Below are 54,057 nucleotides of genomic sequence, written 5' to 3'. Positions count from 1 at the left end.
CTGTTTTACCTACATTATTAAGGGCATATACTGGAACTATAAGCATAAAGATAATTGATAAAAAAATGATAGACTTTGCTGCAATACCTTTTAACATGATTCTACCCCCCTATGTTTTAAATTGGTTTTAAATATTAATAGAAACAAATAAGATTCATTAGCTTTTAAAACCTTCATTAGTCAATATTATTCAACATCCTTTTACATTTTTCCTTCTTTTTTATTTAAATATTAACATTTGTAATATTCTCTTAATAAAAGATATATTCCAGTAACCTACATAAAAAAACAAGGATAATTTTTTATATAAAATCACCCTTGTTTTTGATTGAGGAAATTGCATAATATATATGGTATTCCTTTGTAGATTTTAAAGCTGTATTAATAGTAGATAATTTTTGCTGAAGGTAATTATGCAATTTGCTTGATTAATAATAATTATAAATATCTCTATATAACTTTCCTTTAACAAATTGAAATTCTTTGTATTTAAGCTTCTTATTATGAGTCATTAATTGTAAAATAACCGGCTGCTTATTTTTTTCAAAAGCAGGTTGACAATAATCATACTCATTTAATTTAAATCCCAATTTATTATAAAAGCATATTCTTCTAAAAGTGATATTATCTGTTACCGGTTCAACCTCTAAAACCACTGGCTTATCAACTTTCTTTAAAAACCGTTTTAAATATTTACTTCCAAAACCCTTTCCTCTGGCTTTTGAACTAAATGCAAAATGCTCAATAAAAATAAAATCCGACAAATCCCAATATGCAAGAAAACCAATGACTTCATCTCTATTTAAATATGGTATTACAGTATATCTTCTGTTATTCATTATTTTTTTTTGTTGCTTAAGTGTTCTTCTTTCATTTTCTGGGAATGAATTTTGGTAGATTTCCCATAATTCTTCAGAGTGCTTATTTGGTATCATATATAAGTCCTTTCTTAAATTGTAAAGCAATTATATAGATTTCCCATAGTAAAACTTAATTTATACATATCAAAATATCCAGTGTTTCTAAGGAGTTTTGAGATGTATAAATTAACTGTTTTACCGGAATATCTATACTAAGTATTTTTTTATTAAAATTCTTATTTCACAGCTTTATTTCATAATCTTACATATATTATTTGAAAATTCCACTGGATCCTCCACTGGAAGTCCTTCAATAAGCAATGCCTGATTATATAATAAATTTGTATATAAACTTAGCTTGTCCTCATCCTGTTCATAAGCAGTTTTCAATGATTTAAACACCTCATGATTAACATTGATCTCCAATATTTTATCAGCTTGAATATTTTGGTCAGTAGGCATTGATTTGAGTATTTTTTCCATTTCAATAGATATTTCTCCATCGTTAGCCAAACATACAGGATGCTTCTTTAATCTTTTTGATACTCTAACATCCTTTACCTTATTTGATAGTATATTTTTCATTTTCTCAAATAGTACCTTATTTTCATTTTCCTTATCATCAGCCTTATTTTCATTTTCTTCAGGCTCAATACCTAAATCTCCACTTGACACAGATTTAAACTCTTTTTCCTTATAATTCATTAATATCTTTATAGCAAATTCATCAATATCATCGGTGAAGTATAAAATCTCATAACCTTTTTCTGATACAACTTCAATTTGAGGTAGTTTCTCAATTTTTTCGACTGATTCTCCTGATGCATAATAAATATATTTTTGCTTTTCAGGCATCCTTGAAACATATTCCTCTAAACTCACCATTTTTTTCTCTTTTGAAGAATAGAACATTAACAAATCCTTCAAGAAGTCTTTATTGCTGCCAAACTTATCATAAACTCCATATTTTAGCTGTCTTCCAAAGGTTTGATAAAACTTTTCGTAACTTTCTCTTTCATTTTTCATCATATTTTCTAATTCTTTTTTAATTTTATTCTTAATATTTTTTGCTATAAGCTTAAGTTGTCTGTCATGCTGCAGCATTTCTCTAGATATATTAAGGGATAAATCCTCTGAATCCACCATACCTTTAACAAAACTAAAGTAATCTGGAAGGAGATCCTGGCACTTATTCATTATAAGTACACCATTTGAGTATAACTCCAAACCCTTTTCGTATTCCTTAGTATAATAGTCAAAAGGCATATTTTCAGGGATAAATAATATAGCATTATATCTTACAAGTCCATCAGCGCTAATATGTATATGCTTAAGTGGCTTATCAAAACCATAGCGCTTCTCAGCATAAAAATTCTCATAATCTTCAGTTTTAAGTTCCATCTTATTTTTTCTCCAAATAGGAACCATACTATTTACTACTTTTTCTTCAGTAAACTCTTCATATTCGTCTTCAGTTCCTTCTTTAAGTCTACTTTCTGTAATATCCATTTTTATTGGATATCTAATAAAATCAGAATACTTTTTAATAATAGATTTTAATTTATATTGCTCTAAATACTCATCATAATTCTCATCTTCTGTATTCTCTTTAATTTTTAAAATAACATCTGTCCCGACTGAATCCTTTTCACATTCCTCAATAGTATAACCATCTGCCCCTTGTGATTCCCATTTGTATGCTTGGTCACTACCTAAAGCTTTACTTATAACAGTAACTACTTCAGCCACCATAAAGGCAGAATAAAATCCGACACCAAACTGTCCAATTATATCATACCCATCCTTCATTTCGTTTTCTTTCTTAAATGCTAAAGATCCACTTTCAGCAATTGTTCCAAGATTATTCTCAAGCTCTTCCTTTGTCATTCCTATACCAGTATCAGAAACCTTTAAAACCCTATTTTCCTTATCAGCAGTAACTTTTATATAATAATTCTCTTTATTAAAAGTTAAAGAATCATCAGTTAAATCCTTATAATATATCTTGTCAATTGCATCACTAGAATTAGATATTAATTCTCTTAAAAATATCTCCTTATGGGTATAAATGGAATTAATCATCATATCCAATAGTCTCTTAGACTCTGCTTTAAACTCCTTTTTAACCATTTAAATCTCTCCTTTTAATAACTAAATATATATTTATAATTATCATTAGCACTCTAATAATTAGAGTGCTAATGATAATTATTGTATAACATATTTTCAATCTTGTGTCAATATTTCAAAACAAAGTTTTATGTTCGAGTTTTAAATCTTGTTTTGCATTTTGGACATGTTATTACCAAATTTCCTGCATTTTTAGGTATTCGCAATTTGGATGGACACTGGGGACATTTTATAATTTTATAATCTAGCAAACTTTCGATCTTTGCCTTGTCAAGTCCTACTACAATTTCATCACCAATTAAAAAAGCCGGTACTCCCATTATATTTTTTTTCATCATTTCTTGTCTTGCCTTTGGATCTAATCCCAAATCCTTTTCTATGTATTTTATACCTTTGTTAGAAAGAAACTCTTTCGCAGTATTACAATGTGGTCATGTTTGACTTGTAAACATAATTATTTCCTTCATCTTTTATCCCTCCCAATTAATTAAGCAAATTCCATAATTATCATATACATTATGGAATCCTCCCAAATTTGAAATTATATAATTTTATTAATTATACGGAAAACATACTTATATCTATATAATCATTATACCAAAATACTCTATCATTGAAATCATAGATGTTTTAACTTAGATTATTTATTTCATTAATAATATATAAAAGCTAAATAGACATAAAAGCAGATCCTATGCATCCACATATTCCCATTGTTTAATAAAAGATGTCTTGCTAAATTTATTGAAGTATTAAAAAAATAGTGTAATTCATTTAAAATCCTATGTTTTAGCGGCTTCCACTGGATAAAAAAATATTTGTTAATTTTATAACTTTTGAAAAAATATAGAAAATTATAAAAATTCATGGTAATATATAGAATAAGCAATGACATTTATTGTTAATTCTATTGTTTAAAGGAGGGATTTATTGCATTTATTATCAATTTTATAATTTAAGGGCGATAATTTAAAGGAGGCGATTTGTTAATGGAAGGAAATCAAATTAAACAACGTGAAAATTGGGGATCGCGAATCGGTTTTCTTATGGCTGCTGCTGGTTCAGCCGTAGGCCTCGGTAATATTTGGAGGTTCCCCTACACTGCTGGTGAAAATGGCGGTGGTGCATTCGTAATAATCTACACAATTTTTGCTCTAATAATTGGGATTAGTATTATGCTTGCTGAGTTTACCGTAGGTAGAAGAACCAGTCTATCTGCTGTAGGGGCATACAAAAGCTACAGTAAAAAATGGACCTTTGCAGGAGCCCTTGGAGTTCTTAGTGCATTTTTTATAATGGGTTTTTATCCAGTAGTTGGTGGATGGTCATTAGCTTATGTATTTAAATCCTTCAGTGGCTTACTTGCTAATCCTGAAGCAATAGGAACCACCTTTGAAGCATTTATGTCAAATCCTATTCAACCTATAATATGGATGATTATATATTTGGCATTAAATGTAATCATAGTTGCTAAAGGTATTTCCGGCGGAATAGAAAAAGCAGGTAAAGTATTAATGCCTACTTTATTTGTTCTTCTCATATTTATATCAATTAGAAGTATATCCCTTCCTGGTGCAAGTGCAGGACTTGAATTCCTATTTAAACCCGACTGGTCAAAGGTAAATGGAGCAACTATTCTGGCCGCCTTGGGTCAAGCATTTTTCTCATTGAGTCTTGGTATGGGTTGTATGATTACCTATGGAAGTTATCTAAGTAAATCAGAAAATCTTCCAAGCAATGCTACTATTGTAACAATACTTGATACATGCATTGCTATTTTAGCTGGTATTGCTATATTCCCTGGTGTTTTTGCATTTGGATTGGAGCCTACCGCAGGACCTGGCCTTGTTTTTGTAGTTGTACCATCAGTTTTTGCTGAATTAGGAGGTGCCGGTGTTCTTTTCTCCGTTGTTTTCTTTATAGCCTTTACCGTTGCGGCCCTTACTTCTTCAGTATCATTGCTAGAAGTTGTTACTTCTTATCTAATTGACCAGAAAAATGTTCCAAGGAAAACAGGAGTTACATCTGCTTCTATCATCATGATTGCTACTAGTATTTTATCTTCATTATCCCTTGGTGTTATGTCAGGCTTCAAGATATTTGGAGCTGGAATATTTGACTTCTTAGACATACTAACCGATAAAATATTCCTAGCTATTGGTGGAATGTTCATCGCAATATTCACTGGATGGGTTATTAAAAAAGAAGACCTTAAAGAAGAAACTACCAATGGTGGAAAATTGAAATTCTCATTATTTGAAGCATGGTATTTTTTACTTAAATATGTCATTCCTATACTAATTTTCTTCGTTGCCCTTATGGGTATATTTGCAATAGAACAAACTAGTTTAATGATTTTTGGAGTTCTTCTAATAGTAGTTCTTGCAATCTTTTCTAAAAAGCTATAATACTCTATTATTTGAATAATTATATTAACAGTTTAAGGAGCTAACCAATTCGTTAGCTCCTTATTATAATTCTTTAAATAATGGTATTCTTTTAATCATTATTATAAATACCCATGCAACTCCATATTCCGTCACTACATAATCAACATCATTTCTTTGAAGACTAACTATAGAGCCTAATTTTAATGTAGGCATAATTTTAGAAACCCTAACTTTCTTTCCTTCATCATTCTTTACATTAGCTTGTTGAATAAAGGGCAATAATTAACTTTCCCTCTGGAAAAATTTGGGCTCCGATAACGTTATCCGCCTGTCCTCCAGTCCCTGAAATCTGTATATGTCCAATAGATTCCGCTGCGCACTGTCCTGTCAGATCAACTTCAATAGTAGTGTTTATAGATACCATTTTATGATTTTATCCTACTACATAGGGCTCATTAACCCATTTCCCCTGTTCAAATTCAATGGCAGGGTTCGGATTCGATAAGTAATATTTAATCCATGAAAAAATCAAGTAATATGAATATCATACAAAATCACTTACCGAATTAAACTATAAATTTATATTTTTACTGAAATTTAATAAGACCCTAATTAACTACTTAGGATCTTCCTTTAATCCATTAAATGCTTTTTTAAGCTTACATAAAGCTTTTTTCTCAATTCTTGAAACGTATGAACGTGAAATACCTAAAAGCTTTGCTATCTCCCTTTGAGTCTTACAGCCTCCATTTGCTAAACCATATCTTAGTTCAATTACAGTTTGCTCTCTTTTTTTAAGGACCTTGGACATTTTACTATAAAGCTTCTTGATCTGCATTTTAAGTTCTACCTCATCAACTACCGCATCACAATCCGTTCCTAAGATATCCATAAGTGATATTTCATTGCCCTTAACTATTTATCTATATTTTGTGTATTATCTTAAACAAATGTAATATATTATTTCACCTGTATTTTTTTCAGTTTCTACACTTTCATATATTACTAATTTGTCCTCTAATTCTTGTATTTGGCTATGTAATTTTTCATTATCTTTTACAACTTCATTAATCTTGTTTTTCATTTCGCTTATTTCTTTATCTGGAGTTTGGTTTGTACATCCTATTAAAAATGTAGATGCAATCAAAAAAAATAATAATATTCTTTTCACTATTATATTTCCTCCTCTACAGTTTAATTACCACCACATAACACATGCTAATTGAATGTTAGCTAATAAGGGATTTACGAACCAAATTCGTTAACATCTCATCATCTATAAGATATTCTTGTTATATTACAATATATAAAGGGCTATTTATTGCTAAACTATTCTTTAATACTTATACTGTACTCTTGTGCCGCAATATGGACAAAATTCAAAACCCATTTCTCTCGGCAAAACATGATTGCATTTTGGACATCTCCAATACTTCCAAATAATAAACAAACTTGCTACAATGATAATTATATATAAATAGATCCAATTATAACTTCCTGTAATTCCTGCAAAAATTGTGCAAATTAACAACGTTACCAAGGTACAAACAATACATCTAATCTTTATTTTTTTTGCTTTTAAAAATGCCTCTATAATATCATTTTCATTCACCAAAACCACCTCTTACCAGAATTATTCAACTCTATTATATCATTACTTAAGTTATTGTAGTGAAAAAATGATTTATGTATATTTTTTATGCTCTTAGACTTCTATATTAACTAAAATTTTAGCAAAGAAGAAACCTAGCTTTCTTTGCTAGGTTTAAGACTACATGATTTATCTAAAGAAACTTCTAACCCTTTAGCTGGTTTTTTAGCAGAGGAGATCTTACAGTCTCCTTTCAAAGCACTTAATCATGGACCAGTATTAGGCTCTAATGCTGAATTAACAAAACCTGCATCTATTGCTATTTTATCATCACTTCTCAGACATTAAAAAACACCCTATAAGGATGCTTTAAACTTTTATATTATAATATTTTTATCCCCGATAGAAAGGGGGGTGAATCGCATTGCCTACATTTCAAGCACATTGTCCCCAGAAATTAATATATTTCTTTACAATACTAATATACAATATCTGGCTTTTTATTCAACTATCAAACAAATTCTATATCGCATTTAACATAATTTCCATAAACCATTTTCTATTTCCTCATTTTAAATCAAACAATATATTAATTTAAAAGTGTTTTTCTATCCATTCACTCAAATCCAAAATTTTCAAATTTTTTTAGTTAATTCTTGAAATCCTTTAGAAATCCGGCTTCCTCCTCAATTTTCTTTTTAAGTTCTATATGGTATAATCTAGTAGAATTCACTTTAATGAAAGGATATTTAACTATGAGTAAGATTTTATTTTTTGCTTTATTAATTATTGGATTTTTAACTATTGGTGTTCTATTTTTATTAATTTTGATTAAAAGTTTTTCAAAGTAATATGCTTTCCCATCATATTCTTCTAATTCTTCTAATAGTTGTTATATATAATTTGATTTCGACTTAATATTCTTTATTATATTTTTTTGAAAAGGATTTTCATGAAAAATATTGTTACATAAGGGGAAAAGTTCACATGATAAATTTAATCATCAATAAAGCATTTCTAATAAAAACTTATAAAGTAATTAAATTTTTTATACAAAATATATTTTTAAGTTTTATTTTTTATATTACAGTATCTGCTATTATTATGTTTATGAAAGCAGAAAAAAGTTTTCTGAAAAACACATTTCTATTTGTTGTTTTTTTAACACTATTCAAAAAAATTATTTTCCCTAAATCAAAAGATTACAATTTATTTGGTAAATACACTGAATGTGTTAGACTGCTAATAGCTATGCTAACAGTTATAATTCTTATAAATACTCTTGGAAAACCTAAAATAACTTTTCATTAACCTGAGTAAATTTGGCCATTTTAGCCACGTTAATCTTCAACTTAACAATCAAATACATACTATTATTTTGATCCAATACAGTTCATATATTCTATATTATAAATTACTATGTTATGATTATATATATTTTCATTTTCATAAAGTTAAAGGTGGTGTAATACTTGAGTGATGATTATTTTATTTTTAAAATGCTATTCATTATTTTAATGGGGCCACTATTAATAATATCTTTTGCTTACTTTGCTCTTCCAGCTTTATTAAGATTGTCTCCCTCTTTCAATAAAACCTTTAAAAGCAAATATTCTGTTAAAAAAGCTGTAATAATACTAATTTCTTTCACTATTTTACTTCGCTTATTTTTTCTATTAATCATTAGGCTGGCGTAGTTACAATCCTTTGGATTACAATCATCCCATTGAATGGATTTTTGTTACTATAACTATCTTTTCTATGTATTTTATTGAAAATAAAATATGTGATAAAATTTATTCTATTATTATATTGTCAATAATATTGACATCCAACATTTTCTTTTGCACTAAAATATATTTAAGAGAAAAAAAGTTGAAATATCTTCTAACAAGCCTCTTTCAAATAATTATCTATTTTGTTTTTGTAGTACCTTTTATTAAATTTACAATTGAACCCTAACCTTAAAGCTAGTGAATGATATCTGTTATATTGATTCCCATATGTTCCCATGGTATGATATATACATAATTCTTTCCAAGGAGTGACATTATATGAAATCATTAATACCCGTATTACTATTTTTAGCTTTATTTGTCTCAATGTCTCTTGTTTTTTTTGAGTTGTTAGGTATATTGGGTATGCTTATTTTATTGGGAATAACTATAATCATGTGTACAGGATGGATTGTTTCAACTATTATTAACTGCTGTTCTAAAAATGAAAAATAGTTAATTTTTATCTAGCATAGCTTGATACTTCTAAGAGTTATTTTTTATTATCCTAATCCATATAAATTAGTTTGATCCAATCCTTTCTCCTATCTTACATTTAATAAATTTAATCCAACATAAAAACTTAAAATAGCTACTGGGATTAGCTTCTGTTAATGCATCAAAATCAATACCAGTGTAATCTTCGATTATTACGTACCAATCGTAATTGAAAATATAAAACCCTGTCAGCATCTCTTTTGCTTCCTCTACTTTTAAACCATATTTATTAGAAAGAATGTTCTTTTTTCTCCATTGTTTTTAGCAATAATTTAATTACATCTAAATTATTATATTTAATTCCTTTCATTCTGGAATCAATGTAGTTTTTGTATAATTCAAATTTTTTCATTTTCAATTCCCCTCTCTAACCATACATTAAACTTCAATTTAATATTATTTTTATGTTAAAATATAATAACGCTGTGTTAGTAAGATAAGGAGGATTTTATATGGCCTTTTTCGCATTTGGTTTTATTATTGCTTCAATGGCTTTATATGTAAACACTATTACTATTATTAAAAAAGTTAAAAATGATCAAAGTATTTCAGATAATATGATATATGGTATTTTATTAGTAGGCTTTATAGCTTACTCAATGTTGGTAATATTTACTGATTGATTATACAACTAACACAGCATATAAATTAAATATTTTCACACCTTCACTAATTCCTCAGTTAGTCTCTGAAAATTTCATCAATTACGCCTTAGACACTTTGTTACTAGCATCACTCAATTTTTTCTCTTTTTTCTATTTTCTTATCTACCTTTTTTCTTATAAAATATGTTACAATTTATAATTAGAATACTTTAAAAAAGGAGGTATTTTTGTAATGAGCATTTTGCCACTTGGGATTTTAGGAATTATAGGTTTATTATTAATAATAAGTCTAATTTTTATCTTTTTAAATTCAAATTAATGATTCTATTCCTATAGACAACATTTAGTATCCTCATAGGTTTTTTAACTTCAAATAAAATTCTATTTAGTATATTAAATGATAATTATCTTTACTATAATGCTAATCCATTACCTTCAAGTTTCAAGTCTTTAAGGTGTAACAATTACTAACTAGCTTCTTAATCTTTACTTAAATATGTAAATATCTAATGGAAAAAATTATAGTTTATGCTGCTTGCTTAACTTTTTTCGCAGGTAATTCCTAAAGAACTCAGTTAATATTCTATTTATTTGATATTTACATCTATTCTTGATACAATATTATCTAATCTTTTAATAGGAGTTGTTATTATGATAATATTCAAAAATACTATTTCTCTCATGTTTGGTTCAATTTTATCCTTTACAGTATTTCATATAATATTTAATTTATTGTTTAGTGGAGATTTGATTTTCAAGAAGATTAAACTTAAACCATTTAAAATATGTATAATTTTATCATTCATTAGTTTTATAGGTGCTTTAGTTATATCATTTACAAATATTGAAAGATCAATAGTAAGTGCATTTGTTGGTGGTATATCTTGCTTCTTAGTGCCTTTTCAAAAAAGAAACTCCTCTAGCTAGCACCTTAATGCCTTATTCATTCCCTCTAGCATAACCCAAATTGGAATCCAGCCAAGCAGCAAATCTCCTTTTAGATTAGGAAGTAATAAGATTTTATGTGGATTTATATGCATATCAACATATGAAGTTTCAAGTTTGTCCAAATTTTTGATGCCTAAAAATCTGCAACTCATTTTTTATCTTCTGTTTTTTCTTTAATAATTTTTCATAATTCCAAATTCTTTCTTAAAATCCACTTAAAAATTCTTTTTGTTTTTCAATTCTTCCTTTGCTGACTCTTCAATAGCATTTAAGACAATTTTGAGTTTCTCAATTTCATCCACAGCTTCATCCCTTTCTAAAGCCGAATAATCGGGATTCCTCTAACATGAGTCGTTTCCTCAGTAATATTTTCTTTTTCCTCTTCTAGAATGCTCTGCCAGCATTCCCAACCTGCTTGGTGATACTCCTTTAGTATTCTTTCAATTTCTTCTGGGGTTTTTGGTGGTGGTGCAACAATATTTACTGTTGTATTCCCAAATTTGTATGTTGCAGCATACTTTTGAGTTTTTGTTTGTTCCACTTCAATCCCCCCTTGTTTGATTTTATGAATTTCGTAGATTGTCTTATTACAAAACCCTATTCATTTCATAATCTCCTTTTTCTAAATCTTTTCCTTTAAAAATATCAAAGCTCATTATCAAGATTCTTCTGTGGTAGTACTACTTTTGGTTTAGTTTTCTATAAACAAAAACCTCAATATGGTAGAATGAATTAAGGAAGGTCGAACAACTTGTTTGGTAAAATATTAAGAAAACTACGTGAAGAAAGGGCTTAAAACAAAAAGACATCGTAAAAATATTAGGAGTTACAGATAGAGTAGTGGGATATTATGAATAAGAAAAAAAAACCAAGTCAAGACATTTTAGAAAAGCTTGCAGATTATTTTGACGTATCCACAGATTACTTCCTCGGCAAAACCGATGTAAGAAATCCTGAAGAAACTAAAATTGAAACTAAAGCTTTTCATAGTTTTGATATGAATGTACTTCCTAATGAAGTTATTAGGTAGGTTGAGAAATATGTTGAATTGATGAGATTGAAGTATAAGCTATATAAAAAGTAATTGTATAACTCAAATCCAGTTTTGAATTTGGGTGTTTTTTAGAGATTGTGTTACTAAATTTTTCTTGATTTGGTCATTAAGTCTATGTTTTTTTTTAATAACCAAAGTAATAGTATGTCGTCAATTCCTATAGTCATGTCAAAGAATTACTTGTGTGGAGTAAGCTAAATAACTAAGGGAGGAAGATATATGAAGAAAGCTATTGTTTTTTTATTAATATGTCAAGTTTTTATATTATCATCATGTTTTCAAGATGAAAGTTTCATAAATAAGGATCTGAATCCCAAGTTTAAAAAAGTAATTTCCGATACATATGTGAATGAAATTCGATATAGCAATGAAGATTTTCAAAAGATTTATGATTTAGCAAAAAAATATGGAATAGAGAATCCATACCTACCTACAGGAGGAAAGGTATTTTTCAATCATCATTTGTGAATATCTAGATACAATAAAAGCCCCTACTCCGTTCTTACTTCGTAAGGGCATATATTTTAACTGTTTTTTTCTTTAGTTAATTTATAGTATAGAATAATCAATATAAACGATAAAATACTCATTATTGAACATGTTATAAATGCCTTATCCAATGAATAATCAGCAGTTTTTCCTATTATAATATTTCCTATAGAAGCTATTAAACTTCCTATCATAGAATATATGGATAATATTGTGGCTCTATTTGATGTTCTAATAGTTTTATTCTTAATATCCATTTCTATTGGACCTATCATTGCCACACTAAGTGATACTAATCCAATTGTCATAACACTCAAAATAGAACTAGATGTGAAAATCAAAACTATACAACATAATATCACTAAAGAATTTAATACTATTATCGCTTGGCAATCACCTAGTTTTTTGCTCAAATAATTAGATTTTACAGAAAATAATCTAAGACACTGTATTCCTGCTAAAATAACACCAAAGTATTTCGCATCAATACCACTTTTTGAGTATTGCGACTGATTTAAAAAAACTGTTACTGCTTGAAAAACTTCAATAATTAGGGCAATGGAAATAATAAATATAATAATTGTTTTATGTCTAAAAGCTTGTTTCAAGCTTTCTTTAAATTTCTGTTTATCTTTATCATCATTCTTAACTTCTGCTAAAAATAAAGTTAATATTGCTGCAAGTGCATATGGAAAAATAGTAAACAAAGCTGTATAATCAAGTGATATCTCTACTATAAAAGAGGACAAAACCGAAGCTAGTAAGAATCCTAATGTTCCCAAAGCATTATATCTTCCAAAAACTCTTTGAGATTCCTCTTCTTCTATTGATGAATATATGAGGGCTATGTCACAACCCGATAAACCTGCTAATACTATCGACAGCAACACTCTTTCAAGTAAAAATAATACAAATGAACCCGACATATAAAAAACTATTTTAGATAAAAAAAATAGTGTATTAACAAGTACCAATGTTTTTTTATAACCTAATCTATCTGAAAACCATCCCCAAGGAACTTCTAGAATTATAATTAATATCCATGATATTGATTCAATAAGGAATATTTGAGACATAGAAAGACCCCTAGCTTGTCTATATAGTGTAGCTACGGGACCATAAAAAAACAAACCCTTGCAAAAAAATAATTGCATACATTAAGTAAATATTTCTCTTATTATTCAATTTAGAACACCTCCGAATTTACATAACAAAAAAACTTACAGACATTAGAATCTTATTTGAACTGATAAGCTTCATAATCGTAAATAAGTTTTTAAAATAAATTGGTTATGTTCTAAATTGGACGATACATAGCAGGGGTCTCCTTATAAAATTAATATTATTGTTTCATATAGTATATATATTTTTTTAGATTAAGTCAAATATAAACTGTTTATTATAAGGGAATCATATAACTGCGACTACAGTTTTATAAACAAATTTTTGCCTACTTTCAAAGAAATTTCTCATTTTATCTAAAACCCAAGGCCACTCTACTTCATAATTATCTAATACTAAAAAACAAAATTGTCAGCCAGTATCTCTTCAGGATGATAGGCATAATTTGTATTTTTCCCTATTAATTCATAATAGTTTTCTAAATCCTTTTTTCCCTTTAGAGAATTGGTTGAAATTAAAATGAACAGTCACCATTTTATTCCATCAGTTATGAAATTGCTTGTGATACAGTTCACCGTTTCCTATTCTAAATTTACTTAATCCATTCTCTAATTAATACCCTACCCTAAACTAGTCATTATAAACATAGCCAGTATATATAGATAAACAGCATTAAAACTTGAGATGAATTTCAAAGAAAATAATACTCCCCAAATATAGAATATTTTTTAATAAAAAAAGATACTTAAAATTCTTCATTCAATCCATATCCTTTCTAGTAAAATGTGTTTCATTTTTCAAAAAGAAATACAGACCTATTTAAAGCCTGCAGCATTTATAAAAATATACAACTATTACTAACCTTCACTATATAACCAGTGAATAAAATCCTCCTTGTTACCTATCATATTTAACATAGAAAGGTACCGGGTATCGCCCAAATCAAAATTAATTTAAATTTGAAAAGTACCAGGCACCACCTGAATCTGAGTTCTTTAGTTCTTCTTGACTAATCACTGAGTTATTACTTGCTCTTTTAACTTGATCATCCATATTTTTAGGGAAATATAATTATTTGTGGCACAACTCACCGTATTACTCTAACTACGATTTTGTTTTGATAAAAAACGAGTCAAAAAAACCAATCCTCTACCTACTTTAATTCTCTAATGATAATTCAGATTTAAATAATATTACAGCATTTCCTAAAATTTTAACTTCTACGGGCTCTTTATCTTCTATTTTTACCTCAACTTCAATAATACCTGGTCGCTTCATAGCTTCACCTTGCTTAGCCTTAAATTTGAATAAAGAATCATTGTGCTTAACAATATTATGATGAACAAGATATGCCCCTAAGGGACCATTTGCATTTCCAGTTACAGGATCTTCATTTATGCCTATTGCAGGTGCAAACATCCTACCATGTATTAAAATATCACTAACCTCAGGATTAATTGTAAAAACATAATATCCATTGCAATTAATTATTCTACTTAATTTTGAAAGTTCATAATAGTTTGGTTTCATTTTATTTAAAGTTTCAATACTTTTTATCCCAATCATAACTTTAGAATGGCCTGTTGAAACAATCTGTACATCATTATTTTCTAGCAAGTCATCGTTACTTATATTTAGTGCTGATAAAAGAGTTTTTTTATTTACTCCATCAATAATACTACCAAACTCAATTTTACCTTGTGTCATAACAATTTTATAATCATCATTTTCCTTCACAATATCAACAGGTAAAATTCCAGCACCTGTCCTATGATAAACTCTTGAAGTATCAAGGTTATTTTCAATAGCACGAGCATAATGAGCTGCAATAGTAGCATGTCCGCAAATTGGCACTTCATTTACTGGAGTAAAAAAGCGTACGTAAACATCATACTCATTACTATCTGAAGAAAAAATAAAAGCTGTTTCAGAATTATTAAGTTCCCTAGCTATTTTCTGCATATCATCAGCAGTTAATCCATCAGCATTTGTTATTACTCCAGCTGGGTTTCCAGTAAATTTTTCTTTTGTAAATGAGTCTATTTGATATAGATTATACTTTTTTGTCATGATTTCCCTCCTAAATTTATTACAAATCTATAAATTATAGTCCGTTTTCTTTTTTGTATTAATTTATATCTATATATTATATAATAAATTATAGATTCATTAGAATTCAAATACAAGTATGCACTTTTTACTCAGATACTTACTATTTGGAAAGAAGGTAAGATATGACCAAAAACATGATTGAAAAATTCCCAAACCAAAATAAAAGACAAAAAGATTTTAAATGCTCAATAGGATTTGCAATGAATGTAATTGGAAGTAAATGGAGAGCAATAATCTTATGGCACATATTGAAGGATTATCCCATAAGATATGGTCAACTAAAAAGGTCTGTACCAAATATAAGCCATAAAGTATTATCTCAAGAATTGAAAAATTTAGAAAAGGACAGCCTTATTGAAAGAATTGCCTACGCCACAATTCCACCTAAAGTAGAATATATACCTACAGATAGGGGTAAATCCTTAGAAAATATATTAACTGAACTTTGTCTTTGGGGTAAAAAATATATGGATTAATATCAAAATGATAGCAATATAGACATTAATTAATAGTAATAGCTATAAATAAAGTAATCACCACTATAACTAACTAAATACTACTATTTTTGTTTTTGACAATTCTTATTTTATTTAGAATTTCTAGATAATAAGCAGATATATTATAATAATTTAAGGTGCAGTTTTACGTGCTAAAAAACTCTATTATCTAGTTTTATCAACCTTTTATAGGATAAAACTACCGTTAGTTATGGTACAGTTCACTGTAACTATATAATCGACAAATATGTTTCATTATAGTCAATAAGGGAAGCCTTTTGGGGCTTCCCTTAATATACATATTAAGAATAATGTATTATAAGTATGTTGTAAATTATACTCATTTCACTCGTTTAGCAATTGGATGATTTTTTTCGAATTGAACTAAACCCCATAAGTTTCCATATGAATCTTTAAATACTGCAACTGTACCATATGATTGTTCTTTAGGTTCTCTAATAAATTCTATACCTTTTTCTATCATTTTATTGTAGTCTCTCCAGAAATCATCTGTTCCAAGAAATAGAAAAACTCGTCTACCCGATTGATTTCCAATAAATGGTTTTCGTTCAGGCTTAGAAGCCCTTGCAAGCAATATTGTAGTTCCCGATGAACCTGGAGGAGACACTACCACCCAACGTTTATCTTGTTCTAGTTGATATGTATCTTCTATTAATGTAAATTTAAGTTTCTTTATGTAATTATTGTACTCCATTTCATGAAAAACCCTTATTTTTAAAAATATACACCAATTTGCTTTTTTTATTTATTATGTTATATTATGTAAATTTATGTTATAATGTAATAGATTTCTTCTAAAAAAGGGGGTGAATTCATGAATATTAAAAGATATTTTACCTTTAAAGGTCGTATAAATCGTGCAAAATACATTTGGATTCCTTTTTTAATTGGAATTCTAGCTGTAATATTTCAAGCAATATTTATTAGTACAGAAAGCATAGGTTTATTATTAGTAGTTATCTTATTAAGTATTGCTTCTACTGTATTGGGAATTTGTCTTACCGTTCAGAGATTACACGATATTGAGCGACCCGGAACTCATTATTGGTTACTATTAATTCCTATTTATAATATCTATCTTGGTTTATTATTATTATTTAAAAAAGGAACCGATGGGCCTAATGAATATGGTGAAAACCCTTTAGCAGTTGTTTACGAATAAGAAATTGCCTTATAGGCAGTTTATTTTTAATTTTAATTGTGTTCCAAAACCAACTGAAAAGAATAACCATCCTAATCTAAACCCATTAAATGTTTTTTCCCTTTTTATTTCTAATTTTGGAATCCACCATATTGGAGTATTGCATTCCCAAAATATACAACGGTCAATATTATCTTGAAGTGTAAACCACCAAAACCACATTTCTTGTGATTTATATATTAGTTTTTGTCTTTTTATGCTAATCATTTTAATTCCTCCAACGTTGCTAACATCTTAGTGTCTAATTAATCAAAAAACTTATCCCTAACGTCTGTTGAATTATAGAATGTTTACAATTTTTCATTATATTAAAAAATATTTTGTTATATATGCCATAATGCCGTCATATTTGTTATGATATACTTCCATATGAAACAGAAATTTTTAGGAGGTATATTATGAAATATGAAATAATTGAATTAAAAGAAAAACAAGTTGTTGGCCTACTTGTAAGAACTACAAATGAGAACATGCAAGCGGCGAAAGATATTGCTTCATTATGGCAAAATTTTATTTCCAAAGGTATTTATGAAAATATTAATTACAAAATTGATCATAAGACAATAGGATTATATACTGATTATGAAAAAGATCATACTAAACCCTATAATTTCATGACCTGCTGTGAAGTAAGTTCAATAAGTGACTTACATGATCCTCTTCAAACTAAAATTATCAAAGCAGGTAAATATGCAAAATTCTCTATTCGTGGCCATCTTCAGAAGGATGTTCTAAATGCATGGCAAAATATATGGTCACTTGATCTAGATAGAACCTATGAATCTGATTTTGAAATATATCATAATAATTCAGAAGATATTAACGATCAGATTATTGATATATATATTTCAATCAGATAAATGTTCTTTGGGAAAGTTCTTGTTGTTTCAATATTGAGCTTTCCCTTTTCATTAATTGTAAATTTAACGTATCATTTCTATCTTTTTACGTAAAAATACCGTAAAATTCATTTCTGAATAATACGGTATCTTGAATAAAGTATCCGTTTTTCCATAGTGACGCGCTATAAGAATGTTATAATTAAAAAAAGAATAATAATTTAATTTTATAACCAACTTATAATATTTTCCGAGAGTTCTCTTCTCTTAGCTTTTAAATTATTTCTACTCGAATACCCAACAGATATAACAGCCATTAACTGTAAGTCATCTGAAACTCCTAGTAATTTTTGTACCTTTTCTTCATTTTTTAATATTTCTCCAATCCAGCATGTACCTAAGCCAAGTTGATGTGCAGCAAGTAACATATTTTGTATTGCAGCTCCAATTGATTGTGCATGTTTCAAGTAGAAATTTGATACTTTATCATATAAAGATTTGGTGTCTAGAAAGACTACAATCAAACAAGGGGCAGTCTCTAGCCATTTATGGTATATAGTAAGGGAAGATAGTTCTTTAATTAGTTCTTTATTATTCATTAATACAGAGAATCTCTGTAGCTTCGCAATTTTTTTTGCAAATTTTCGCATGATTTTTGGCAAAAAAGCAGACTCATATTTTCGAGCCTGCTTTTCTCTATTTTACTGGTTTTCTTCTTGATGTGCAAGGTGTTCAGCCACTGGTATTTGATAACTTTCAGGAATACCCTCAATTTCTCTTTTCCCAGCTTTAATGAGAAAACTGTAAATTTTTACCATATATTGTTTAATCATCTTTATTCCCTCCTTTATTTAGATTCTAAAGTTGCAACTTTCTCCTCAAGAACTAGAACTCTCTCGAACAAATCAGCCATTCCTTCGTACAACTCTGAAAGCATTTGTATTTGTTTTTCTTCTTCTTCTTGCCTTATTTCCATAATAGATTTTCTATTTATCATTTTCATTACTCAAAAGCACCTCCAAATCCTCTAATTGAAACCTCATTTTCATTATCTGGATTTTTATCAATAGTGATTTTGATATTGACTCCCCATTTTTCGGCAGTTTTTACTTCGTTAGTAAAGTTAAAATGTCTATTTTGTGCCACTTGAGAAGTTATATCTTCCCATGTGGGGATTTCATCAAAACCATTATTACAAGCTTCAACTGTTGCTGTAGCACCTTCGATATTCCATGAAGGCGTAACAAGTATTTTACTCGCTTTAGCGTCTGTCTCAAAAGGTTCTTTAAGAGCAAGTTTTATCTTTGTTTCGCTTTTCATAAAATTGAAGTTTCTTATAGAAGTAGAACCATTGGAGTCAGTAGCTTCAACTTTAAGTGTATGGGAGCCATTTGTAAGCTTTAGCCATTCTTCTTTTGGTATTGTAACAGTGTTTGAAGCCCCTAAAGTAGCCACAAAGCTCTTGATTACTATATCGTCTATTTTTTCTGTGATTACTACGGTATCACCTTCAGCATCAGTCACGATATAATCCCTTGTCATAGGAGCCGCTATCTCTCCAAGTTCTTCATCTGTTCCAGAAATTAAGGGTGCTGTGTTTGTTCTTCTGAAGGTGTAAGTCCTATAAGATACCCCTCCATTGCCATCATCAGCCTCAATTGTAACTGTATTAGAGGATAGAAGAGGCAAAGCATATAAAGTGTCATTGTCTATATCTATTGTTATATCCTGACCCTTTGGAGCGTTACTTAAAATTCTTATGATATCACCATTAAGCTTTTCTTTAACTGTAATTGAGTCATTATCACTGTCTGTTACTTGATAAACAACTTGAAAACCAATATTTTTGTCACCAAGATTTTGGTCTTGACCGCTTATAGTTGGAGCTGCATTTGTTCTTTTGAAAGTGTAAGTCCTTGTTGCTGAAGCTCCTTTTCCATCTGATACCTCAATTGATACAGTGTGAGTTCCAAGGCTCAACGAATCAATATCAACATCAATGGTATACTGGAAATTTCTTTGTGCTGGACTAATAACTTTTTGTTCAACTCCGTCAAGTTTTTCCCTAATCGTCAATACATCCTCAGAATCAGTGTCATTGACTTGGTACGTTATTTGAAAGTCTGAATTTTTATCCCCAAAGTTGGTGTCTGAGCCAGAAAGCAGAGGGGCAGAGTTCAGAATTTCAAGGACGGGACGCCAGCCGAGGTCACCGGTACGACCCGACGCAGTACCGTAGAACCACCACCGAGCCGAACTGCCGCCACGAATAGCACGATAGGACGTGTTGGAAGAATAAACCTCTTGACACCAAGTATATACTCCCATCCAATTCCAAAATTGATTATGCGTACTATTTTTATCCGTCATATCTCTTGTAGTATCTAAATCGCTAGAAGTAGGAGAGGGAAGCCCTGAAATTGATTCTTCCCTAGTAATAAATCTATCCCATTCGTTATCTATTGGTGTTCCTCCTGCATAATAATTATCATTCCTTTTGTTGCTTCCACCAGTCAAAAGCCTTACTTTGCACTGCTGTCCATCTATAGTTATTGTTTTCCCAGTAATATAGTTCTCACTATTGAGGTCATTCCATGAAACATTCACAAGAATTACCCTGTCACAAATAAGGAGAGTTTTGTCTCCGTCCTTAATTTTAACCCACTTCAGTTTTTTAGCAGAGTCAGAGGGAGTATCTCCTAAAGTCCATTTTGACATATCAATTAATGACTCAAAATCGGAGATGTCGCCAACGCCAATACCGCTGACTGGCTCACTGCTTATTCTCCATGGTTTAGAGGGTCTGTTTTGAGCTATGCCATTTTTATAAAGAGCTCCCAGTTCAACAACTCCTAAATATTCTGCCAAAGTATTCACCTTCCTTTTCAATTTTTACATAAGGATATTTCTTAAATATCTTTTTACAAAGATTAAAGCTATTTGAATGTCTTGCGTGTCCAAGCCAACTATTAACAGCTTGAACAACTTCCTTTTCAGTCATTTTTCCATTTCTCAGCTTTTTATCCATTGCCTTGATTCTTCTTTTCATAGCTCTTTTAGACTGATTTCTAAGAAGCTTGTGAGTAGTCCATATCTTGTAACCATACGCATTTACACCTTGACTTATAGGAAAAATTTTAGTCTTTCTATTAGTTTCAAGGTCAAGCTTTTCCTTCAGGAACCACTTAATCTTTCCAAGATACTCCTGAGCTTCATGTTTTGTTTTTGTAACAATGATAATGTCATCCATATATCTCGTATACCACTTGATTCCCAAGTATCGCTTTGCGAACTGGTCTACCTCATTGAGGTAAATGTTAGCAAAATCCTGACTCGTAACATTCCCAAGCGGAATGCCTTTTTCTCCTTCTGGAGAAGAATCTATGATTTTATCCAAGAGCCAAAGCATATCAGTATCTTTGATTTTCTTCCTCAAGATATTTTTCAGGATATCTCTATTGATTGAATAAAAGAACTTTCTGACATCCATTTTAAGAACCCATCCATCTCCATATTTCCACTTGCAAAGCCTCATGTTGTGCTGCACATTTTCAACAGCCTTATGAGTTCCTCTTCCTTCTAAACATGCATATGACGTATTAATAAATACTGGCATGTAAACCTCTTGAAGTATGTTATGGACTGCAAATTGGACTATCTTATCTTTGATTCTTGGGGCACTCACCATTCTTTCTTTTGGCTCATATACTTTAAATCTAATGTATGAGCCCATTTCATACCTCTTGTGTTTCAGCTCTCGCCAGAGCCTGACTAAGTTTCTTTCTCTGCACATATCAAAGAGAATAGTATCTTTTCTAAATTTGCGACAACCTTTCTTGGTGTTCTTATAGCTAACTTCAAGGTTTTTATAATCAATTACTTTATTAAATAACTTCGTCATTATGGCATCCTCTTTCTAGGCTTGGCAAAAATGACTTGTTCATGTGTTTACACCTGAAGGTGAAGGATTGGCTCTCCCCTGAAATTCTAGGGTCATGCTGGTGAATCCGTAAACGCACCAGTCAAACGGTATTTACAGGGCGGGACGCCAGCCGATGTCATCGTTACGATTCGACGCAGTATTGTAGTTCCACCTCCGAGCCGAATTGTTGCCACGAATAGCACGATAGGACGTCAAACAGAGCCAACCCTGCATATATTAAGCTTTCTTCATTAAGCCGCCAGTAATTCTTCCAAGCTCTGATATTTTATCTTGTAGCTCCATAGCTTTCTTTTTGCTGATATACTTTTGTTCTCTGGCTATACCGAATAATACAAGAAGCAGCTTAAGGTCTGCATCCACTTCATGTAAATATTTAAGTCTATATTTCTTTAAAGCATTTGCCATCATAACATTTCGTATAACTCTGTAACAAGCTTGCTTTATCTCTTGACATAAACAAAACTTTTCAGCCTTTGGAAACCTTTGTAATACTGGATAGATAGAATTTAAAAAGACCTCAGCTTTTTTCTGTAATATTAAAGGCTGCATGATTGTAAACACCTTTTTTCTCTAATGTTTTCTATAGCTGCAATATCGCCATAGTAGTTGCATCCATAGTCAGTTATTTCAATAGATGCCACTTTATCAGTCCCAGCCACTATACCCTTTATCCTGATAGTATCATTCTTGCAATTATCACATATAGGAAGCAGCTCCTGAAATAAGTTTGATATAATACAGCTTAGCTCACTCTTGCTGCAAGCAACTTTATACATAAATCTTTTTTTCAACTGGGTCATATATTCCATTTTCAATCTCTACGCTATCCAGATTATCAAAGTTTTCAAAGAATACATTATTTGTTAAATTATTCAGCGAAGCATTTTTTAAAATTGCAACCTCTACAGCAAGACTTGTTATGTTGTTAGAATTATTAATTGTTTCATCTGTTACATTGTATATACCATCCTCAATGTGATTCATCCTTCTAGCACTTATTGGAGTGCCTTCTTGAATTACTTCTTCTGTATCAATATCAACAATATGATCTTTCCAATAATTTTTATCATACCTATCCATCTTCTATCCCTCCACTTCTACAAACCTATACTTAAAAACAGTATATAAGCCTTTTTGGGAAGGCTTAATAAAAACTCTAGATGCATGAGCTATAGCATCGCCATCTATATCAATAAGTTTTATATTATCAATTTCACCTTCTACAGAATCATCAAGATACACATATATCTTGACAGTATTATCATCTATAGATGATTTGAAAATATCAATTTGTTTTTCATCTCCATTCAACTCATAGGTAGCATGAGATAGAGAATTTATAAATCTTTGGGCCTGCTTCCTGATACCTATATTAGTCAACGTCTTCATTAAAATCACTTCCTTCACATCTCGCTATACCGCATAAGGGGTATTCGCTCAAACCATCTTTATTGTAATTATCTATTTCTAGATAGCTTTCAAATATTTTAGCAATGGTTTGTTTATCTGGATAAACCCCTGACAAAATTTGATTACACCTTATATATTCAATTATTCTTGTTTGTAAGTTTTCAAAAGTTTTAAACCCTGATTTAAAATCACAATATTGAGCATATATTTCCTTTATATACTTTTCATTAGAAGCATTTGTAAAGCCTGCTTTTGGATATTTTACTTGAACATTCTTGCTAAAGGATTCTACATTTAACATGCTATTAAACGCTTTACCTTGATTGTTAGGTTGTGGCCACATTCCGCATGATATTGTATTGCATAAAGGTAATCTTGAATATCCAGACCGGAAGCTTGATCCAATTCTTATATTTGAACTTTCTTCTATCCCGTAGGATGGTAAACTACTTGCGGATTTAACCTTCATAATTTCTTTATTTATGACACCGATATCATCTATATCGCTAGCCTTAACGCTTCCAAGATAAATAATAAACTCAGCCCATCTTTCAGGATCGTGTACGTAAAAGGGTTCTATATAGGATTGTTCATAACCAAGAGCTTTTAAAGTTAGTAAAATAGCTTTCTTGCTTCCTGCCATAATAGCTATTTCCCATTTTGCCAATAGCCTTTTTTTGTAACTCTCATCGGTTTCCCCTGCAAACCTTTTTAATTTTCTTCCTTCTCCATGTTTATCAAGAGCCTTTCCAGAAGCGGTGTAAATAAGAGCCTGTCTTCTTATTAGAAATATTTTTTCTTTTACTTGGTCTAAAACATTCCCTAATACTTTAAATAGTTTATATGCATCACTTTCACTAGGTTCTGATAATTTTAATGGTCTGTGAGCTAGATACCATAAATATTCAGTAAACTTCATGATTAACTACTCTCCTTGACCACATTTACCGTAACATCCCTTAGTATAATAAGATTTTTAATCTCCAAAGATACGTCCTCCAAGGGATTATTAACTATCACATTAATTACATTTTCTATACTCATAAGTTTATGGCTTATCTTAGCTCTATATAGTTTGTTTCCTGAATTCTCATCATTTATGGTAAATAAACTTTTTATAATATTTTCTGCTTCTAATTTTATTTGTGTTTCATCTCCATATATATCATCTATATAAACAGTTACATCAATATCCTGATAAATCGCTTCAGGCCCATAAACCAAGACATCATCATATGGTCCTTTAATCTCTTCAATCTTTTCTCTAACTGATTGAAGAAGTGCTTCAGTGGGAAGGCCTGCAACTCCAGTAACAATTATATCGATGGTTCCTTGTCCCCTTGGATGCTGGTCATCAACAAATACAGTAAGTACCCCATTAACATTATTTACATAAGACCTATAGGTGTCTCCAATAGGAAAGGCAGCAAGTTCAGCCCAAGTGTTTTCACATCTTTTCCTTAAGGAATCATCACTCTCTTCATCAGTTCCTTCCTTGATTAGCCAATTGATTTCATTGGTTATATAATCAATGCCTGGAATATGCTGAACCGAATATTTTATCATACCAGAAGACACGTTATATATAGACCCAGGGAATTCAGCTTTAACAGGAATATATGCCTTTAGATCATCCGCTTGCATAACTACAGTTTTCGTCGATATAAACCGTAGAATTTTATCATTTTGGTAGACATCAGTTTTAAATATAGTTCCTTTAGGAATCTGTTTAGACATCCCATCACTTGTGTTTCTGCCTACTGTTATGCTTCCCTCAGTTTTGATTGCTTGTTTTCTTTCCTTCCCAAATTCCCTTGCCTTTAAATCCAGCCAAACGCCTTTAGCATCTGGTAAAAAAACCATAGATACTACTTGTAACAGCAACTTGTAGAGTTCATTTACCGACTTAAGAAATATCATTTCCAATGCTTTAAATATCTTGCCAGCTCTAAAATTCTTAATCTTAAAATCATTGGCATCAAGCTCTTTTTCTACTTGATTGCTCATTTCATCTAGGTTAGGTATAGGAAGAATTGAATTAAGATCCTTTTCATCCATTACACGTTCACCACCTCAACATTAACTCTATCTGCCACAGTGAGTGCTAACTCAATTTCTTTATCCAAAATCCTAAATTTTACACTTGTTGTAATTGCTTTTAAATCCCAATTAGAAATATTTACTTTTATAGAGTCAGGACTTATAAATTCATTCCTTGAAAGCTTAGTTTTTATTCTTTGGGTAAATTCCAGTCTATTTATTTCATTGTTTTGTTTTTGTATAAATTCTAAAAGCCCATAACCATATTCTTTGTCATAGAAAAGATCGCCAGGCTGTGTATTCATTTCATTTCTAATTTCCTGAATTAGGCAATCATATTCAGTTACAATTTCAGCATCACCATCAGGAGCCCTAACAAAATTCCCTTGATCATCAATTAAGATGTCAGACCCAATTAATTCTTCAATTGTACTCACAGTCAATCAACCTTTCCATCTACATAAGGCATACCTAAATCATTGTAATAAAATCCGACTCTTACCACATCCCCAACCATGTAACTATTTCTCACTTTTACTTTTGGTATTTCAGGGTACTCATCATTAGCCTTTCCATACTTATCAAGGAGCCTTATATCAACAAAAACTTCATAAGATTTTGTGACAACTGCTTTTACTGGATAATGGATAGAATAAAGGTCAGGATGTTTCTCCTTTAAAAACTTTCTAATTGTTCTAACGATTAAATTGTATAGATCCATTTTTCCTCCATGCTCTATATGAAATAAATCTCAGTCCTTGGAAAGCCTTTTTCGTTAACAGAATAATGCACTCTATAGACTTCAAAAATCCCCGATATACTTGGGTGGGTTACATTAATTTTGTGAGAATGCCTTACAAAAGGAGCTGATATCGTTTCAAAAACCCAAAATCCATTTTTGAAAGTCATATTAATAATGTTTTCGCCATATATAAACTCGTAAATTTCATCTTGATCTGGAATTTCTCCCCAGTAAAATATTTTATCTAAAAAGAAGAATCTTTCATTTATTCCCCATATTCTATTTACTTCACCCATCAGTTCAACAATATTTTTTCGTGCAACTACAAGCGTAGGCTTTTTTACAAAGGTTTGAGATTTTATTTTATAGTTTTTTATTCCAGCCTTATCTAGGCCATATTGTATTATTTCTTGAGGGGATACATTTAGAAAAGTTTCTGTAATTCGTGTCTCCTCAAGCTTTATCATTTCATCCTTTGCCACAATTTCGTTATCTAATGTCATCCCAGTATTTACAGTTCTTTTCACATAACCATCAAATATAGCTTCATTATTTCCGGAATATCCTAAATAAATTTTCACATCATCCATTTTGTTAAAACTTACTTTATCAACAAATTCTTTCGTAAACCTTACCTTCGCCCAGTCAAAATGCTTCTCCTTTGATGAAAAGACATCAAAAGTTACACCAGTATCAAAAAAGTATGAACCTATCTTAACACTTACAGTGGGGTAAAAGAACTCTTCATTTAACATAGTAAGGCCTCCAAACAATATCATCATCTATAGCTGCTGTTGCTTTGCTTTTATCTATTGGGCTGTTTCTTTCCTCTAAATAGGTTTCGTACTCATTAATAAGATTTAATTTAGGGCTAATACTAGACTCATTATTATTTGATACTGAAGATGTTTTTGTTGATCTTATAGTAATAGGAATGTATTCCCAAAACTCGCATACAACCTTTATGATATTGCTATTATTATCTTCCCTTGAGGTAAGCTTTTTGAAGATAACCCTGGTAATGCCTCTAGTATTCAAATGCTTGTTGAATATTTCATAGACCTTCGGTTTTTCTTGTCCAGGTCTTTTAAAAATGTTTTGAATCCTTGAAAGCTGCTCAAACTCATCCTCCTGGTTATTAGGTCTAAGTCCTATGACAAGCTTTATTTTTGCATCCTCATAGCCCGTGGCCTGCTTTGGCTTGACTGACTTTCCCTTAACATCAACCTCATCAACCTTTACATCTGAATCTATTTCTAGCTTTTGAAAGATTCCAGGGAGGATTACACCTCCAACCTTAACAATATCAGTATCTACTATAATCATTAAATATCATCTCCATCATCATCTGTATCAGACTCAACTTGATCCTCAAGCTCCTTGATAATATCCATCAACTGGGCGATATCCTTGATATTTTCCACCTTCAGTTCAAGCTTTTCTATAATTATTTTCTTATCATCTTCCTTGTAATAAATTTTTTCTCTGCTTTGGCTATCCTTTTCCTTGATAATTTCCTTTAAATCAATCTTCTCAATCCTTCGATCCCTTCCAAAAGAAGCCTTTTCAAATTGGGGCATTGCTGGATTTATCATTCCTGCAAAGGCAAGCTCTGTTGTTCTTTTTAATATAGGAGCTTCAATTTCCATTCCCGCTGATAAAGTCTGAAATATTTTTCTACCACTAAGAGTAAGCTGAGACAAGGGGCCCTCCTTTGCATCGGAAAAGGGGAGAAGATTTCTTATTTTTGCAAGCCCCTTCTTAACAGCGTTTATAGGAGCCATAACTCCATCGGTAATCCCTTTTCCTAAAGTCTCCATTATCTTTTTTCCTGACTCCTTAAAGATGTTAAGCTTCTGAAGAACAGCTTCTTTAATTTTTATTGGAAGCCCCCTAAACAAGCTTGTAAGGTTGCTAAAAAGGTTGTTAAAGAAGGAAATTATCTTATCCCAATTCCTGATTATAAGAGCCGGAATACCTATAACTGGAAATATAGCTGAAAGTAGTAAAACAAACCCTTGAGGAAGACTGTCCACCTTTTCTTTAACCCAGCCAAAGGCATTTCCTATTAAATTTAAAGCTCCGTTAAATACTCCTGAAACAAAGCTTGATACCTTATCAAAATGTTTCCAAAGTAGATATAAAGCAGCAATAAGGGCGATAACCCCAATCACAATCCATGTAATAGGGTTTGCTAATAGGGCTGTTGTAAAAGACCACACGCTTCCTATCAAACCCGGAAGAGCCTTAGCTCCTGCTATTACAGCCTGCTTAGTCATGTTGAAGATGCCTAGAGCAAAGTTTTTAATCCCTACACCAGCAGTCTTAACCATTTCCAGTCCCATTTTAGCAACCCTCAGGGTGAGGCTGCCTACTCCTTTGGCGGCTTTTAACGTATTAGAGCCTAATTTACCAATAACGCCTTTAAATATTACCATGTTTTTAATCGCAGTAGTAACTACCATTCCTCCTATGCCGAAAACTGCAAGCATTCCTCCGAATATGGTAATCAATATACCTACAGCTAAAACTACCTTCATAATAATAGAGGTAAGTTCCTTGTTTTTATTTACCCACTTGGTTATATTTTCTATGTGCTGACTTCCAGTTTTTATAAGGCTTAGGACAGTTGGTATAAGGGACTTGCCCATCTCTTCTTTAAGATTGTGGGCCTGCTGCTTCAAAAGCTCATATTGGCTTCCAGGGTCTTTGTTCATAACTCCCGCCATTTCCTCGGCTATTTCAGTTCCCTTACCCATTGATTTATGCATATCTACAATATTTCTTTGAAGATCCCCAGTTTTGTTGTAAAGGAGATCAACAAGGGCCACAGCTTCTTGTCTTCCAAAGGCCTTTTGAAGCTCCAACTTTTCAGCAGCATCCATGGTTTCTCCAAACTTGCCCTTTAAGGTTTCTAATATTTCAGGAAGGGATAAAAGCTCATTATTTGTATCCACAAAGGTAAGGCCTAATTCCTTGCCGGCCTTTGCAGCATTTTTTATAAAGGAATTGTACTTTGTGCCAGCTTCACTGCCCGACATTGTAGCTTGGAGCATCCCCATAATTGCAAGCTGCTCCTCTAGGGGTACCTTGGCAGTGGTCGCCGATGCCCCCAGGGTTTCTATTGCCTGGGCCATTTGTGATCCAGTTGTCTTAAACTGCTTTACTGATCTTGATATGCCCGCTGAAAACATTTCTCCAAATTCTATATCGCTCATATTTGAATAAAAGTCCTTATACACACCGTATCCAGTGGCAAATAAGGAGGTCATTTCATCAACCGATGACTTTGTAGCCTTTGCTGTAAGGCCTGAGAGCTTTGTGTACTGAGCAACTCCTTCATCTGCAAGGGAGGAAATTCCTGATTTGATATCATAGGCGGAGCTAATGAATTCAGCCTTTGTGGTTCCAGACCAGGTGTTGGAAAATTCTACAGCAGCCTTTTCAAGGGCTTCCATGTTTTCAATTCCTACAGATGAAAGCTCCCCAAGGGCTTTTTGTGTTTCAAAGGTGGCTTCAACGGGGGATAAGACCCCCTTTGTTATCCCGACTCCGGCAGCACTGACTATAGCTCCGGTCTGGGCTGTCTCAGCATAGCTTCGTCTTAAATTGTCAAGTCGTTTTGTTGTTGAATCTACCGCTGAGTTAATTTGCCTTGATGGCCCGGTAAGGTTATCTATCATATTTACAAAGACTGAAAGCTTAAAAATAGTATCTAGGCCACCCATTTTCCCACCACCTTATTGTTAAATTTTGCTAAATAGGGTATACTAAAAATATAATAAGTTTTTATAGGAGGTTAAAGATATGCTTACCTTTACTCTATATCTGCTTTTAGGAATATTATGTATTTGCGTCGGGGTTATAGTTCCTTTTTTTATCTTGATGGCAATTTTTTGTACTCCATATTGGTTTTATCTTGGCATGTATAAAGAACAACATAATCTATCAAAGGATTTCAGAAAAACTAATTCTGTCTTCAAAGAAATAAAATATGCTGCTATATTCTATGGACAGATAATTCGATTCAAGAAACCGACATTTGATTAATAGTCGGTTTCTTTTATTCTTCTTCACCGAATACATCTGATATAGCGTTTGCTATTATATTTTCTTCTATTTCCTGAAGACATTTAGCCTTGGCAACCCCTTTTAAAAACTCATCTATATCCATATCTTTTATTTCTCTTACGCCTAGGAATCTATAGAGCAGAAGACCCCCATAGGAAATAAAGTTTTCCTTTATTTCACATATCTTCTGATCTATAATATCTTCAAATTTGTGATATCACTTAGTCCCATCAGTCTAAGATATTCCTTGGCAATAGATGAAGCTGCTGCTGGAAATTCCTCTAGGATTTTTTCTAACCTTTCTCTATCTTCATCAATTATTCCTGATATTACTAGATTCTTAAATGCTTGAGCAGGCTTTTTAGAAGCATCCTTGATAAACCTGTTGTAGGTTAGAACACTTGGCTTTTTGAATATGAATTCAACTTCTTTATCTTCACCATCTTCATCAACTACAGTAGTGGTTATAAGGTATATCTTTCCGTGCTTAGCCTTTAATTCATCAATTCTATTTTTATCCATTTTAATTTCCTCCTTTTGCAATTTTATTTGCGAATTTTTATATAGCCTTAACGCCATTTCTTACTATTACACCGGATACAAGTAAATCCAAATCAACCTTTAGACTTTTATCTCCCTGGGCTGCTTTATTGGATGTTTTTGTTATTGATACCTGGGGCAGTACATCGGTTTGAGTAGGGTAGTTATCGTTAGCATAGGATACTACTATTTTAGGTATTTCAAGCATATATAAAGAAATCTTCTTTTTGTTGCAGTATGCTAAAAGAATGTTAAATTCTTCTCTGGATAAGGATATTTTGGCAGTGGGCTTATAGTTTCCAGTTCCATAGCCCTTAGGCTTAGATCCTTTTCCATATTGCAGCTCCTTTTCAAGTTCATCATCATAGCTTATTTCCAAAAGCTCTATGTTTAAGCCTGTCAGATGTATATCTACATCTGACCAATCGTATCTTTTTCCATTTACCTTCATGTTTCCACCTCATTCCTATTTAAATGGGTTTTCCATTCCAAACTCAATTTCAATTTCCCTCATTATAGCCATGGGAACTGCCTTTACCTTCACCTTGAGTTTTGATGTACCTAGTACGTTTTGCCCCTTTGGAATAATGACTTCCCCAGATGCAATTTCTTTATCATCTGTCATGTTTTCAAGGGGAATTTGAAGAAATTCCTTAAGTAGATTGATGCTTCCTTCTATATTTATAGGATCAAGCTGCATTTGGATGTTAAAAAGGGCTTGTTTTCTTATTTCCCTTACAGCTTTATTTATAGTTCTGACAGTTTCTGCATATTGATAATCAGAGCCATCGGGAGCAAACATTCTTCCGTTAGTTACGTAAAAGCCCTCAAGACCTATATATCTTCTAAAGGTTACGAATTTTGCTTGATCAAGAATAGATATATAAGGCTCTATTCCTTCTGGTAAAAGCTTTATAACATTATTTAAGGGAAACTCTGAAACCTCTCCAATGGATTGAGAGACATTGGATTTTGAGTATAATCCAGCAACATCCCCAGCCCCATTGCTGTTTCGTATTTTCCCATCCAGTGAAACTATTTCAGCCCTTGCAGCAACTACTTGAAGTCTATAGTTATTTACGCTATTCCTTGCAGTAATAAGGCTTTCCACGTATTCGCTTATAGATTCTTCCTTTTTTTTATTTCTTGCCTCACATATTATGAATACTGGCTTAAAGTAAGTGCTAAATAAAATATCAGCTTGAGTTGCCACAGCCGCCCACATAGGGGCATCTGATTCCCCAACTATATGGATGTATTCAAATTCAAAAACTGCATCCTCAGTAGTAGATATAGCATCTAAAACTTCTTGATTTGACATTTTGGGAGCAGTTGTTTTGAAGCTGTATACATCTCCTATCTTAAAGGAGTTTTCTGGATCAGCAGCTTCAGTAAAGGTTATTTTGATTCCAGTGTTTTCTATAGTTACTTCTCCATCTGTAGGGATAGTTTTTTCGCCAGTGAAGCTGTTTCCACCATCAATTGAATATCTATAGGTGGCTCCGTTTAAACCTCCATCTTTTAAGACTTCAATAATTATTTCATAGCTGTTTTTCGGTGTGCCAGATACAGTATAGGTCGCCTCACCTGTACCACTATGTATTACATCGCCAATGCTTCCTGCCTCAGTTCCTTGTGTAGGAATACAATAAATGGTAGATGCTCCAGTCCCTATACTATCCATTACAGCGTCTGCTAGGGGGCTGTGGCCAAGTACATCCTTTATTTCATTAACCTTCATTGAACTATTTATTACTATAAGCTTGTTTTTTTCGGCCTTTGATACACCGATTTTGACATGTATGCCATCACCGCCAGCAGATGATATTCCAAGGCCACCATCGGCAATTTTAATCTTCACATCATTCAATGACATCTTTATTCACCGCCTTTATCAATAGAAGATTCTAGAAATTTCTTAGCTGCATCAAGAAACTCTTTTTCACTTACTTTTTTCCCATCGGCCCATTTTTTATAGATTTTAAGACCTATATAAACTGGCTGGGATATTTTATGCTTTTTCTTTAATTCTTCAATTGAAGTCAAATTAGTTTTAGCTTTCACAGAATCACTTCCTTTATGTTCCAATTTCAGTACCGGTTATTTCTATTTCATTAATCTTTACAAATGGTACATCTACATAAACGCCACCTATAAATTCGATGAGAATTTGTACAGCTATTTTGCTTTTTAGTATGCTGTCCTTTTCATCTACCCAATAGCTTTTTAAAATATTTATTTCCACATAGTTTCCATTCCCATCATCAATTCCAGCACCTATACCCTTTAAAAATTCACTAAATATTGCTTCGCATTTTTCTTCGCTGTAGTCTCCTATTATTACTGTCATTTGTGTTTTTCTGGTAAGTTTTTTGATTCTTTTAACCTTAGTTCCATTTTCTAAGGTATACATTTTTTTTGACCCGTCCTTTTGAAATTTCTCATCTTCAAACAAAACAGCTCCAATATGAACAGCTCCTGAAGCTTTAAGCTCCTTCATACTTCTATAGACTTTTCTTTTAATGCCAGCACTTACAAGTTTCTTTTCAAGGTAATCCTTGTATTTGCTAATCATCTATATGATCCCTTACTTTCTCTTCTAAAGTTGCCTTTATTTCTGCCATATCTTCTTTAGATATGCCAAGGAATTCTCTTTTAGGCATATTGACATTGACTTCCTTTTTAGTTATCCATTTACCATTTATTTTGAATCTAAGACCTTTTTTGTTTTTAGCCCTTATGGTGAATTTGCCTCCTAATTGATGGGTTCCAGCATAAATCTTGTTTGTACCTACAGCAAAACCTTCAGGAGTTGCTTTACTTTTAATTGAATTTTTAAGCTCAGATTCATCTGTAAGAGTTTGGCCTCCTTCTTCCTTTGCCCTTATAGAGGGCTGCCATCTCTTTCCCTTTGGATCCTTTTCATCTTTAAATCTTTGCTTTGTACTAGACAGTAGGGCTTCTCCTAAAATAGTATTTAGTCCTTGGTAATCAAAATCTTCTAAGTTTTTAATCGTATTTATAAGCCCATCAATATTTCCTTCAAGTTTTATTCCTGGCATTTTACATTCCTTTCATACTACTTCTTGAAAAGAGCCTTTTATTTGAATTAATTTTAAAGCCACTTGCAGCTCTTTTTTCTGGTCTTTGGATACCAATGTCAATTAATCCTTTGGCAACATTTTCAAGGAATTTTACAGCACTTTTATATCTAATAAGCAGTATGTTTTCTCTTTCATCTTCATCAATTCCAATCCTTGAATAAACATTGTAAACAGCTATATCCTTTGAAAACTTGTTTATTATTTTGGGAGTAGGGGAGGGAAGGGGAGTGGAGTACCTTTTATTAAGGTATCCATCAATTTCCCCATCAGCATCCTTTATTGCTTCATTAATTATTTCACTTATCTTTATTTCACGCTGAGCTTCATCCTCAATATATTCATCTCCAATGATGGAATTAACAGCATCATCCTTAATCATTTCTCGTACTTCACCCATGCTAGAATAGCCCATTTAATCACATCCTATAATGGTTTGTCTTCTTCACCAGTAGAACCAAAGGCAAGCTGCCACAATCCATAGCCAGCATTATCCCTGGAGTCAGCTCCATAGATATACTTTTTATTCATAAATACATTGGTGTCACTTTCTTTGGTCATTGATACAAATTTAGGCTTCTTTCTCTGCTGGAATATCGTTGGCCTTACTGGCCTTGATACATCTAGTAGGAACCAAGCAGTAGGATTGATTGAAAGTTCAGGAGCAATTAAAAGCTCAGCTGATCCTTTATATATATTTGTTGTGCCTTCAATTTGCTCAGAATATAATATTCTTCTAGCTTGGCTCTCAAGCTGTGGTGGCACCACTAAAAGATTTGGAGTTACCTTTAAAGGTTTCCCTCGGTCGTCCTTAAAACTCATCATTGAAGCTCTGGCATCGCCATAGGTTTCAAGAGTAAGCTTATATGTGCTTTTGTTACTTTGAGAACCGCTTTTACCTTCCTTATGATCATCAGCAAAAAAAGCTTTCTTATCGTAACATTTGTTAGTAAATCCATTTATTAATAAGGGAAAAACCAGCTCATCAGGATGCATAGCAGCAGAATTACCCATCTCTTGAATTATTGGTCTGTATACTCCGATGCTGTCATCTTCAATGTCATTTCTATCTACTGATACAGTTACTTCAAAATCCTTGTTCTTGATTTCATAATCGTAGGCTGATAAATTTTGAATAACTCTATCGCTTATCCACTCCTTCATGCGTGGAACCTTTCCAAGCCATTTATAGCTTTCCTTGGCTGTACTAGATGGAATCACAGTGGCAATTTTTGTATATAATGGCTTCGCATTTTCAAAAGCCTTGTTATAAATCACCCTGAAATTTGTGTATATACTTTGTAAAACCTGTTGATTAACAAGCATTTTTCATTCCTCCTAAATTATAAATTTATTCTATTTCAACCCATACGCCATAGGTATCAACTGCAATTACTTTTCCTGCTATAGACCTTGAAGAAGATCCATCCGATGATGATACTGTCTCATCATCAACAATATAGCAGTTTGAAAGCACATGAGACTGTAAAACTGGATCATTTTGATCATTCTCAAACCTAAAGCAGCCCCTTTTAACTTTTACAGTGGCATCTCCATCTTGCCCTTCGGTATTATCAACATATTCTTCAGCCCTTCCTGCTGCTGTGAGTCCCACGCTTTCTGACCCTGGAACAGCATATCCTGAGGCTAAGGTTATAAGTGACCCTTCAAATATTCTGATTCCTGCCTTTACTGGAAGTACCAAGCAGCTTACTTGTCTTTCTGGAGTATTTCTTCCTGCTGCAAGTGCCATTATTTATCATCCTTTCCATACTTTTCAATGTCCTCTTGGCTGACTCCAAGCATTTTGTTGACACTTATCTCTTCAGCACTACTTTTTATTTTTGTTTTATCGTCATCGCCTCCACCAATTTCATCAAGGGGAACTACCTGTGGGGCTGTATCGATAAACTTTTTGAATCCAGAAGGATCTTTAAGGGCTATTTCTTCAGCCCATTCTTTTTGTGCCGGTGTGATCTTTCCTGTGCTTAAAGCCATCTTTACTAATTCATCACTTTCATTTTTTTCAATCTTTTCCTTCAGCTTGTTGAACTCACTAACTGAAACATACCCAGCAGGATTTTTCAATGCAATGATTTTGCCTTTTACATCATCAAGAGTGGATCCTTCATTAAGATCTAAAGCTTCAAGGACTTCCTTGCTTGCAATTGTTTCTGTTTCTTCCTTTTCATTTGAAGCTTCGCTAAGCTTTTTAATAGCTTCAAATATTTGTTCTTCTGTTGAATCTTCTGATAATCCTAATAGCTGTGCTAATTTCTTTAAAAATTCCATTTCTTTATTTCCTCCTTCTAGATCAATATCTAAACTATTTATAATAGGCTCCATGCCATCTATAGCCGGAGTATTGGTCAGTGCAATAGAGTGTAGCACCGTGGCTCTATCATCGGTTTTCCTCTTAAAAATCACTGGAGAAAGATATCTATATTCCTTATTAGCAAGGTACCCTTTAGCCTTATCAGTCCACTTCACCCTTGCCATAATACCTTTTTCTGTGTACTCTATATCCTTTACCCAACCAGCAGCAGGAGCTTGAACTCCTTCAAGGGTTTGATGCTCATAATCCACTACAACATCAATCTTTCTATCCTTGAAATAGTTGTACATACACTTAAAGCTTTCTTTATCAACCTTAAAGGGCCCTTTTCTAGACTTAACTAGCCCCAATGGAAGTATTTTGATTTTTTCAGGAATCCCATCTATATCTATACTATTTGCTATTATGAAAAAACCTCTGTTTTTCATTTTCATCTATAATCACCTGTAAATTATATTTTTGTATAGCGTTACAACCCCGTTACCTTGCGTTATTTTGCGTTACCAGTATAGGAAAGGTGTATTACTATTATTTGGTAACTTTTTCTTTAAATAAGGGCCTTTAAACGGATGATTTATGTATATTTCTATTTCTATTTGGAAATACTATCAAGTTACGCTTAAATTTATTAGTATTTTCAACCGTTACAAGCTTTTATCCATTCTTTTTTTATAGGCCTTTTCTAAAGCCATAGGATATTTTGAAAGTTCAGGCTCAAAAACTGTTTTTGCTGGATTAGTCTCAAAACCTTTATCGGGGATTAGGTTTCTTAAAACACCACCCTTAGGCTCTACCATAACTGGAATTTCAGTTTCAATCTTAAGACCTTTCAATTCAACCTGTCTTTTAGATAATGTTGATACACTACATCTGCATCTATAGCCATTTGGAGGATACCATGTGTCCCATATTTCATGATCAGCGGGATACACTTTTCCATCCATTGCTAAATGTGTAGGTCTGCTTCTTCTGTCATTTACCGCATCATATATCCAGTAGGGCCTCGCCTTTAAAGTTTCAGGCTTTGTCATCTGCTTATAGTGGCCAACATTATATGCAGTCTGAATATTTGTTCTGAAGATATTATCTGCTTGATAGGGGGTTATTCCCTCATAACCCTTCCTAGCAAGAAAATCATTCATCCTGTTTTTAAATTCCCCTGAAGTTATTCCATCCTTAAGGGCTTTCACTAATTCATCCTTAAACTTTTTGAGAATTTCTAAGGATGTATAACCTGATACAGTAAAGGCTTTTGTTTTATAATCTTCTTTTATCGAATAGAATTCCCCTGAAGTTACTGGTATCTTCTCTTTAAAATATTCTATAGCTTCTTCAAAGTTCAGGGGCTTATTAATTATCTTTTGGATGTTCAGCATTCTCTCTCATCCTTCCAAGAATATCAGCTGCAAACATTACCCTGTGAAGAAGCTCCTCGAGCTCTTGATTATCCATTTCCTTATATAGCTTCTCAACAATTTTAAAATCTTCTAATTTCTTTTTCATGCCCTCAAGGGAATCAGATTCATCCATAAGCTTTTCTAGGGGCTTAAATATTTCCCTAAATATTTTGATGCTTTCTATAGTGGCACCATCTGCGAGGGCATCAATTTTTTTTTGATATTCTACAGATATGGGATTTTTATTAACCTTAGTTTTATTAGCTATTATTTGACCAGGAATTTCTTTCATAGCTAAACTATTATTAGGCTTTGCTATTATCTGTCCTGGCTCTGGCTTAGGTATCCCAAATTTTTCATATATATGCTCTATGGATATTGGAAGCCCTATATCATTTATCAGTTTCGCATAGGTGTTTGCATTTTTTTCTTGATCCTCTGGAGGTTCGCAGTGAAATTTAATATAGGGTAAGCGTTCTGCTGTACCAAAATTAAATAAACAAAGAGGCTTTATTAAATCTCTTTTTAAGGTTTGAGCTAAAGCCTTGCAGTCAGCCTCTATAAGATCTTGTCGTACCTCTCCGTGGGTTTTGGATGCAGCATAGGAGCCACTACTTCCAACTTCACTTGTCAGTGTTTGCCCTAGTATAGCCTTTGACATTTCAGCATTACAAAATTTAGCCAATCTTTCATAAATGTCCGCAGAAGCTGTTTTATTTGATTCGATAAATTCTATAAGTGTGCTATCTGGGATTATTCCAGCAGCATCACTGCCAAGCATCATAAGAGCTTCCATCAGAGCGTTTTTGTCTTCTTCAGTTGTTGAAGAATTATATTTACCTAGTCTAAGGGGCATCCCAAAGACTTCGCAAAAAGCAACCCAATCCTTTATGTCATAGTTCTTAAATAGATACATCCATGCTGCAACTCTTAAAATTCCCGCCTTACTCGGATGACCAGAACGGGCTTTATATCTATGAATTATAAATTTATTTTTAGGAAGCTTTATTCCGCTGGGTTCTTTATCGGTTCTGACCTTCATTGCGTCATGTTCATCCCAGAAGAATTTTTTTTGATGTCTCCACTTTATCTCATCAACCAATACATTGTTATTCTTAAGTTTCCACATTATTTCACCAACAGCAAAGCCTTTGCCTATTGCATCAAGCAGATCTATAAATACATCCTCTAGTGACTCTATATTCGATATAGCATCTGTAATGAATTCGGCAATCTTTTTGTCTCTCTCATCATCAGAGAAGGGGAGTATATCATAATCTATGCCAATTACTGCGTTTTTCCTTGTCTGAAGCTGTGAGAATAAATGCAAGTCTTTACCTTCAATTTCTTCAAATAGCTCCATTTGTCTATAGACATCACCAGTATCAGCTTCTTTAAATATTTGAGCTAATCTAACTGGAGTAAGACCATCTGAAGGGTATTCACTGTATTTATCGTAAATTCCAGCCACTGCTATTTCTCTTTGTATTGGTTTTTTAGAGCTTATTCTTTTTCCGTATTGATCTAATATCATATTTGCACCTCTAATAAGCACCTTTTTTGAATCTTAAAGCTCTTTTAATAACTGTTTTATAATCAGTTTTAGTTATTCCAGATATTTTTTCAGCTAACTTAATACACATTTCCAAGCCATCTGGGCCATCATCATTGGCTCCCATTGGATACTCCTTAAGTTGTTTAAGAAGGGTTTTAAGTCTTGGATTGAATTTTACATATTTGTTTTTAATATATGGTTGTATGCTTCGTATTCTCATATCTTTATTAGATACACTTTGTATTTCTTCTATCGGGAAATATTCCCCCGATTTAGCACTTTCCTTTGCAAGGACATCCTTAAAAAAGTGTTGGAATTGATTTGTTTCAACTCCAAATTTGGTATATCCTTTACCAAAGTCACGTTTATATCTTTTTTGACTTTCTATAGCATCACTTATGATTACATCAGGATGTCTTTTTTCTATACTCGCTTCAAATACATACATGTATCCAGTTCTTATGTTCTTGGCTATGGCTATAATAGCTGAAGTATCACTTCTTTTGTTTTTGCCTAAGGATGGATCTATACATCCAACTATTATAAAATCTTTGTCTGAAAAATCTATCTCGACTTCGTTATAGTAATCAAACCATTCATCATTGAATATTTTATTATCAGGATCAATAGGTTCGTTTTGAATTTCAGAATTAAAGCTTGCTTCACCCTCTGAAATTTTCATGATCATAAGATCATAATAGCTAAGTTTTTCTTCCCAGAGTACCTGAACTCCCTCAAGCATTTCTTCTTTATTAGCTTTAAAGAACTGTTTAGCATCTTTTTTTCTGTTGGGATTTTCTAGGTTTACATAGATTTTTTCCCATTCATCCCAAAGGCTTTGATTTTTAGCAAAGGATAAAACACCCTTGTATTTTATACATTCATATTCTGGGTTTTCTAATACCTTTGCTAGTAAACTGTCGTAGTGGAGAAGGGTTCCAATGTAAACTATATCTGTATAAGTATCTCCAGCTTTAGATACTGCTTTGTAATACCAATTAGCCAGTTTCCTTCTTTGTTCTGGTGTATTTACATTTTCATCATTTTCTATATCGTCCAGAATAATTAAATCTGGTCTCCAATTTCTATTTTTACGTCCTCTGATTTTTTTGCCAGATCCTATTGCTTCGACTTTTATGTTTGTTTTTGTTTTAAAATGACTGTCAGTCCATTTCTTGCCCTTGAGATTGCCAAAGTCTTCTAGGATAAGGGGGTTTTCTTCAAGTTCTATTTTTATATCCCCAAGAAATCCTTCGGCCTGCTCGCTTGAATCTGAAAGTATTATAATGTAATGCTTATACTCGTAAAGTATGGCATGTATTGAGTTTTTAAATGTAAATGTGGTTGATTTTGCATGACCCCTTGGAGCTGCTATCCCATGTTTACAGCCTTTAGCCCTAGATATTTTTTTCTTGGACTTGGTAGATAGGGGATTATTTTTTTTCAAAACTCCAGTAAGCCATATGTCATTTAGCTCTCTGTGGAACTTTGGGCAAGTTCTTGTAAAATAGTGGCTTAAATAAGCTCTGCCAAAATATTCAAGGTCTATTGCCCCTAGTTTCTTTCTAAGTCCATCTTTTCCTTCTAAGGGTTCGCCTCTTTGATATGCCCTTAAAAGCTTTTGTCTATAGTCCCTAAAACTATCATTAATCACTGTGTATTCTAAAAAAAGCTTTCTTTGGTCTTCTTCAAAATTAATAGCTTCTATATTCTCTTCAATATCTAGTTTCCTTATATAATCATCAATATTAATCATCGCTTATCATCCTAGCTTTAGCTTTTTCAAGAAGCTTTTTAAGCTCTCCAGCAAGCAGTGCATCTCCTTTGATGACTGTCCATATATCTTCTTCTAATTTTTCAAAGGCTAAATCTATTCTTTGTTTCATATCTTGTTTGACTTTTTCCTTGTAAACTTTTGTCCTGCTAAGAGCCACAATTAACCTTCCCGCCTTATCTAAAGGCATTGCATCGAATTCTTCCTGGGCTGTGGCAAGTTTTTCTGTAAGCCCACCCATGAGCATTTGCATTGTCGCTTCAGTATAATCTACATCAGGGTTATTTTTAACTACATTTACCAAAGCCTTCGCTTGCTCTTGGGCCTCAATAAGTCTTTTTGTTGCATTATTGGTTCTAAGGGCGTACCTTCCAACCGCTGACTTTGATATGTCATAACCTTGTTCCTTTAGGAATTGAGATATTTCAAGGTATGTGTATCTTGTATCGGAGATTTGTTCATTTACTTTTTCTTTTAGATTTTCAGGAAGCTCATCAATCTTAGATCTTATTCTAGTTCGCTTTCTTTGCTTTGCCACTAAATATCAACCCCTGGATCATTAGTAGTTCCTTCTACAAGGTCTACTCCTTTCGATGTAAGTTTTATCATTGCATCATTCATGTAAGCTGTATAGGATGTGATTTTTTCATCGGTATATTCAATATACTTTTTCTCATGCAAGTAATCTAAATAGCCGGATATGTCAGGGGAAATTATAATAGCATCCCTCATCATTAGGTTTACAAGTTGTCTGCATAATAGTCGATTGTGATGTCCCTTTACTAAAGATCGAATTATATATCCTCTTATAGCTTTGTTTTTGTCAGCGATTTGCTTTTCCTGTTCAATCATTTTTTTGCCCTCCTTTGCTGATTGTGAAATCAAGTATTTTGTCTAATTTTCTATCTATACCTGTCATTTTTTTATCTACTGCATTCATGGCTGCCGCATGATCCTCCCTTGTTGTGTAAATGAAGGGTAAATCACTTTTTAAATTATTGAATTCCTTATTCATTAGGTCAACTCTTTCCATGAGATCATTTTCTATGTTTTCAATTTTAGATTCGTTTTTCTCTATTTTCTTGTTTAAGTCAGTTAGGGTTTTTTTTAGGAAAAATATTATTATCCCAACACCAGCTGTAGTTACACCTTGTAAAAAGGTATTAAAGGTCATGGGGTACCTCTTTTAAATCTTTAACTTTCTTTACTTTTTCTTCAATAGTATTCAATATATATGTTTCTGCATCTCCAAGTGTACTTTCTAAGGCATCTAAGTATTCTGGTTCAAGGATGTCTATTATCTCGTTATATGCAACTACAGCTAAGTCTTCAAGTTTTTCTTTGTCGATTTTCCCTCCCTTTACCAACTGCCTTAGATTTTTTGCACTGACTTCTTCAATTTTATTTACTGTCTTAAAAGCCACATCTTCAAGTCTATCAAGGGCAGTCCAAAGAATATCTCTTTGCTTTTCCTCTTCTATTCTTTGCGTTTCTATTTTTACTTTTTTTGTTGCTCTTTGGATGTACAATGTTGCATAGGCACCCCCTAAAGTAACCAGTCCTAACACCACATTCAATAATACATTTGTTATAGTTCCTTGCATTTCACTTAACATTCCTTTCACCCCTTAATTTTGGAAAATAAAAAAATCATAGCACAAGGAATAATCTTCCTTATACTATGATTCTATTGGTTTTTCTCAAAATAGTCGTCCAAAACTATTTGTCAAATTATTTAATCAAACATACTTATTTGGCCTTTAAGGGGCTTGTTTCTAATTTGTTTCATTTTTTCTTTGCAAATCTGCCTAATACGTTCTTCAGATAACATGTATTGCTTGGCTAACTCTCTTTGATTATACCCATTAAATTTTTCTCTTATTTCCTTATCTCTGCGATCTAGCACCAGGGATTTAATTATTGGAAAATATATTCTACTTCCTCCAAAAATCTTCGCAAGCTTTATTGTATTTTCCAGTCCAATTTCATCAACAATGCTAGAATATGGCTCTCCAAGGTCATTAATTTGTATTTGGTTTATTAGTTTTTTATTCAATGACCCCACCACCTTTACAATACATCAAATTGATTTATTTTTCAAGCCTTTCTATTCTTTCTAAAATTCTACATATCACCGCTGCCATTTCATCCCATGTAACTTCTTCGCTGCTATCATGACTGCTGTCGATGATTTTTTTTTGAGAAAGCTCATTTATATATATCTCTCCCCAACGTTCGGTCCAGGGATTTTTAAATTCTATATCAAAGTATTCACAAGCAGTTTTCCCTATCGCTAAGGCACACTTTTTTTGAAACTCAAGTGATTTTAATAGGTTTTCCCTTTCATGCTTATTTGTAAAATACCCATGTTCCATAAGGATAAAAGGGCAATTAGTTCTTCTGACTATATGGAAATCAGTCCATGTTCTAGGAATGCATGCCCGAATCCCTCTGCTTTTGTTTGGTAGTGTTTCATCGGCATATTTAAGCCACTTCAATGCAAGAACTTTTCCTTTTGGTGAAGTGTGCCAGTAAAAGGCATGATGTCCAGCAACATCTTCGTCGGAGGCTGCATCTGCATGAATGCTGAAGCCGATATCACATTTTTCTTTATTTATATTACTGCTCCTTATTTTTAAAGGAACTTCTTTTGAGTCAAAGGGCTGTGATAGGTATACCTCAAATCCATTATGCTCAAGTATTTCCTTAGCGAGTTTCCCTACTTCATTGTTAAAACTAAACTCTGCAAAATCTCCTATACCTTTGCTTGGGGGGTAAGTGTCTATTCCATGTCCCACATCAATAGCTATTTTCATTTTATATCTCCTTCCTATAGTTTTATTATAGGTGCAATTATCTTTTCATACATGTCCATAGGTTTATACTTGGTTTCTCCTTTATCTTTTAAATCTTGGTGGAATTTCTTTATTTCAAGTGCCAATTTTAAAGCTTTCAAGACACCCACCTGCTCAGGTGATACCTTTGGCTTTACTTCAGATTCAACCATCGGTAGCATCCAGCTAATAGCTTCAAACAAGTGAGGTATATCTGAGTAGGCTTTGAAATCTTTTTGAAATTCTTCAACAGTTTCTTTGGCAAATTTGCTTCGGTTGAGTCTCGGCTTTGTTGGAGGAATCGCTCCTTCTTCTCTTAGTTTTTTGCGAATTTTAGCCCGTTCATTTTTTTCTTTTTGAGTCATTTTTTTATACTTTTTCTTTTTTGCCATATATCCACCTTCTTAATTTTGTTAAATTTCTTTGTTTAACTTCTCTAATAAGTGTTTAGCTTTTTTAAGCTGTTGGTGTCTTCGATGTTTCAGTTTCTCTTTCACAGCATTTATAAGCATATTGCAGTCATAGTAGGTTGACCAAAAATTGATTTCGAAATTTTTATCTAAAAAGTAACTGCAATTCATGGAATTAGGTCTTCCATCAACCACAACATTCTCGTTTTCGCATACACATTGATTTTCAAAATGCCAATTACATTTTTGATTATCACATCTCATTTTTCTACCCTCTTTCTTAGGCTTTTTAATTGCTATACCTTAATCCTCCTAAGTCTGTTGTAGTTTTTAAAGCACAAACCGTACAAACGCCAGCCACATTCTTGTTTTTCAATACTTTTCTTGCAATATCACTTTCCCAACAGGATTTACCACATATAGGGCATGTAACAAGTTTCCAATCATCACGTGGATTAGTATTATCTTTTAGAGGTAGACAAATATATCTTTCAATTCTTTTGACTTCGCCTGATTCTTCGGCTAGGGCGTGCTTCAAAATAAGATCACTTGACCATTTGCTAGTGCTGGAAAAATTCCTTGTATTTTTGTAATCGGTTCTAATTATTCGGGGCTTTCTTTTTCTTATAAAGCTTTCTATTGCATATCCAATACCTGTCCTAAAAACTTTAACATATGCATCTTTACCTTTTCTTACCCAGATTAATTCCTTCATACAAAACCTCCTAGCTTTGTTTTTTATCCTTACAAACACCATCTTCGCTTATATAAACAACTTCCAAAGTGCAAAATCCATTTTTATTGTTTTTGCAATTTCTTTTGTCACACCTTGTAACTCTCATTCTTTGCCTCCTTGTCTATCTAAAACTTTTTTAAGGCCTTCTATAAGATTTGAGGCCTGATCAAACTTAAGCCACTGAAGCTTTTCGACTTTATAAAATTTTCTTGTAAATCCTAGCAGTCTTTTAGGATTGTCATTCCAGCCCAGCTGCTTTTCAAGGGCTCGTATTTTTCTTATTTGTTTGTCTGTGGCCATACCTGGTCTAGCTCTCGCTTTTTCCTTCATATTGATTAACACAGCTATAACTCTGTTAAGTTGTCTTGTTGTAAGCTCTCTCATGCTATCCTTACCAGTTTCTCTTATTATGATGGAGTAAAGGGTTTCATCATCCAAGCCTAGCTCCTTTGATTTAGCAAGACCCCAGATACTTCTAATCTGAGGTCTACTTTTTTTAGTCCTTGCCATATTATCACGTCCTACGCCTTGAGCTTTTCTTTGTCAACTTCGTACCAGAATACATCTTCTACCTTTTTGCTCGCTCCAATCTTCGCTATATCTGCATCAGTATATTTCTTAAGCACATCCTTGTTTACGCTTTCCTTGATCTTGATGCAATCTACCATGCCAAAACTTTTAAGATTTCTTATAATGTTGTCAACCTTTCTTAAAACAATCTTTGTGCTTTTCCTAAATCCAGTTTTGCCAAAATTCAGGAACTTTGTTTTACCCTTTAGGTCAGCTCTGTTGGATTCAACAAAATTCTTAACCTGCTTTTCAAGGGTTTTAATACTCTCTTTGTAGGGTTTTGCATCCATTTCTGCTTCAAGCTTTACATCTGAAATCCTTCGATTCATTTCACCCTGGATCTTTTCAATCTCAATTTCACATTCAGCTATTTCTTTGAGATTTAAATTTACATCATCCCAGCTTTTAAGAACTGGTTCATCTGGTATTCTTACTCTTGCCATTTTCTCATCCCCCTTTAGCTTCATTTAATTTTCTATGCTTGGAAATATTGCACGTCCATTTTCGCAGTGTATGTATATATCATAGTTTGTATAGTTTTCATAAGCTTCTTCTAGCTTCATTTTGTCAAGATCCTTCTTGACCTCGTAATTCTTACTTATAAAATTAAGAACTATTTCAATAGCTTCTCTCTTACTTTCAACGCCTGCTTCAAAGGAGTTGAAGGCAAGATTCAATGTTTCGGTTAGGCCCATTAAACCGCCTCCTTCTTGTTTTTCAAGGTCACATTTTCTATAACTACGTTTTCCCTTTCCCAATATTTTCTTATGTTGCAGTATCCTTCACCTGTTTCAAGGTTCACTTCAACCAATGGATCTTTAAACTCAAGTCTTTTGTCTTTGCTGAGACTTGAGTTTATTATAAATAAGCCTTTATCAAGATCATATGCCATTTAGATTTCCTCCCTTTAATAAAGAAGCTTATAATTTTTAGCATCTTTTACTATATCCCTAGTGATTTCTCCATCTTCAGCAGATTCAAGACATAATTCTAGTATTTCAATAAAGTTTCCAAGTCCTCCATGTTTAACATCAATAGCCAGTGCAACAAGCAGATTCTCGGCTTCTTTAGTTACTTTATATTGCTTTAAAAGACTTCTGACCTCTTTTTCTTTAATGCCTATAAGCTTCATCATGTATTTTCTACGGTAAAGCTGGGCTAAATTGTCTTTTCCATTTCCTCTTGTTAATATGTCTTCAAGCTCATGGGTGCCACATAAAATTATAGGCACCTTAGTGTTATCCCATATTTTTCTAAGTATTTCAAATTTGTCTACATCCCATTTTTTGAGATATTCTGCCTCATCAATTATGAACATAAGCTTTTTATTCTTCAATGCCCTTATGAGCTGCTGAATCCTTTTATAATTTGAGCCTCGTTTAAGCTCTATGCCACACTCTTCAGCCATTATTTCAAGAAGATCCTTCATCCTCATGCTTGAAAAGGCTTCTATATATACAGCACCTGGCGTTCTCTCAACATACTCTTTAACAGCTGTTGTCTTGCCAGTACCAGGATATCCAATTATCACTCCCATTTTCCTTCTCATTCTCATATCTTCGCAAAAGCCGAGTATTCCTTTGAATTCTGTAGTAGGGAAGAGCTGTATTTCTTGGCTGTATTCAACAGCTTCGCTAGCCTTGTAATATCCAGTCAAAAAGCTTCTAAGCTTTTTTTCTAGTTCATCGCTTGTTTTTCCATGATTTACAAATTGGGATACTAAGGACCTACTTACTCCTATTTGCTCTGCAATTTCCGAAAATGGTATCCCTTCAACTTCTTTGATTCTTTTTATCTGTTCAATTATTTCTTCTTTGTTTGCATTGAAAATGTCACTTTCTGGTTGAAGTTTTAAAACTGTATTCATAAAATTTCCTCCCTTTGCAAATTAAATTGCGAATTTCTATATAACATTTGGACGTTTAAGTACCGATTCACCGGTTTTAATAAATCTTTTCTTTGCAGGGTTTTTCTTGTTTTCTTTATTTTCATCTTTTTTAAGGGCTTTTAGCTCTTTATCATAATCCTTCATAGCCTTCTCATATTCCAACACAGTTATATTTCCCTTTAGGCCTTCAACTATTTCTCCTGTCAGGGTATTAGCACTTGATTTTTTAGGCTTAGGCTTACTTTTACCTGTAAGCTCTGCAATTCTTTCTTTAACTTCTCGTTCTTGTTTTCTTTGATTCGATACATGGTTAGATACTTTTTCTTCATCTTCAAATACCATTTTAAGCTTTTCCTTTACTGAAGCTGCACAGATATATTTTCCTTCATGGGTTACGATAATAACGTCTTTATTCTCTCTATTGAATTTTATTTTGACCCACTGACCAATTAAATGTTTTAGCTCAATATTCCAATAAATCTTGTTATCAAACCTTATACCTTGAGTAGATATCTTACGTTTTTCACTTTCCATTTTGCATATACCAAGGACTGCCCAGCTAGGTTTGTCGTATCTTGCTTTTTCCTTCTCCATATAAAGCTCCATTGGCGTTTTTCCTCCATAGCCGCCATGGGGTGTATTATGATATTCTTTTAAGACTATATTTACAAACCATTCCTTCAACTCGTCTAAAGTCCACAGTTTATTATGCTTTATCAGCCTTTTTAAATCCTTTGCAAAGGTTTCAGGTCTTTCTTCAGGATCAGTTCCGCACCACCCTGGTATTTCTCTAACATATTTGTCAGAAAAAGTGCCAAAGAACCTTTCGACGGGCTTCACCCAGCCGTGATAGGCTTTAGCGTGTATATTGCCAACCTTTAGCTGTTTTAATAATCCTTCTGTTTCTAGGTTATATTCTATAGCGTTAGCATATTTTTTCTCTATTATTTTCCCGCCCTCGAAGGCATGGGATCTATAATCCTTACCATTATCGGTATACACTACCTTTGGAACTCCCCAAAAGGGAAAGTCCTTTTTTTCTTGTATGCCATATATAAAGGCTTCAGCTATGGTTCTACTATTTGGCTGCATCGTGATGCACCACCCCACCATGCACCCTGTGGCTATATCGTACCAAGCGGTAAGCCAGGGTCTAGCCACATTGCCATCTTTATCAACCGCAAAGGCGTTGAATCTATAATGATCTCCAAACCAACACTCGTTTACAATTTCTGGCTTTTTTCTATCAGCTTTATGCATAAAGTTTGCTTCCCAATATTTTTTGCCACGTCTTGCATAGGCCACTATTTCTTCAGGTATGGAATTCAAAATTCTACTTGCAGACTTAGAACATTTTGAATACTTCATTCCCTTTTTATTTTCTTTCTTGCAAGTTTCTATAACATAGCCCTGGGCCTCAAGTTTTTTTCTAAGTTTTGACCCTTGATTAAATCTACATTTATCGCATGCTTCACTTCCAAGCCTTTCAGCTTCCTTAACCATTTTTTCATAGGAGGCTGTCTTGGTTCTTCTTATAGGTGTTAGGTAATAGGATTTCATTAGCATTTCTGCTTCTAGACAAAAGCTCATGCTTTTACCTTTGTTGCTTTTTTCCTTTTTCATAAGGCCAGCCAAACCATTTTTTTCATAATCCTTTATCCAGTTGTAAAGGGTTCTAAAGCCTATTTCATTTTCCTTTGCCAGCTTTTTTCTAAGCTTTGTAACATTTTCATCAATACTTAAAGCTCTTTGCACAAGCTCGTATTTTTTAAGCAGTTTATGCATCCCTTCTTCGCCATGCTTTTCTCTATATGAAGCCAAATCAGCATCTATATTGATTTCCTCTGTGCATCCTATTTCCCTTGCCCCACTTATTTTTTCAAAATATTTTATTTGGGCTTCGGGTGGAAGGGAAGAGAGGTCTACTAAATATATCTTTAGGTTTTTTTCATTTATTACTTCTTTAACTTCAATCCTTCCAAGGCTTATTCTCCTCCTAATTGTGCTTTCGTCTACGCCGCAAATTTCAGCAGCGTTTTGTGTTGATATCCAATGCTTCACTCTATCCCTCCTTAGAAATTTATGATATAATGAGGGGAGAGAATATATCTAAAAGGCTTTTAGAGAGTCGCTTTGGGGTGCTCCCTTTTTATTTGCCCTTAGGATATATTCTTCTTTCGTTTTATGCTGTTTTCTCAGCTTCACTTGAATTTCCCTCAGTAAGACTTGTATATTTCTTTGCACATTCTTCTCTTTCATGCATGATTTTCATTTTAAGATCCTTTATGGCACTGATTTTACTGCTCATTTCAAGGAGGGTATTCCTTATTTCCTTAAGAAGCTTTTCTTCCTTTTCTTCTATTAGCTTAAAGGTTTCTCCCAGCTCTCTTTCCTTGCTTGCCAAAAACTTTATTTCCATTTCCTTATCCATGTCCAGTGAGCTTATTTTATTCAGATAGTCAGCTATATCTCTAATTTGACTTTCAAAGCTAAATCCAGTCATTTTCCCCAATTATACTACCTCCTTAAGATTTTCTATTTTGGTTTCAAGCTTAAGTATGCTTCCTATTTCATCTAAATATTTAAGTCCTTGTTTTTCTCCTCTTAGTACATCTGCTAAATAGCTTTCACTTACTCCTAAGTCATTAGCAAGCTCTTTTTGAGTCATATTTAGCTCTATTAATCTTTTTTTAACCTTGATACCAAAGCTTGTAAGTTTTCTTTTGCACTTCATGATGTCGCCCCCTTATTGTTACAAAAGTGATATGTTTTCTTTAGTTTTTATTGCTTTTTATTGTGCATTTCTTATTACTAATACAACAGCTGGTCCCCATTCCTTTATATGTTTATTGTCTCCTCTAAATTTAAATTGCTGTTCCTTTTTCATTTTTGCTATGGTTACATGCTTTCTGGATTGCAGCTCCTTGATAAGCTCAGTTGTTTTGTAATCCTTTAGCTTTTTACCAAAACCAAGCATAGTTTTATCGTCCTCCTTTTTATCTTTTGGCTTCTTAAAGGCTTTGGCCTTGCAGAGAAATGTTTTCCCTTCATATACATTGATAAAGCTATTGTCCTGGGAAGTCATCACATAAACTTGCTCCCCTATATATGTCTTTAGTAAATCATTCCAATACATCTTGCCTTTGTACCTGATCCCTTTATAAGTGACATTTCTTCTATCCATGCAATTCCTCCAATAAATATATTTACCTTTTCCTTTCTCTAGTGTTAAAATATAGATGCGAGTATTTTCCTAACACTTAAAAAAGGAGGTGAGCTTGTGGATGATGTTCAAGTTTGCAGAGAAATTTTGAAATTATTAAACCAATTTGCCAATGAACATGGGCTTAATCGATATGGATTTGGCCCTAAGTACTTCTTAGAAAATTTAAATATTCCAGAAAATCAATTGAAAGTAAATATTGATTTTTTAGAAGAAGAAGGCTATATTAAACTTCTCAAAGCTTTAGGTTCACATTTTAAAGCAGCACGACTAACAAGTCGTGGAAAAAAATTGTTTATGAATCCTTCTGAGTTTAATAGAGCTTTTCCAGCAACATCTATTACTTATATAAATGGCAACAACAATATCACAGGTAATAATGTGAGTGTAAATAATAGCTTTAATAAAATAGACAAAGCAATTGAAGCATCTGATTTAGATGATAATTTAAAAAATGAAATCAAAGATTTAGTAATCGATTTAATTAACGACATAAATAGTAAGAAGTTAGACGATAACAAACTTAAAAATTTTTTCTCAAATATTATTGCCAAAACAAGTCAAAAAGCTGTTCCTGAAATTGCCACAAGCATTATAAAGAGTTTATTAGCTTATTTTAATATTTCTTCCTAGAATATTGCTGAATCTTCTGCATATAATTTATATTTTTCAAGATTTTTTAAAATTTTTTCTATCTTAAATTTGCAGTCTTCAACTTCAAGATACAGTCTTGGCACACTTTCAATCTTGCAGTAAGATTCAGTCTCTTTTTTCTCCAATCTTATAATTCGTGATTCTAGCTCTGCTCTAAGCTTTGAAGCAAGTCTTTTATATTCTAACAATTCACTTTTCAAAACAAATTTATCAGTATTAATAGAGTCTTCTCCTCCAGCTGTTTCATTCATGACATTATAGAAGATATCTAAGGCTTCGTCATAGGCCAATCCATAACTATCCCCAAAAGACTTTATTGTATAAAAAACTTCTTTTCTCAAAGCTTCTTTAGTAAGTGTCATCTGACTTACCACCTTTCTTTATTTACTTTTCAAAGAACAATTCTCTGACACATGGGGAATTCATAAGACCCAGTACGGTTTTTACTGTTTTTACCGCCAAACATAACCAGTATTTTGTAATTACCTTCCTATAGTGTTAAAATATAGTTGTTAACACTTTTAAAACACCACAGAAAGGGGGATTTCACTATGCCAACAACTGGCGAAAAACCAGGTATAGGTACATATACTTGTACAAATTGTGGACAAACTGTTCACTTAGATGACAACTCTGATACTTTGCCACCATGTCCTAGCTGTGACGGTACTGACTTTAGATAGTAGTTCTCCGTCACAAATTCTTTAATCGCTTCATCTGTGTAGCCAAAGACTTTACCTAAAACCCAATGATCAAAAACTGTCTTTGGCTTCTCAGGTAAGCTCTTAATAACTTCCACTAAATACTCATCTTTGTATATCCATAAAGTAGCCCATTCATCAGTCAAGCATTTAGCATAGGTTCTTAAATTAAAACTTTCTTCAATATACTTTGCAGCAGCAGTAATTTGAGATGTTTTTATTGGAATTATAGCTGCTGGCTTACCTCGCATTACCATGTAACAATATGCAATTATTTCTCCTTTTAGCAAATCGTTTAAACTTTTCAAAACATCACCTTTGCCATCCTAATCCCTAACCAATTTTGATACAGGCTCCTACTGTCTCATATCCCTATGGGCTGGTTCTAGGATTAAACGATTGTTTATTTTTATCAGCAGCACCACCGACAATGAACTTGTCCTTGAAGAGAATGCTATGTATAGATAATTCCGATGGAGGGAATTATTAGATTAGAGTTTTTTATATGTCAAATTATTTTTGACACAATACATATGTTTGGTTAACTACACCTATGAAATTATGATAAACTTAAGGTGTAGAAATTCACTTGATAATTATATTATATGTTCATATAAGAACATTGTCAATAGTATTATGTTCTTATACGAGAAAAAATATTAAAATATTTCTTATAAGAACATATTTTGGTTCTTATAAGAACTTAAAGGAAAGGAGATTTCATTTGAACACTCTTGGAGATAGATTGAAATACCTTAGAAAACTTCATAATATTAAGCAGCAAGATTTATCCAATGCAACTAATATTTCAAGAAGTAATATAAGTAAAATAGAAAACAATTCATTGAGCCCTACAGCGACTGCAATTATAGCACTTTCAAATTTTTTTAGAGTGTCAACGGATTGGCTTTTAATCGGAAAAGAAGATACGTTTAATAAGGCTAAAGAGGGTAGTGCAGAATATTTTATAGAAAACTATACAATAGATGGTAAGCCAGCTGATCCTTCAAATATATTTAATCCCCAAAGGAAAACTTTATTAAAGCAAATATGGGAAACTTTTGTTACTCTAATTAAAGAAGAGTCAAATGTAAATATGAATAAAAATACCCCAGACCAAACATATGGCGTATTTGCTATAAAAAATGATTTTCCCGATCTTTACAAAGAAATAAAAGCTATCAAAGAATTAGGAGCAGTAGATAATATATATATAAAAGAAATAGTGGAACTTTTAAAAGAGTTACCTCCATCTGAGCTGAAGGAAATTAAAAATTACGTAAATTATAGGCTTCAAAGTTACAATGAAGCGAATAAAAAGGGAGAGTCATCGACTTTCACGCATGGCGAAGAAACCGCTACTCTAGATGATGCTACAGCTTGATTTTTTTATCCTCAAAAAGTGAAGAACTTCACTAATATTTTTTATCTTGCAATAGTGAAGTTCTTCACTAAATAAACATAAAAAAAACAAGCACCGGTTTGATATGCTCAAAATGATAAATGTTAATTGTCATTTGATATCAGGTTCTTGTAAAAATTGTGGTTATTTTCCAAATTTAAATCTTGAATTATTTCCACTTTTTTATTTAAATTTAATGCACGCTTAAAAAAATTCTTTCAATCTATAAAACTCAGTATTTTCAATACTTATACCTATGCACGCTTAACCCTTAAAAAATGCACGCTTAAAATTCCAATTTTTATGATATACTATAGCCAAGGTAAAAAACTTGTTAACACACTTTAACGCTGATTAGTTCTAATACTGACGGTACACGTTACAAAGCGTTTTATTGTAACGTTAAATTCGTTAACAGCAGCATGTCTCGTTCAAAAACTGCCGATCAGCTAGATGGTTTTGCAATTATTCGTGTCCATCGCCTCTTAAATCCTATCTCTAGCTAAATCGTTCTTTCTCTTGTAATCCCAATATATCCCACGGTTTATTATTTTATCTTTTCCCTTCGGGGGTTTTGCAGTTTAACTTGTCTCTCTACA

The 54,057-nt window shown here is 32.5% G+C and carries 79 protein-coding genes and 1 pseudogene (1 of these 80 only partly in view); 14 read left to right on the top strand and 66 right to left on the bottom strand.

Translation table 11 applies throughout. The annotated features are described in order from the left end of the window. From B5X81_RS12350 to B5X81_RS28770, 4 genes and pseudogenes are all read right to left on the bottom strand, one after another. Window positions 1–97: the 5' end (the start) of a glycoside hydrolase family 10 protein gene (locus tag B5X81_RS12350; protein ID WP_079492071.1), read on the bottom strand. Its footprint begins 1,184 nt before the window's first position; 97 of the gene's 1,281 nt are visible here — the first part of the coding sequence; it begins with the start codon at window positions 95–97; its stop codon lies off the left edge, out of view. Between the two features lie 331 nt (window positions 98–428). After that, window positions 429–935, bottom strand: coding sequence for a GNAT family N-acetyltransferase (locus tag B5X81_RS12345; RefSeq protein WP_139380322.1), 507 nt, complete (start codon window positions 933–935; stop codon window positions 429–431). A 174-nt stretch (window positions 936–1,109) separates the two neighbouring features. Further along, entirely contained in the window at window positions 1,110–2,990 is a 1,881-nt protein-coding gene (gene htpG / locus B5X81_RS12340; RefSeq protein ID WP_079492068.1) for a molecular chaperone HtpG, read from the bottom strand. A 128-nt stretch (window positions 2,991–3,118) separates the two neighbouring features. After that, window positions 3,119–3,409, bottom strand: a pseudogene (locus B5X81_RS28770) (glutaredoxin family protein); the annotation flags it as partial. A gap of 570 nt (window positions 3,410–3,979) precedes the next feature. On the opposite strand from B5X81_RS28770, the gene B5X81_RS12330 reads away from it, so the two are divergent. After that, window positions 3,980–5,398 (top strand): sodium-dependent transporter, encoded by a 1,419-nt coding sequence (locus B5X81_RS12330; protein ID WP_079492065.1) that lies wholly within the window; start codon window positions 3,980–3,982, stop codon window positions 5,396–5,398. 63 nt (window positions 5,399–5,461) lie between these two features. Here B5X81_RS12330 and B5X81_RS28465 read toward each other — a convergent pair whose 3' ends face one another. The 5 genes from B5X81_RS28465 to B5X81_RS12310 all read right to left on the bottom strand — a co-directional run bounded on the left by B5X81_RS28465 (window position 5,462) and on the right by B5X81_RS12310 (window position 6,992). After that, window positions 5,462–5,659: an acetyl-CoA hydrolase/transferase C-terminal domain-containing protein gene (locus tag B5X81_RS28465; protein WP_280175275.1), complete on the bottom strand. Its 198-nt coding sequence runs from the start codon at window positions 5,657–5,659 to the stop codon at window positions 5,462–5,464. Then, window positions 5,637–5,804: an acetyl-CoA hydrolase/transferase C-terminal domain-containing protein gene (locus tag B5X81_RS28460; RefSeq protein WP_280175274.1), complete on the bottom strand. Its 168-nt coding sequence runs from the start codon at window positions 5,802–5,804 to the stop codon at window positions 5,637–5,639. Before B5X81_RS28460 ends, B5X81_RS28465 begins: the two co-directional genes overlap by 23 nt. Window positions 5,805–5,996: 192 nt before the next feature. Then, the gene (locus B5X81_RS12320) at window positions 5,997–6,272 is read right to left on the bottom strand and encodes a sigma-70 family RNA polymerase sigma factor (RefSeq protein WP_079492063.1); all 276 of its coding nucleotides are present in this window, start codon (window positions 6,270–6,272) and stop codon (window positions 5,997–5,999) included. Between the two features lie 45 nt (window positions 6,273–6,317). Next, window positions 6,318–6,551, bottom strand: a complete 234-nt coding sequence (locus B5X81_RS12315; RefSeq protein WP_079492062.1) for a hypothetical protein — start codon at window positions 6,549–6,551, stop codon at window positions 6,318–6,320. 165 nt (window positions 6,552–6,716) lie between these two features. Continuing rightward, window positions 6,717–6,992: a hypothetical protein gene (locus B5X81_RS12310; RefSeq protein ID WP_079492060.1), complete on the bottom strand. Its 276-nt coding sequence runs from the start codon at window positions 6,990–6,992 to the stop codon at window positions 6,717–6,719. 144 nt (window positions 6,993–7,136) lie between these two features. Here B5X81_RS12310 and B5X81_RS27840 point away from each other — a divergent pair, with 144 nt between their 5' ends. Beyond that, on the top strand, window positions 7,137–7,319 hold the full coding sequence (locus B5X81_RS27840) for a hypothetical protein (protein ID WP_079492059.1): 183 nt from the start codon (window positions 7,137–7,139) through the stop codon (window positions 7,317–7,319). A gap of 1,198 nt (window positions 7,320–8,517) precedes the next feature. Here B5X81_RS27840 and B5X81_RS27835 read toward each other — a convergent pair. Next, complete coding sequence (locus B5X81_RS27835; RefSeq protein WP_208985051.1) at window positions 8,518–8,655, bottom strand: hypothetical protein; 138 nt, start codon at window positions 8,653–8,655, stop codon at window positions 8,518–8,520. 370 nt (window positions 8,656–9,025) lie between these two features. On the opposite strand from B5X81_RS27835, the gene B5X81_RS27470 reads away from it, so the two are divergent. Then, the gene (locus B5X81_RS27470) at window positions 9,026–9,202 is read left to right on the top strand and encodes a hypothetical protein (RefSeq protein ID WP_170917399.1); all 177 of its coding nucleotides are present in this window, start codon (window positions 9,026–9,028) and stop codon (window positions 9,200–9,202) included. Window positions 9,203–9,268: 66 nt separating this feature from the next. On the opposite strand, the gene B5X81_RS27465 is transcribed toward B5X81_RS27470, so the two are convergent. Together B5X81_RS27465 and B5X81_RS28455 are read right to left on the bottom strand one after the other, a co-directional pair. Next, window positions 9,269–9,439 (bottom strand): hypothetical protein, encoded by a 171-nt coding sequence (locus B5X81_RS27465; protein WP_170917398.1) that lies wholly within the window; start codon window positions 9,437–9,439, stop codon window positions 9,269–9,271. Window positions 9,440–9,473: 34 nt separating this feature from the next. After that, window positions 9,474–9,596: a hypothetical protein gene (locus B5X81_RS28455; protein WP_280175273.1), complete on the bottom strand. Its 123-nt coding sequence runs from the start codon at window positions 9,594–9,596 to the stop codon at window positions 9,474–9,476. Window positions 9,597–9,696: 100 nt separating this feature from the next. Between B5X81_RS28455 and B5X81_RS27460 the strand changes: the two genes are divergently transcribed. Both B5X81_RS27460 and B5X81_RS12295 read left to right on the top strand, forming a co-directional pair. Then, window positions 9,697–9,867 carry a hypothetical protein gene (locus tag B5X81_RS27460; protein WP_170917397.1) on the top strand — a complete coding sequence of 57 codons (171 nt, stop codon included), beginning with the start codon at window positions 9,697–9,699 and terminating at the stop codon, window positions 9,865–9,867. Between the two features lie 633 nt (window positions 9,868–10,500). After that, the gene (locus tag B5X81_RS12295; RefSeq protein ID WP_079492056.1) at window positions 10,501–10,776 is read left to right on the top strand and encodes a hypothetical protein; all 276 of its coding nucleotides are present in this window, start codon (window positions 10,501–10,503) and stop codon (window positions 10,774–10,776) included. Here B5X81_RS12295 and B5X81_RS27455 read toward each other — a convergent pair. Further along, entirely contained in the window at window positions 10,773–10,949 is a 177-nt protein-coding gene (locus B5X81_RS27455; protein WP_170917396.1) for a hypothetical protein, read from the bottom strand. The two genes, B5X81_RS12295 and B5X81_RS27455, sit on opposite strands and share 4 nt — an antisense overlap. Window positions 10,950–11,113: 164 nt before the next feature. Then, window positions 11,114–11,338, bottom strand: coding sequence for a hypothetical protein (locus tag B5X81_RS12290; protein WP_079492054.1), 225 nt, complete (start codon window positions 11,336–11,338; stop codon window positions 11,114–11,116). A gap of 309 nt (window positions 11,339–11,647) precedes the next feature. Between B5X81_RS12290 and B5X81_RS12285 the strand changes: the two genes are divergently transcribed. Together B5X81_RS12285 and B5X81_RS12280 are read left to right on the top strand one after the other, a co-directional pair. Beyond that, window positions 11,648–11,827, top strand: coding sequence for a helix-turn-helix domain-containing protein (locus B5X81_RS12285; RefSeq protein WP_079492053.1), 180 nt, complete (start codon window positions 11,648–11,650; stop codon window positions 11,825–11,827). 243 nt (window positions 11,828–12,070) lie between these two features. Next, window positions 12,071–12,319, top strand: coding sequence for a hypothetical protein (locus tag B5X81_RS12280; protein WP_079492051.1), 249 nt, complete (start codon window positions 12,071–12,073; stop codon window positions 12,317–12,319). A 56-nt stretch (window positions 12,320–12,375) separates the two neighbouring features. Here the strand turns inward: B5X81_RS12280 and B5X81_RS12275 are convergent, their stop codons facing one another. Together B5X81_RS12275 and B5X81_RS12270 are read right to left on the bottom strand one after the other, a co-directional pair. Beyond that, complete coding sequence (locus tag B5X81_RS12275) at window positions 12,376–13,494, bottom strand: MFS transporter (RefSeq protein ID WP_330397375.1); 1,119 nt, start codon at window positions 13,492–13,494, stop codon at window positions 12,376–12,378. A gap of 1,126 nt (window positions 13,495–14,620) precedes the next feature. Continuing rightward, window positions 14,621–15,532, bottom strand: coding sequence for a PhzF family isomerase (locus B5X81_RS12270; RefSeq protein ID WP_079492050.1), 912 nt, complete (start codon window positions 15,530–15,532; stop codon window positions 14,621–14,623). A 164-nt stretch (window positions 15,533–15,696) separates the two neighbouring features. Between B5X81_RS12270 and B5X81_RS12265 the strand changes: the two genes are divergently transcribed. Continuing rightward, window positions 15,697–16,050, top strand: a complete 354-nt coding sequence (locus B5X81_RS12265; protein ID WP_079492048.1) for a winged helix-turn-helix transcriptional regulator — start codon at window positions 15,697–15,699, stop codon at window positions 16,048–16,050. A 361-nt stretch (window positions 16,051–16,411) separates the two neighbouring features. Here the strand turns inward: B5X81_RS12265 and B5X81_RS12260 are convergent, their stop codons facing one another. Next, window positions 16,412–16,786, bottom strand: a complete 375-nt coding sequence (locus tag B5X81_RS12260) for a VOC family protein (RefSeq protein ID WP_139380320.1) — start codon at window positions 16,784–16,786, stop codon at window positions 16,412–16,414. 120 nt (window positions 16,787–16,906) lie between these two features. Here B5X81_RS12260 and B5X81_RS12255 point away from each other — a divergent pair, with 120 nt between their 5' ends. After that, window positions 16,907–17,254, top strand: coding sequence for a DUF805 domain-containing protein (locus B5X81_RS12255; RefSeq protein WP_079492045.1), 348 nt, complete (start codon window positions 16,907–16,909; stop codon window positions 17,252–17,254). 9 nt (window positions 17,255–17,263) lie between these two features. Here B5X81_RS12255 and B5X81_RS12250 read toward each other — a convergent pair whose 3' ends face one another. Further along, a complete protein-coding gene (locus B5X81_RS12250; RefSeq protein WP_079492044.1) occupies window positions 17,264–17,500 on the bottom strand; it encodes a hypothetical protein in 237 nt (78 codons plus the stop codon). 191 nt (window positions 17,501–17,691) lie between these two features. On the opposite strand from B5X81_RS12250, the gene B5X81_RS12245 reads away from it, so the two are divergent. Continuing rightward, the gene (locus B5X81_RS12245; protein WP_079492042.1) at window positions 17,692–18,153 is read left to right on the top strand and encodes a GyrI-like domain-containing protein; all 462 of its coding nucleotides are present in this window, start codon (window positions 17,692–17,694) and stop codon (window positions 18,151–18,153) included. A gap of 206 nt (window positions 18,154–18,359) precedes the next feature. Here B5X81_RS12245 and B5X81_RS12240 read toward each other — a convergent pair whose 3' ends face one another. The 16 genes from B5X81_RS12240 to B5X81_RS12175 form a co-directional block, all read right to left on the bottom strand. Next, entirely contained in the window at window positions 18,360–18,794 is a 435-nt protein-coding gene (locus tag B5X81_RS12240) for a nitroreductase family protein (RefSeq protein ID WP_208985050.1), read from the bottom strand. A gap of 39 nt (window positions 18,795–18,833) precedes the next feature. Continuing rightward, window positions 18,834–18,965 (bottom strand): CD1375 family protein, encoded by a 132-nt coding sequence (locus B5X81_RS28450; protein ID WP_280175263.1) that lies wholly within the window; start codon window positions 18,963–18,965, stop codon window positions 18,834–18,836. 14 nt (window positions 18,966–18,979) lie between these two features. After that, entirely contained in the window at window positions 18,980–19,135 is a 156-nt protein-coding gene (locus tag B5X81_RS27450) for a hypothetical protein (protein ID WP_170917362.1), read from the bottom strand. Next, window positions 19,135–21,000: an Ig-like domain-containing protein gene (locus tag B5X81_RS12235; protein WP_330397369.1), complete on the bottom strand. Its 1,866-nt coding sequence runs from the start codon at window positions 20,998–21,000 to the stop codon at window positions 19,135–19,137. The genes B5X81_RS27450 and B5X81_RS12235 overlap by 1 nt, the downstream gene beginning before the upstream one ends. Continuing rightward, the gene (locus tag B5X81_RS12230) at window positions 20,975–22,033 is read right to left on the bottom strand and encodes a reverse transcriptase domain-containing protein (RefSeq protein ID WP_079491498.1); all 1,059 of its coding nucleotides are present in this window, start codon (window positions 22,031–22,033) and stop codon (window positions 20,975–20,977) included. Before B5X81_RS12230 ends, B5X81_RS12235 begins: the two co-directional genes overlap by 26 nt. 258 nt (window positions 22,034–22,291) lie before the next feature. After that, the gene (gene avd, locus B5X81_RS12225) at window positions 22,292–22,624 is read right to left on the bottom strand and encodes a diversity-generating retroelement protein Avd (protein WP_079491500.1); all 333 of its coding nucleotides are present in this window, start codon (window positions 22,622–22,624) and stop codon (window positions 22,292–22,294) included. After that, entirely contained in the window at window positions 22,612–22,866 is a 255-nt protein-coding gene (locus B5X81_RS12220) for a hypothetical protein (protein WP_170917363.1), read from the bottom strand. Before B5X81_RS12220 ends, avd begins: the two co-directional genes overlap by 13 nt. Next, a complete protein-coding gene (locus B5X81_RS12215) occupies window positions 22,844–23,155 on the bottom strand; it encodes an inorganic polyphosphate kinase (RefSeq protein WP_079491504.1) in 312 nt (103 codons plus the stop codon). The genes B5X81_RS12220 and B5X81_RS12215 overlap by 23 nt, the downstream gene beginning before the upstream one ends. A gap of 3 nt (window positions 23,156–23,158) precedes the next feature. Next, complete coding sequence (locus B5X81_RS12210; protein ID WP_079491506.1) at window positions 23,159–23,464, bottom strand: hypothetical protein; 306 nt, start codon at window positions 23,462–23,464, stop codon at window positions 23,159–23,161. Next, window positions 23,448–24,404, bottom strand: a complete 957-nt coding sequence (locus B5X81_RS27830; RefSeq protein ID WP_208985034.1) for a serine/arginine repetitive matrix protein 2 — start codon at window positions 24,402–24,404, stop codon at window positions 23,448–23,450. Before B5X81_RS27830 ends, B5X81_RS12210 begins: the two co-directional genes overlap by 17 nt. A 2-nt stretch (window positions 24,405–24,406) precedes the next feature. Continuing rightward, window positions 24,407–25,543, bottom strand: coding sequence for a baseplate J/gp47 family protein (locus tag B5X81_RS12200; RefSeq protein ID WP_079491508.1), 1,137 nt, complete (start codon window positions 25,541–25,543; stop codon window positions 24,407–24,409). Beyond that, window positions 25,543–25,962, bottom strand: coding sequence for a contractile injection system sheath initiator (locus B5X81_RS12195; protein WP_170917364.1), 420 nt, complete (start codon window positions 25,960–25,962; stop codon window positions 25,543–25,545). Before B5X81_RS12195 ends, B5X81_RS12200 begins: the two co-directional genes overlap by 1 nt. A gap of 2 nt (window positions 25,963–25,964) precedes the next feature. After that, on the bottom strand, window positions 25,965–26,246 hold the full coding sequence (locus B5X81_RS12190) for a hypothetical protein (RefSeq protein ID WP_079491512.1): 282 nt from the start codon (window positions 26,244–26,246) through the stop codon (window positions 25,965–25,967). A 14-nt stretch (window positions 26,247–26,260) separates the two neighbouring features. Then, window positions 26,261–27,022: a hypothetical protein gene (locus B5X81_RS12185; protein ID WP_079491514.1), complete on the bottom strand. Its 762-nt coding sequence runs from the start codon at window positions 27,020–27,022 to the stop codon at window positions 26,261–26,263. Continuing rightward, entirely contained in the window at window positions 27,012–27,593 is a 582-nt protein-coding gene (locus B5X81_RS12180) for a hypothetical protein (protein WP_079491516.1), read from the bottom strand. Before B5X81_RS12180 ends, B5X81_RS12185 begins: the two co-directional genes overlap by 11 nt. Then, window positions 27,593–29,995: a phage tail tape measure protein gene (locus tag B5X81_RS12175; protein ID WP_079491518.1), complete on the bottom strand. Its 2,403-nt coding sequence runs from the start codon at window positions 29,993–29,995 to the stop codon at window positions 27,593–27,595. The genes B5X81_RS12180 and B5X81_RS12175 overlap by 1 nt, the downstream gene beginning before the upstream one ends. A 79-nt stretch (window positions 29,996–30,074) precedes the next feature. On the opposite strand from B5X81_RS12175, the gene B5X81_RS12170 reads away from it, so the two are divergent. Further along, window positions 30,075–30,317, top strand: a complete 243-nt coding sequence (locus B5X81_RS12170) for a hypothetical protein (RefSeq protein WP_079491520.1) — start codon at window positions 30,075–30,077, stop codon at window positions 30,315–30,317. 213 nt (window positions 30,318–30,530) lie between these two features. On the opposite strand, the gene B5X81_RS12160 is transcribed toward B5X81_RS12170, so the two are convergent. From B5X81_RS12160 to B5X81_RS12010, 31 genes are all read right to left on the bottom strand, one after another. Then, complete coding sequence (locus B5X81_RS12160; RefSeq protein ID WP_079491523.1) at window positions 30,531–30,860, bottom strand: DUF6848 family protein; 330 nt, start codon at window positions 30,858–30,860, stop codon at window positions 30,531–30,533. A gap of 37 nt (window positions 30,861–30,897) precedes the next feature. After that, window positions 30,898–31,329 carry a hypothetical protein gene (locus B5X81_RS12155; protein WP_079491525.1) on the bottom strand — a complete coding sequence of 144 codons (432 nt, stop codon included), beginning with the start codon at window positions 31,327–31,329 and terminating at the stop codon, window positions 30,898–30,900. 15 nt (window positions 31,330–31,344) lie between these two features. Beyond that, a complete protein-coding gene (locus B5X81_RS12150) occupies window positions 31,345–32,754 on the bottom strand; it encodes a DUF2586 family protein (protein ID WP_079491527.1) in 1,410 nt (469 codons plus the stop codon). 2 nt (window positions 32,755–32,756) lie between these two features. Continuing rightward, on the bottom strand, window positions 32,757–32,942 hold the full coding sequence (locus B5X81_RS12145; protein ID WP_079491529.1) for a hypothetical protein: 186 nt from the start codon (window positions 32,940–32,942) through the stop codon (window positions 32,757–32,759). A 13-nt stretch (window positions 32,943–32,955) separates the two neighbouring features. Next, window positions 32,956–33,453: a hypothetical protein gene (locus tag B5X81_RS12140; RefSeq protein WP_079491531.1), complete on the bottom strand. Its 498-nt coding sequence runs from the start codon at window positions 33,451–33,453 to the stop codon at window positions 32,956–32,958. Then, window positions 33,446–33,940 (bottom strand): phage virion morphogenesis protein, encoded by a 495-nt coding sequence (locus tag B5X81_RS12135; RefSeq protein ID WP_079491533.1) that lies wholly within the window; start codon window positions 33,938–33,940, stop codon window positions 33,446–33,448. The genes B5X81_RS12140 and B5X81_RS12135 overlap by 8 nt, the downstream gene beginning before the upstream one ends. A 1-nt stretch (window position 33,941) precedes the next feature. Further along, complete coding sequence (locus B5X81_RS12130) at window positions 33,942–34,394, bottom strand: gp436 family protein (protein ID WP_079491535.1); 453 nt, start codon at window positions 34,392–34,394, stop codon at window positions 33,942–33,944. Window positions 34,395–34,405: 11 nt separating this feature from the next. Further along, entirely contained in the window at window positions 34,406–35,305 is a 900-nt protein-coding gene (locus tag B5X81_RS12125) for a Mu-like prophage major head subunit gpT family protein (protein WP_079491537.1), read from the bottom strand. Between the two features lie 25 nt (window positions 35,306–35,330). After that, the gene (locus B5X81_RS12120; protein ID WP_079491539.1) at window positions 35,331–35,732 is read right to left on the bottom strand and encodes a hypothetical protein; all 402 of its coding nucleotides are present in this window, start codon (window positions 35,730–35,732) and stop codon (window positions 35,331–35,333) included. Next, window positions 35,732–36,748, bottom strand: coding sequence for a phage protease (locus B5X81_RS12115; RefSeq protein ID WP_244282056.1), 1,017 nt, complete (start codon window positions 36,746–36,748; stop codon window positions 35,732–35,734). The genes B5X81_RS12120 and B5X81_RS12115 overlap by 1 nt, the downstream gene beginning before the upstream one ends. 210 nt (window positions 36,749–36,958) lie before the next feature. Beyond that, window positions 36,959–37,690 carry a phage head morphogenesis protein gene (locus B5X81_RS12110; RefSeq protein ID WP_079491541.1) on the bottom strand — a complete coding sequence of 244 codons (732 nt, stop codon included), beginning with the start codon at window positions 37,688–37,690 and terminating at the stop codon, window positions 36,959–36,961. Then, on the bottom strand, window positions 37,665–39,245 hold the full coding sequence (locus B5X81_RS12105; RefSeq protein WP_079491543.1) for a DUF935 domain-containing protein: 1,581 nt from the start codon (window positions 39,243–39,245) through the stop codon (window positions 37,665–37,667). Before B5X81_RS12105 ends, B5X81_RS12110 begins: the two co-directional genes overlap by 26 nt. 10 nt (window positions 39,246–39,255) lie before the next feature. Further along, the gene (gene terL, locus B5X81_RS12100; RefSeq protein ID WP_079491545.1) at window positions 39,256–41,022 is read right to left on the bottom strand and encodes a phage terminase large subunit; all 1,767 of its coding nucleotides are present in this window, start codon (window positions 41,020–41,022) and stop codon (window positions 39,256–39,258) included. Then, complete coding sequence (locus B5X81_RS12095; RefSeq protein WP_079491547.1) at window positions 41,015–41,578, bottom strand: phage protein Gp27 family protein; 564 nt, start codon at window positions 41,576–41,578, stop codon at window positions 41,015–41,017. The genes terL and B5X81_RS12095 overlap by 8 nt, the downstream gene beginning before the upstream one ends. Continuing rightward, window positions 41,578–41,892 carry a hypothetical protein gene (locus tag B5X81_RS12090; protein WP_079491549.1) on the bottom strand — a complete coding sequence of 105 codons (315 nt, stop codon included), beginning with the start codon at window positions 41,890–41,892 and terminating at the stop codon, window positions 41,578–41,580. The genes B5X81_RS12095 and B5X81_RS12090 overlap by 1 nt, the downstream gene beginning before the upstream one ends. Continuing rightward, a complete protein-coding gene (locus tag B5X81_RS12085) occupies window positions 41,885–42,214 on the bottom strand; it encodes a hypothetical protein (protein ID WP_079491551.1) in 330 nt (109 codons plus the stop codon). Before B5X81_RS12085 ends, B5X81_RS12090 begins: the two co-directional genes overlap by 8 nt. Beyond that, window positions 42,204–42,656 carry a hypothetical protein gene (locus B5X81_RS12080; RefSeq protein ID WP_079491553.1) on the bottom strand — a complete coding sequence of 151 codons (453 nt, stop codon included), beginning with the start codon at window positions 42,654–42,656 and terminating at the stop codon, window positions 42,204–42,206. Before B5X81_RS12080 ends, B5X81_RS12085 begins: the two co-directional genes overlap by 11 nt. Before the next feature lie 119 nt (window positions 42,657–42,775). Continuing rightward, a complete protein-coding gene (locus B5X81_RS12075; RefSeq protein ID WP_170917365.1) occupies window positions 42,776–43,096 on the bottom strand; it encodes a Mor transcription activator family protein in 321 nt (106 codons plus the stop codon). 34 nt (window positions 43,097–43,130) lie between these two features. Continuing rightward, a complete protein-coding gene (locus tag B5X81_RS12070) occupies window positions 43,131–43,856 on the bottom strand; it encodes an N-acetylmuramoyl-L-alanine amidase (protein WP_079491557.1) in 726 nt (241 codons plus the stop codon). A 14-nt stretch (window positions 43,857–43,870) separates the two neighbouring features. Continuing rightward, window positions 43,871–44,266 carry a hypothetical protein gene (locus B5X81_RS12065; RefSeq protein ID WP_079491559.1) on the bottom strand — a complete coding sequence of 132 codons (396 nt, stop codon included), beginning with the start codon at window positions 44,264–44,266 and terminating at the stop codon, window positions 43,871–43,873. Between the two features lie 21 nt (window positions 44,267–44,287). Further along, complete coding sequence (locus tag B5X81_RS12060) at window positions 44,288–44,548, bottom strand: hypothetical protein (RefSeq protein ID WP_079491560.1); 261 nt, start codon at window positions 44,546–44,548, stop codon at window positions 44,288–44,290. A gap of 25 nt (window positions 44,549–44,573) precedes the next feature. After that, on the bottom strand, window positions 44,574–44,999 hold the full coding sequence (locus tag B5X81_RS28115; protein WP_244282057.1) for a hypothetical protein: 426 nt from the start codon (window positions 44,997–44,999) through the stop codon (window positions 44,574–44,576). Between the two features lie 123 nt (window positions 45,000–45,122). Next, window positions 45,123–45,530 (bottom strand): regulatory protein GemA, encoded by a 408-nt coding sequence (locus B5X81_RS12050; RefSeq protein WP_079491562.1) that lies wholly within the window; start codon window positions 45,528–45,530, stop codon window positions 45,123–45,125. A gap of 11 nt (window positions 45,531–45,541) precedes the next feature. Beyond that, complete coding sequence (locus B5X81_RS12045) at window positions 45,542–46,033, bottom strand: host-nuclease inhibitor Gam family protein (protein WP_079491563.1); 492 nt, start codon at window positions 46,031–46,033, stop codon at window positions 45,542–45,544. Between the two features lie 24 nt (window positions 46,034–46,057). Further along, window positions 46,058–46,285, bottom strand: coding sequence for a hypothetical protein (locus B5X81_RS12040; protein WP_079491565.1), 228 nt, complete (start codon window positions 46,283–46,285; stop codon window positions 46,058–46,060). Then, window positions 46,285–46,482: a hypothetical protein gene (locus B5X81_RS12035; RefSeq protein WP_079491566.1), complete on the bottom strand. Its 198-nt coding sequence runs from the start codon at window positions 46,480–46,482 to the stop codon at window positions 46,285–46,287. Before B5X81_RS12035 ends, B5X81_RS12040 begins: the two co-directional genes overlap by 1 nt. Before the next feature lie 15 nt (window positions 46,483–46,497). After that, window positions 46,498–47,457 carry an AAA family ATPase gene (locus B5X81_RS12030; protein ID WP_079491568.1) on the bottom strand — a complete coding sequence of 320 codons (960 nt, stop codon included), beginning with the start codon at window positions 47,455–47,457 and terminating at the stop codon, window positions 46,498–46,500. A gap of 36 nt (window positions 47,458–47,493) precedes the next feature. Further along, window positions 47,494–49,539, bottom strand: coding sequence for a Mu transposase C-terminal domain-containing protein (locus B5X81_RS12025; protein ID WP_079491569.1), 2,046 nt, complete (start codon window positions 49,537–49,539; stop codon window positions 47,494–47,496). Between the two features lie 121 nt (window positions 49,540–49,660). Continuing rightward, window positions 49,661–49,990 carry a hypothetical protein gene (locus B5X81_RS12020; RefSeq protein ID WP_079491571.1) on the bottom strand — a complete coding sequence of 110 codons (330 nt, stop codon included), beginning with the start codon at window positions 49,988–49,990 and terminating at the stop codon, window positions 49,661–49,663. After that, window positions 49,991–50,212, bottom strand: coding sequence for a helix-turn-helix domain-containing protein (locus B5X81_RS12015; protein WP_079491572.1), 222 nt, complete (start codon window positions 50,210–50,212; stop codon window positions 49,991–49,993). Window positions 50,213–50,269: 57 nt separating this feature from the next. Further along, on the bottom strand, window positions 50,270–50,662 hold the full coding sequence (locus B5X81_RS12010; protein ID WP_079491574.1) for a BC1881 family protein: 393 nt from the start codon (window positions 50,660–50,662) through the stop codon (window positions 50,270–50,272). 96 nt (window positions 50,663–50,758) lie between these two features. Here B5X81_RS12010 and B5X81_RS12005 point away from each other — a divergent pair, with 96 nt between their 5' ends. Then, window positions 50,759–51,334: a hypothetical protein gene (locus B5X81_RS12005; RefSeq protein ID WP_079491575.1), complete on the top strand. Its 576-nt coding sequence runs from the start codon at window positions 50,759–50,761 to the stop codon at window positions 51,332–51,334. Here B5X81_RS12005 and B5X81_RS12000 read toward each other — a convergent pair. Beyond that, on the bottom strand, window positions 51,331–51,717 hold the full coding sequence (locus B5X81_RS12000; RefSeq protein WP_079491577.1) for a hypothetical protein: 387 nt from the start codon (window positions 51,715–51,717) through the stop codon (window positions 51,331–51,333). The two genes, B5X81_RS12005 and B5X81_RS12000, sit on opposite strands and share 4 nt — an antisense overlap. A 189-nt stretch (window positions 51,718–51,906) precedes the next feature. Here B5X81_RS12000 and B5X81_RS28765 point away from each other — a divergent pair, with 189 nt between their 5' ends. Together B5X81_RS28765 and B5X81_RS11985 are read left to right on the top strand one after the other, a co-directional pair. Continuing rightward, on the top strand, window positions 51,907–52,038 hold the full coding sequence (locus B5X81_RS28765) for a zinc ribbon-containing protein (RefSeq protein ID WP_079491578.1): 132 nt from the start codon (window positions 51,907–51,909) through the stop codon (window positions 52,036–52,038). Between the two features lie 742 nt (window positions 52,039–52,780). Continuing rightward, complete coding sequence (locus B5X81_RS11985) at window positions 52,781–53,440, top strand: helix-turn-helix domain-containing protein (protein ID WP_170917366.1); 660 nt, start codon at window positions 52,781–52,783, stop codon at window positions 53,438–53,440. Window positions 53,441–54,057: the final 617 nt, after the last annotated feature.

It is taken from the genome of Maledivibacter halophilus, from assembly GCF_900167445.1.
Lineage (GTDB): Bacteria > Bacillota > Clostridia > Peptostreptococcales > Caminicellaceae > Maledivibacter > Maledivibacter halophilus.
This window is presented reverse-complemented; position numbering and strand designations above follow the sequence as displayed.

Excerpts from the sequence above, each read along its gene's own strand:
- B5X81_RS12345 (WP_139380322.1), bottom strand. The coding sequence starts at position 935 with ATGATACCAAATAAGCACTCTGAAGAATTATGGGAAATCTACCAAAAT.
- htpG (WP_079492068.1), bottom strand. The coding sequence starts at position 2,990 with ATGGTTAAAAAGGAGTTTAAAGCAGAGTCTAAGAGACTATTGGATATG.
- B5X81_RS12330 (WP_079492065.1), top strand. The coding sequence starts at position 3,980 with ATGGAAGGAAATCAAATTAAACAACGTGAAAATTGGGGATCGCGAATC.
- B5X81_RS28460 (WP_280175274.1), bottom strand. The coding sequence starts at position 5,804 with ATGGTATCTATAAACACTACTATTGAAGTTGATCTGACAGGACAGTGC.
- B5X81_RS12320 (WP_079492063.1), bottom strand. The coding sequence starts at position 6,272 with ATGGATATCTTAGGAACGGATTGTGATGCGGTAGTTGATGAGGTAGAA.
- B5X81_RS27835 (WP_208985051.1), bottom strand. The coding sequence starts at position 8,655 with ATGATTAATAGAAAAAATAAGCGAAGTAAAATAGTGAAAGAAATTAGT.
- B5X81_RS27470 (WP_170917399.1), top strand. The coding sequence starts at position 9,026 with ATGAAATCATTAATACCCGTATTACTATTTTTAGCTTTATTTGTCTCA.
- B5X81_RS27465 (WP_170917398.1), bottom strand. The coding sequence starts at position 9,439 with ATGCTGACAGGGTTTTATATTTTCAATTACGATTGGTACGTAATAATC.
- B5X81_RS28455 (WP_280175273.1), bottom strand. The coding sequence starts at position 9,596 with ATGAAAAAATTTGAATTATACAAAAACTACATTGATTCCAGAATGAAA.
- B5X81_RS27460 (WP_170917397.1), top strand. The coding sequence starts at position 9,697 with ATGGCCTTTTTCGCATTTGGTTTTATTATTGCTTCAATGGCTTTATAT.
- B5X81_RS12295 (WP_079492056.1), top strand. The coding sequence starts at position 10,501 with ATGATAATATTCAAAAATACTATTTCTCTCATGTTTGGTTCAATTTTA.
- B5X81_RS27455 (WP_170917396.1), bottom strand. The coding sequence starts at position 10,949 with ATGAGTTGCAGATTTTTAGGCATCAAAAATTTGGACAAACTTGAAACT.
- B5X81_RS12285 (WP_079492053.1), top strand. The coding sequence starts at position 11,648 with ATGAATAAGAAAAAAAAACCAAGTCAAGACATTTTAGAAAAGCTTGCA.
- B5X81_RS12280 (WP_079492051.1), top strand. The coding sequence starts at position 12,071 with ATGAAGAAAGCTATTGTTTTTTTATTAATATGTCAAGTTTTTATATTA.
- B5X81_RS12275 (WP_330397375.1), bottom strand. The coding sequence starts at position 13,494 with ATGCAATTATTTTTTTGCAAGGGTTTGTTTTTTTATGGTCCCGTAGCT.
- B5X81_RS12270 (WP_079492050.1), bottom strand. The coding sequence starts at position 15,532 with ATGACAAAAAAGTATAATCTATATCAAATAGACTCATTTACAAAAGAA.
- B5X81_RS12265 (WP_079492048.1), top strand. The coding sequence starts at position 15,697 with ATGACCAAAAACATGATTGAAAAATTCCCAAACCAAAATAAAAGACAA.
- B5X81_RS12260 (WP_139380320.1), bottom strand. The coding sequence starts at position 16,786 with ATGGAGTACAATAATTACATAAAGAAACTTAAATTTACATTAATAGAA.
- B5X81_RS12255 (WP_079492045.1), top strand. The coding sequence starts at position 16,907 with ATGAATATTAAAAGATATTTTACCTTTAAAGGTCGTATAAATCGTGCA.
- B5X81_RS12250 (WP_079492044.1), bottom strand. The coding sequence starts at position 17,500 with ATGATTAGCATAAAAAGACAAAAACTAATATATAAATCACAAGAAATG.
- B5X81_RS12245 (WP_079492042.1), top strand. The coding sequence starts at position 17,692 with ATGAAATATGAAATAATTGAATTAAAAGAAAAACAAGTTGTTGGCCTA.
- B5X81_RS28450 (WP_280175263.1), bottom strand. The coding sequence starts at position 18,965 with ATGATTAAACAATATATGGTAAAAATTTACAGTTTTCTCATTAAAGCT.
- B5X81_RS27450 (WP_170917362.1), bottom strand. The coding sequence starts at position 19,135 with ATGAAAATGATAAATAGAAAATCTATTATGGAAATAAGGCAAGAAGAA.
- B5X81_RS12230 (WP_079491498.1), bottom strand. The coding sequence starts at position 22,033 with ATGACGAAGTTATTTAATAAAGTAATTGATTATAAAAACCTTGAAGTT.
- avd (WP_079491500.1), bottom strand. The coding sequence starts at position 22,624 with ATGCAGCCTTTAATATTACAGAAAAAAGCTGAGGTCTTTTTAAATTCT.
- B5X81_RS12215 (WP_079491504.1), bottom strand. The coding sequence starts at position 23,155 with ATGGATAGGTATGATAAAAATTATTGGAAAGATCATATTGTTGATATT.
- B5X81_RS12210 (WP_079491506.1), bottom strand. The coding sequence starts at position 23,464 with ATGAAGACGTTGACTAATATAGGTATCAGGAAGCAGGCCCAAAGATTT.
- B5X81_RS27830 (WP_208985034.1), bottom strand. The coding sequence starts at position 24,404 with ATGAAGTTTACTGAATATTTATGGTATCTAGCTCACAGACCATTAAAA.
- B5X81_RS12200 (WP_079491508.1), bottom strand. The coding sequence starts at position 25,543 with ATGGATGAAAAGGATCTTAATTCAATTCTTCCTATACCTAACCTAGAT.
- B5X81_RS12190 (WP_079491512.1), bottom strand. The coding sequence starts at position 26,246 with ATGGATCTATACAATTTAATCGTTAGAACAATTAGAAAGTTTTTAAAG.
- B5X81_RS12185 (WP_079491514.1), bottom strand. The coding sequence starts at position 27,022 with ATGTTAAATGAAGAGTTCTTTTACCCCACTGTAAGTGTTAAGATAGGT.
- B5X81_RS12180 (WP_079491516.1), bottom strand. The coding sequence starts at position 27,593 with ATGATTATAGTAGATACTGATATTGTTAAGGTTGGAGGTGTAATCCTC.
- B5X81_RS12175 (WP_079491518.1), bottom strand. The coding sequence starts at position 29,995 with ATGGGTGGCCTAGATACTATTTTTAAGCTTTCAGTCTTTGTAAATATG.
- B5X81_RS12170 (WP_079491520.1), top strand. The coding sequence starts at position 30,075 with ATGCTTACCTTTACTCTATATCTGCTTTTAGGAATATTATGTATTTGC.
- B5X81_RS12160 (WP_079491523.1), bottom strand. The coding sequence starts at position 30,860 with ATGGATAAAAATAGAATTGATGAATTAAAGGCTAAGCACGGAAAGATA.
- B5X81_RS12155 (WP_079491525.1), bottom strand. The coding sequence starts at position 31,329 with ATGAAGGTAAATGGAAAAAGATACGATTGGTCAGATGTAGATATACAT.
- B5X81_RS12150 (WP_079491527.1), bottom strand. The coding sequence starts at position 32,754 with ATGTCATTGAATGATGTGAAGATTAAAATTGCCGATGGTGGCCTTGGA.
- B5X81_RS12140 (WP_079491531.1), bottom strand. The coding sequence starts at position 33,453 with ATGATTAGCAAATACAAGGATTACCTTGAAAAGAAACTTGTAAGTGCT.
- B5X81_RS12135 (WP_079491533.1), bottom strand. The coding sequence starts at position 33,940 with ATGCCAGGAATAAAACTTGAAGGAAATATTGATGGGCTTATAAATACG.
- B5X81_RS12130 (WP_079491535.1), bottom strand. The coding sequence starts at position 34,394 with ATGGGCTATTCTAGCATGGGTGAAGTACGAGAAATGATTAAGGATGAT.
- B5X81_RS12125 (WP_079491537.1), bottom strand. The coding sequence starts at position 35,305 with ATGCTTGTTAATCAACAGGTTTTACAAAGTATATACACAAATTTCAGG.
- B5X81_RS12120 (WP_079491539.1), bottom strand. The coding sequence starts at position 35,732 with ATGGCACTTGCAGCAGGAAGAAATACTCCAGAAAGACAAGTAAGCTGC.
- B5X81_RS12115 (WP_244282056.1), bottom strand. The coding sequence starts at position 36,748 with ATGAAAATGAAAAACAGAGGTTTTTTCATAATAGCAAATAGTATAGAT.
- B5X81_RS12110 (WP_079491541.1), bottom strand. The coding sequence starts at position 37,690 with ATGCTGAACATCCAAAAGATAATTAATAAGCCCCTGAACTTTGAAGAA.
- B5X81_RS12105 (WP_079491543.1), bottom strand. The coding sequence starts at position 39,245 with ATGATATTAGATCAATACGGAAAAAGAATAAGCTCTAAAAAACCAATA.
- terL (WP_079491545.1), bottom strand. The coding sequence starts at position 41,022 with ATGATTAATATTGATGATTATATAAGGAAACTAGATATTGAAGAGAAT.
- B5X81_RS12090 (WP_079491549.1), bottom strand. The coding sequence starts at position 41,892 with ATGATTGAACAGGAAAAGCAAATCGCTGACAAAAACAAAGCTATAAGA.
- B5X81_RS12085 (WP_079491551.1), bottom strand. The coding sequence starts at position 42,214 with ATGACCTTTAATACCTTTTTACAAGGTGTAACTACAGCTGGTGTTGGG.
- B5X81_RS12080 (WP_079491553.1), bottom strand. The coding sequence starts at position 42,656 with ATGTTAAGTGAAATGCAAGGAACTATAACAAATGTATTATTGAATGTG.
- B5X81_RS12070 (WP_079491557.1), bottom strand. The coding sequence starts at position 43,856 with ATGAAAATAGCTATTGATGTGGGACATGGAATAGACACTTACCCCCCA.
- B5X81_RS12065 (WP_079491559.1), bottom strand. The coding sequence starts at position 44,266 with ATGGCAAAAAAGAAAAAGTATAAAAAAATGACTCAAAAAGAAAAAAAT.
- B5X81_RS12060 (WP_079491560.1), bottom strand. The coding sequence starts at position 44,548 with ATGAGATGTGATAATCAAAAATGTAATTGGCATTTTGAAAATCAATGT.
- B5X81_RS28115 (WP_244282057.1), bottom strand. The coding sequence starts at position 44,999 with ATGAAGGAATTAATCTGGGTAAGAAAAGGTAAAGATGCATATGTTAAA.
- B5X81_RS12050 (WP_079491562.1), bottom strand. The coding sequence starts at position 45,530 with ATGGCAAGGACTAAAAAAAGTAGACCTCAGATTAGAAGTATCTGGGGT.
- B5X81_RS12045 (WP_079491563.1), bottom strand. The coding sequence starts at position 46,033 with ATGGCAAGAGTAAGAATACCAGATGAACCAGTTCTTAAAAGCTGGGAT.
- B5X81_RS12040 (WP_079491565.1), bottom strand. The coding sequence starts at position 46,285 with ATGGGCCTAACCGAAACATTGAATCTTGCCTTCAACTCCTTTGAAGCA.
- B5X81_RS12035 (WP_079491566.1), bottom strand. The coding sequence starts at position 46,482 with ATGGCATATGATCTTGATAAAGGCTTATTTATAATAAACTCAAGTCTC.
- B5X81_RS12030 (WP_079491568.1), bottom strand. The coding sequence starts at position 47,457 with ATGAATACAGTTTTAAAACTTCAACCAGAAAGTGACATTTTCAATGCA.
- B5X81_RS12015 (WP_079491572.1), bottom strand. The coding sequence starts at position 50,212 with ATGAAGTGCAAAAGAAAACTTACAAGCTTTGGTATCAAGGTTAAAAAA.
- B5X81_RS12010 (WP_079491574.1), bottom strand. The coding sequence starts at position 50,662 with ATGGATAGAAGAAATGTCACTTATAAAGGGATCAGGTACAAAGGCAAG.
- B5X81_RS12000 (WP_079491577.1), bottom strand. The coding sequence starts at position 51,717 with ATGACACTTACTAAAGAAGCTTTGAGAAAAGAAGTTTTTTATACAATA.
- B5X81_RS28765 (WP_079491578.1), top strand. The coding sequence starts at position 51,907 with ATGCCAACAACTGGCGAAAAACCAGGTATAGGTACATATACTTGTACA.